General features: G+C 63.4%; 50 protein-coding genes, 1 pseudogene and 1 riboswitch (2 of these 52 cut by a window edge). Of the genes and pseudogenes, 32 read left to right on the top strand and 19 right to left on the bottom strand.

Translation table 11 applies throughout. The features are described 5' to 3' along the window. The 11 genes from ruvB to ftsH all read left to right on the top strand — a co-directional run. On the top strand, positions 1-1,037 hold the 3' portion of the coding sequence (ruvB, locus tag NKH33_RS06280; protein WP_352454896.1) for a Holliday junction branch migration DNA helicase RuvB. 4 nt of this gene lie to the left of the window's left edge; 1,037 of the gene's 1,041 nt are visible here — the last part of the coding sequence; its start codon lies off the left edge, out of view; the stop codon is at positions 1,035-1,037. 127 nt (positions 1,038-1,164) lie between these two features. Continuing rightward, positions 1,165-1,635 (top strand): tol-pal system-associated acyl-CoA thioesterase, encoded by a 471-nt coding sequence (ybgC, locus tag NKH33_RS06275; protein ID WP_352540302.1) that lies wholly within the window; start codon positions 1,165-1,167, stop codon positions 1,633-1,635. Positions 1,636-1,930: 295 nt separating this feature from the next. Then, a complete protein-coding gene (gene tolQ / locus NKH33_RS06270) occupies positions 1,931-2,641 on the top strand; it encodes a protein TolQ (protein WP_023677997.1) in 711 nt (236 codons plus the stop codon). 9 nt (positions 2,642-2,650) lie between these two features. Further along, positions 2,651-3,109 carry a protein TolR gene (gene tolR / locus NKH33_RS06265; protein ID WP_023677996.1) on the top strand — a complete coding sequence of 153 codons (459 nt, stop codon included), beginning with the start codon at positions 2,651-2,653 and terminating at the stop codon, positions 3,107-3,109. Between the two features lie 7 nt (positions 3,110-3,116). Next, positions 3,117-4,283, top strand: coding sequence for a cell envelope integrity protein TolA (tolA, locus tag NKH33_RS06260; RefSeq protein ID WP_352500781.1), 1,167 nt, complete (start codon positions 3,117-3,119; stop codon positions 4,281-4,283). 28 nt (positions 4,284-4,311) lie between these two features. Continuing rightward, the gene (gene tolB, locus NKH33_RS06255) at positions 4,312-5,622 is read left to right on the top strand and encodes a Tol-Pal system beta propeller repeat protein TolB (RefSeq protein ID WP_352918490.1); all 1,311 of its coding nucleotides are present in this window, start codon (positions 4,312-4,314) and stop codon (positions 5,620-5,622) included. Positions 5,623-5,656: 34 nt separating this feature from the next. Then, positions 5,657-6,034: a four helix bundle protein gene (locus tag NKH33_RS06250; RefSeq protein WP_352918488.1), complete on the top strand. Its 378-nt coding sequence runs from the start codon at positions 5,657-5,659 to the stop codon at positions 6,032-6,034. Between the two features lie 238 nt (positions 6,035-6,272). Continuing rightward, the gene (pal, locus tag NKH33_RS06245; RefSeq protein WP_023677992.1) at positions 6,273-6,779 is read left to right on the top strand and encodes a peptidoglycan-associated lipoprotein Pal; all 507 of its coding nucleotides are present in this window, start codon (positions 6,273-6,275) and stop codon (positions 6,777-6,779) included. Positions 6,780-6,953: 174 nt separating this feature from the next. Then, the gene (gene ybgF / locus NKH33_RS06240; protein ID WP_352918486.1) at positions 6,954-8,063 is read left to right on the top strand and encodes a tol-pal system protein YbgF; all 1,110 of its coding nucleotides are present in this window, start codon (positions 6,954-6,956) and stop codon (positions 8,061-8,063) included. A gap of 54 nt (positions 8,064-8,117) precedes the next feature. Next, on the top strand, positions 8,118-9,551 hold the full coding sequence (tilS, locus tag NKH33_RS06235) for a tRNA lysidine(34) synthetase TilS (RefSeq protein WP_352918484.1): 1,434 nt from the start codon (positions 8,118-8,120) through the stop codon (positions 9,549-9,551). 106 nt (positions 9,552-9,657) lie between these two features. Beyond that, positions 9,658-11,583: an ATP-dependent zinc metalloprotease FtsH gene (gene ftsH / locus NKH33_RS06230; RefSeq protein WP_023677989.1), complete on the top strand. Its 1,926-nt coding sequence runs from the start codon at positions 9,658-9,660 to the stop codon at positions 11,581-11,583. A gap of 587 nt (positions 11,584-12,170) precedes the next feature. Here ftsH and NKH33_RS06225 read toward each other — a convergent pair. Further along, complete coding sequence (locus NKH33_RS06225; protein WP_502893708.1) at positions 12,171-12,833, bottom strand: hypothetical protein; 663 nt, start codon at positions 12,831-12,833, stop codon at positions 12,171-12,173. 873 nt (positions 12,834-13,706) lie between these two features. Here NKH33_RS06225 and glmM point away from each other — a divergent pair. The 5 genes from glmM (at position 13,707) to serA (ending at position 20,248) form a co-directional block, all read left to right on the top strand. Beyond that, positions 13,707-15,059, top strand: coding sequence for a phosphoglucosamine mutase (gene glmM, locus NKH33_RS06220; protein ID WP_352471193.1), 1,353 nt, complete (start codon positions 13,707-13,709; stop codon positions 15,057-15,059). Between the two features lie 226 nt (positions 15,060-15,285). Next, positions 15,286-16,125: an outer membrane protein gene (locus tag NKH33_RS06215; RefSeq protein WP_352613400.1), complete on the top strand. Its 840-nt coding sequence runs from the start codon at positions 15,286-15,288 to the stop codon at positions 16,123-16,125. Positions 16,126-16,358: 233 nt separating this feature from the next. Then, a complete protein-coding gene (locus NKH33_RS06210; protein WP_352613401.1) occupies positions 16,359-17,108 on the top strand; it encodes an outer membrane protein in 750 nt (249 codons plus the stop codon). A 182-nt stretch (positions 17,109-17,290) separates the two neighbouring features. Further along, positions 17,291-18,466: a phosphoserine transaminase gene (locus NKH33_RS06205; RefSeq protein WP_352918480.1), complete on the top strand. Its 1,176-nt coding sequence runs from the start codon at positions 17,291-17,293 to the stop codon at positions 18,464-18,466. A 183-nt stretch (positions 18,467-18,649) separates the two neighbouring features. After that, positions 18,650-20,248 (top strand): phosphoglycerate dehydrogenase, encoded by a 1,599-nt coding sequence (serA, locus tag NKH33_RS06200; RefSeq protein ID WP_352918478.1) that lies wholly within the window; start codon positions 18,650-18,652, stop codon positions 20,246-20,248. Between the two features lie 57 nt (positions 20,249-20,305). Here the strand turns inward: serA and NKH33_RS06195 are convergent, their stop codons facing one another. After that, entirely contained in the window at positions 20,306-21,208 is a 903-nt protein-coding gene (locus NKH33_RS06195; protein WP_352918476.1) for a DMT family transporter, read from the bottom strand. A gap of 321 nt (positions 21,209-21,529) precedes the next feature. On the opposite strand from NKH33_RS06195, the gene NKH33_RS06190 reads away from it, so the two are divergent. Beyond that, positions 21,530-22,828 carry an adenylosuccinate synthase gene (locus NKH33_RS06190; protein ID WP_023680654.1) on the top strand — a complete coding sequence of 433 codons (1,299 nt, stop codon included), beginning with the start codon at positions 21,530-21,532 and terminating at the stop codon, positions 22,826-22,828. A gap of 73 nt (positions 22,829-22,901) precedes the next feature. Then, a complete protein-coding gene (locus tag NKH33_RS06185; RefSeq protein ID WP_352918474.1) occupies positions 22,902-24,602 on the top strand; it encodes a hypothetical protein in 1,701 nt (566 codons plus the stop codon). Positions 24,603-24,635: 33 nt separating this feature from the next. On the opposite strand, the gene NKH33_RS06180 is transcribed toward NKH33_RS06185, so the two are convergent. The 4 genes from NKH33_RS06180 to NKH33_RS06165 form a co-directional block, all read right to left on the bottom strand. Beyond that, positions 24,636-24,935: a CcdB family protein gene (locus NKH33_RS06180; protein ID WP_352450813.1), complete on the bottom strand. Its 300-nt coding sequence runs from the start codon at positions 24,933-24,935 to the stop codon at positions 24,636-24,638. Continuing rightward, on the bottom strand, positions 24,935-25,177 hold the full coding sequence (locus tag NKH33_RS06175; RefSeq protein ID WP_254816484.1) for a type II toxin-antitoxin system CcdA family antitoxin: 243 nt from the start codon (positions 25,175-25,177) through the stop codon (positions 24,935-24,937). The genes NKH33_RS06180 and NKH33_RS06175 overlap by 1 nt, the downstream gene beginning before the upstream one ends. Positions 25,178-25,253: 76 nt before the next feature. Continuing rightward, the gene (locus NKH33_RS06170; protein ID WP_352745949.1) at positions 25,254-27,074 is read right to left on the bottom strand and encodes an ABC-F family ATP-binding cassette domain-containing protein; all 1,821 of its coding nucleotides are present in this window, start codon (positions 27,072-27,074) and stop codon (positions 25,254-25,256) included. A gap of 15 nt (positions 27,075-27,089) precedes the next feature. Next, positions 27,090-27,734: a thiamine diphosphokinase gene (locus NKH33_RS06165; protein WP_352831346.1), complete on the bottom strand. Its 645-nt coding sequence runs from the start codon at positions 27,732-27,734 to the stop codon at positions 27,090-27,092. A gap of 127 nt (positions 27,735-27,861) precedes the next feature. Further along, positions 27,862-27,976: riboswitch (TPP riboswitch) on the top strand. A 43-nt stretch (positions 27,977-28,019) separates the two neighbouring features. On the opposite strand from NKH33_RS06165, the gene thiB reads away from it, so the two are divergent. From thiB to NKH33_RS06145, 4 genes are all read left to right on the top strand, one after another. After that, the gene (gene thiB / locus NKH33_RS06160) at positions 28,020-29,033 is read left to right on the top strand and encodes a thiamine ABC transporter substrate binding subunit (RefSeq protein WP_352683378.1); all 1,014 of its coding nucleotides are present in this window, start codon (positions 28,020-28,022) and stop codon (positions 29,031-29,033) included. A gap of 251 nt (positions 29,034-29,284) precedes the next feature. After that, on the top strand, positions 29,285-30,904 hold the full coding sequence (gene thiP / locus NKH33_RS06155) for a thiamine/thiamine pyrophosphate ABC transporter permease (protein WP_352918472.1): 1,620 nt from the start codon (positions 29,285-29,287) through the stop codon (positions 30,902-30,904). Continuing rightward, positions 30,901-31,692 carry a thiamine ABC transporter ATP-binding protein gene (thiQ, locus tag NKH33_RS06150; RefSeq protein WP_352918471.1) on the top strand — a complete coding sequence of 264 codons (792 nt, stop codon included), beginning with the start codon at positions 30,901-30,903 and terminating at the stop codon, positions 31,690-31,692. Before thiP ends, thiQ begins: the two co-directional genes overlap by 4 nt. Before the next feature lie 253 nt (positions 31,693-31,945). After that, positions 31,946-33,415: a M48 family metalloprotease gene (locus NKH33_RS06145; RefSeq protein WP_023680559.1), complete on the top strand. Its 1,470-nt coding sequence runs from the start codon at positions 31,946-31,948 to the stop codon at positions 33,413-33,415. A 13-nt stretch (positions 33,416-33,428) separates the two neighbouring features. Here the strand turns inward: NKH33_RS06145 and NKH33_RS06140 are convergent, their stop codons facing one another. Then, on the bottom strand, positions 33,429-34,286 hold the full coding sequence (locus NKH33_RS06140) for an RNA polymerase factor sigma-32 (RefSeq protein WP_254816490.1): 858 nt from the start codon (positions 34,284-34,286) through the stop codon (positions 33,429-33,431). Between the two features lie 324 nt (positions 34,287-34,610). Between NKH33_RS06140 and NKH33_RS06135 the strand changes: the two genes are divergently transcribed. From NKH33_RS06135 to NKH33_RS06125, 3 genes are all read left to right on the top strand, one after another. Beyond that, positions 34,611-35,384, top strand: coding sequence for an amino acid ABC transporter substrate-binding protein (locus NKH33_RS06135; protein ID WP_352471184.1), 774 nt, complete (start codon positions 34,611-34,613; stop codon positions 35,382-35,384). A 122-nt stretch (positions 35,385-35,506) separates the two neighbouring features. Continuing rightward, entirely contained in the window at positions 35,507-36,187 is a 681-nt protein-coding gene (locus NKH33_RS06130) for an ABC transporter permease subunit (RefSeq protein ID WP_352471183.1), read from the top strand. Then, entirely contained in the window at positions 36,184-36,957 is a 774-nt protein-coding gene (locus NKH33_RS06125; protein ID WP_352918469.1) for an amino acid ABC transporter ATP-binding protein, read from the top strand. Before NKH33_RS06130 ends, NKH33_RS06125 begins: the two co-directional genes overlap by 4 nt. Positions 36,958-37,035: 78 nt before the next feature. On the opposite strand, the gene NKH33_RS06120 is transcribed toward NKH33_RS06125, so the two are convergent. The 6 genes from NKH33_RS06120 to NKH33_RS06095 form a co-directional block, all read right to left on the bottom strand. Beyond that, positions 37,036-37,617 (bottom strand): CarD family transcriptional regulator, encoded by a 582-nt coding sequence (locus NKH33_RS06120; protein ID WP_006327799.1) that lies wholly within the window; start codon positions 37,615-37,617, stop codon positions 37,036-37,038. A gap of 368 nt (positions 37,618-37,985) precedes the next feature. After that, on the bottom strand, positions 37,986-38,324 hold the full coding sequence (gene fdxA / locus NKH33_RS06115; protein WP_292664799.1) for a ferredoxin FdxA: 339 nt from the start codon (positions 38,322-38,324) through the stop codon (positions 37,986-37,988). A 148-nt stretch (positions 38,325-38,472) separates the two neighbouring features. Then, the gene (locus tag NKH33_RS06110; RefSeq protein ID WP_023680553.1) at positions 38,473-38,859 is read right to left on the bottom strand and encodes an RNA-binding S4 domain-containing protein; all 387 of its coding nucleotides are present in this window, start codon (positions 38,857-38,859) and stop codon (positions 38,473-38,475) included. 12 nt (positions 38,860-38,871) lie between these two features. Further along, positions 38,872-42,279 (bottom strand): helicase-related protein, encoded by a 3,408-nt coding sequence (locus NKH33_RS06105; RefSeq protein WP_352918468.1) that lies wholly within the window; start codon positions 42,277-42,279, stop codon positions 38,872-38,874. A 731-nt stretch (positions 42,280-43,010) separates the two neighbouring features. Continuing rightward, positions 43,011-43,736 (bottom strand): acetoacetyl-CoA reductase, encoded by a 726-nt coding sequence (phbB, locus tag NKH33_RS06100; protein ID WP_352767641.1) that lies wholly within the window; start codon positions 43,734-43,736, stop codon positions 43,011-43,013. A 104-nt stretch (positions 43,737-43,840) separates the two neighbouring features. Beyond that, complete coding sequence (locus NKH33_RS06095) at positions 43,841-45,025, bottom strand: acetyl-CoA C-acetyltransferase (protein ID WP_352452508.1); 1,185 nt, start codon at positions 45,023-45,025, stop codon at positions 43,841-43,843. A 278-nt stretch (positions 45,026-45,303) separates the two neighbouring features. Here NKH33_RS06095 and phaR point away from each other — a divergent pair, with 278 nt between their 5' ends. Continuing rightward, a complete protein-coding gene (phaR, locus tag NKH33_RS06090) occupies positions 45,304-45,912 on the top strand; it encodes a polyhydroxyalkanoate synthesis repressor PhaR (protein WP_023678449.1) in 609 nt (202 codons plus the stop codon). A 73-nt stretch (positions 45,913-45,985) separates the two neighbouring features. On the opposite strand, the pseudogene NKH33_RS06085 reads toward phaR, so the two are convergent. Next, positions 45,986-46,726 (bottom strand): annotated as a pseudogene (locus NKH33_RS06085) (citrate synthase); the annotation flags it as partial. A gap of 175 nt (positions 46,727-46,901) precedes the next feature. On the opposite strand from NKH33_RS06085, the gene NKH33_RS06080 reads away from it, so the two are divergent. From NKH33_RS06080 to NKH33_RS06055, 6 genes are all read left to right on the top strand, one after another. Next, complete coding sequence (locus NKH33_RS06080; RefSeq protein ID WP_352452505.1) at positions 46,902-47,681, top strand: 3-hydroxybutyrate dehydrogenase; 780 nt, start codon at positions 46,902-46,904, stop codon at positions 47,679-47,681. Positions 47,682-47,710: 29 nt separating this feature from the next. Continuing rightward, positions 47,711-48,820 carry a patatin-like phospholipase family protein gene (locus NKH33_RS06075; RefSeq protein ID WP_352817817.1) on the top strand — a complete coding sequence of 370 codons (1,110 nt, stop codon included), beginning with the start codon at positions 47,711-47,713 and terminating at the stop codon, positions 48,818-48,820. Positions 48,821-48,857: 37 nt separating this feature from the next. Next, on the top strand, positions 48,858-49,001 hold the full coding sequence (locus NKH33_RS06070) for a hypothetical protein (RefSeq protein ID WP_352452504.1): 144 nt from the start codon (positions 48,858-48,860) through the stop codon (positions 48,999-49,001). 122 nt (positions 49,002-49,123) lie between these two features. After that, the gene (locus tag NKH33_RS06065) at positions 49,124-50,335 is read left to right on the top strand and encodes an efflux RND transporter periplasmic adaptor subunit (RefSeq protein ID WP_352817707.1); all 1,212 of its coding nucleotides are present in this window, start codon (positions 49,124-49,126) and stop codon (positions 50,333-50,335) included. A gap of 2 nt (positions 50,336-50,337) precedes the next feature. Then, a complete protein-coding gene (locus tag NKH33_RS06060) occupies positions 50,338-53,514 on the top strand; it encodes an efflux RND transporter permease subunit (RefSeq protein WP_352918466.1) in 3,177 nt (1,058 codons plus the stop codon). 98 nt (positions 53,515-53,612) lie between these two features. Beyond that, positions 53,613-53,771 (top strand): DUF3309 family protein, encoded by a 159-nt coding sequence (locus NKH33_RS06055; protein WP_023678456.1) that lies wholly within the window; start codon positions 53,613-53,615, stop codon positions 53,769-53,771. Between the two features lie 67 nt (positions 53,772-53,838). Here the strand turns inward: NKH33_RS06055 and NKH33_RS06050 are convergent, their stop codons facing one another. From NKH33_RS06050 to NKH33_RS06030, 5 genes are all read right to left on the bottom strand, one after another. Next, positions 53,839-54,750: an SDR family oxidoreductase gene (locus tag NKH33_RS06050; protein ID WP_352817712.1), complete on the bottom strand. Its 912-nt coding sequence runs from the start codon at positions 54,748-54,750 to the stop codon at positions 53,839-53,841. Between the two features lie 54 nt (positions 54,751-54,804). Beyond that, positions 54,805-55,986 (bottom strand): MFS transporter, encoded by a 1,182-nt coding sequence (locus tag NKH33_RS06045; RefSeq protein WP_352817715.1) that lies wholly within the window; start codon positions 55,984-55,986, stop codon positions 54,805-54,807. A 146-nt stretch (positions 55,987-56,132) separates the two neighbouring features. Then, a complete protein-coding gene (locus NKH33_RS06040; protein ID WP_352613450.1) occupies positions 56,133-56,594 on the bottom strand; it encodes a cupin domain-containing protein in 462 nt (153 codons plus the stop codon). A 10-nt stretch (positions 56,595-56,604) separates the two neighbouring features. Further along, entirely contained in the window at positions 56,605-56,913 is a 309-nt protein-coding gene (locus NKH33_RS06035) for a DUF1244 domain-containing protein (protein ID WP_352471171.1), read from the bottom strand. A 26-nt stretch (positions 56,914-56,939) separates the two neighbouring features. Continuing rightward, positions 56,940-57,451 carry the 3' portion of an N-formylglutamate amidohydrolase gene (locus NKH33_RS06030; protein WP_352817717.1) on the bottom strand. Its footprint extends 286 nt past the window's final position, so only the last 512 of its 798 coding nucleotides appear in the window; its start codon lies off the right edge, out of view; the stop codon is at positions 56,940-56,942.

Here is a 57,451-nt window from a genome sequence, read left to right as displayed (position 1 = left end):
GCCTTTCGCCACGCCTCATTGCTCCCGACAGACGCGGCGAGGACGCCGAGCAGACCTTGCGGCCGCAGACGCTTGGCGACTTTGTCGGCCAGGCGGCGGTGCGGGCCAATCTCAAAGTCTTCATCGAAGCCGCCAAGGGGCGCAGCGAAGCGCTCGACCATGTGCTGTTCGTTGGCCCGCCTGGCCTCGGCAAAACGACGCTGGCGCAGATCATGGCGCGCGAGCTTGGCGTCAATTTCCGCTCGACCTCGGGTCCGGTCATCGCCAAGGCCGGTGATCTCGCGGCGCTGCTCACCAACCTCGAAGACCGCGACGTGCTGTTCATCGACGAGATCCACCGGCTCAACCCGGCGGTCGAGGAAATCCTCTATCCGGCGATGGAGGATTTCCAGCTCGACCTGATCATCGGCGAGGGGCCGGCGGCGCGCTCGGTCAAGATCGACCTTGCCCGCTTCACGCTTGTCGCCGCCACCACCCGGCTCGGCCTGTTGACCAACCCGCTGCGCGACCGGTTCGGCATTCCGGTGCGGCTCAATTTCTACTCGGTCGAGGAACTCGAGCAGATCGTGCGGCGCGGCGCCCGCATCCTTGCCATGCCGCTCGGCGACGACGGTGCTTTGGAGATCGCCCGGAGGGCGCGCGGCACGCCGCGCATCGCCGGCCGGCTGTTGCGCCGGGTGCGCGACTTCGCCAGCGTTGCCGGCGACGGCCATGTCGACCGCAAGATCGCCGACGAGGCGCTGACGCGGCTGGAGGTCGACGGGCTCGGCCTCGACGCGCTCGACCGCCGTTATCTGTCGATGATCGCCCGGAATTTCGGCGGCGGGCCGGTCGGCATCGAGACCATCGCGGCCGGGCTTTCCGAGCCGCGCGATGCCATCGAGGACATCATCGAACCCTTTCTGATCCAGCAAGGCTTCATCATGCGTACCCCGCGCGGCCGCGTGCTGGCGGCCAATGCCTGGCGGCATCTCGGCCTCGACGCGCCAAAGGACCTGGCGCAGCAGCAGATCAGCCTGTTCCAGGAAGAACCCTAGGTTCCGCTGCTTATGGCTTCGGTGCTGGCAGTCCCCGGCCCAGCCCTCCAGGTCTTGATCATCGCCGGTCTATGCGCAAAACAGGTGTTGCTTGAAACAGGGCCTGTCGGGCCAAAAGGACAGCGCAATGGACGATCACGGTGAATCGGCATTGTCCGCCGGACTTTCCGGCGCGCTAACGGAATTCGGCCATCGACTGATGGCGCGGGTGTATTATGCCGACACCGATTTTTCCGGCGTCGTCTACCACGCGCGCTATCTCGAATTCTTCGAGCGCGGCCGGTCCGACTATCTGCGGCTGGCTGGCGTCCACCACACCGAGCTTGCCGACGGCAAGCATGGCGAGAAAATAGTCTGGGTGGTGCGGCGCATGGAGATCGACTTCCGCGGTTCGGCCCGCATGGATGACATCCTGACCATCGATACGCGCACCGACGAGATTTCCGGCGCGCGCATCGTCATGGCGCAGCAATTGAAGCGCGGCAGCGAAGTGCTGGTCGAGGCGCGGGTCGAAGCGGCGATCGTCGGCGAGAACGGCCGGCCGCGGCGCTTTCCCAAGGATTGGGTGGCAGCCTTCATGCCCGGAACGCGCAAATAAGAGTTCAGAGGCGGAAGATCCGGAGCTCCCGGTCGAGGCGAGGATCGCCGGGCTGGTCGTCGGGGCGCGGCAATGCGCCGCGCTGTACGTCCTAACCCATCCTTAACCATAACGGTCCATGAAGGGATTGGTTAAGATTGGAAGAATCCAAGCGCCTTCCTTTCACCAATATTTGCCCCGAAAAGGCCGCCAACGGTGCATTTGGGGTTATTCCGCAAGCTTAACGCGAACGGACCACAAGGGATGCCCATGGGCCAGCCGCCAGCCACGCCCCGAAAATCTTTAAGGACGTAACATGGAAAACATCGCTCTCGCCGAACCGGGCGCGCATTTATCGATTTGGGCCTTGTTCATGCAGGCCGGTTGGGTGGTCAAGCTGGTCATGATCGGGCTGCTTGGTGCCTCGATCTGGACCTGGGCGATCATCGTCGACAAGCTCGTCGCCTATGCCCGCATGCGGCTGGCGCTCAACCGCTTCGAACAGGTGTTCTGGTCGGGGCAGTCGCTGGAAGAGCTTTACCGCACGCTCGCCGACCGCAAGACGACCGGCATGAGCGCGATCTTCGTCGCCGCCATGCGCGAATGGAAGAAGAGCTTCGAGAAGGGCGCAAAATCGCCGCTCGGCCTGCAGACCCGCATCGACAAGGCTATGGATCTGGCGCTGACCCGCGAGATGGAAAAGCTGGAAGGGCGGCTCGGCTTCCTCGCCACCACCGGCTCGGCGGCGCCCTTCATCGGCCTGTTCGGCACCGTGATCGGCATCATGACCTCGTTCCAGGCGATCGCCGCTTCGAAGAACACCAGCCTGTCGGTGGTCGCGCCCGGCATCGCCGAAGCGCTGCTGGCGACGGCCATCGGCCTGCTCGCCGCCATCCCCGCCGTCATCGCCTACAACAAGCTGTCGTCCGACGCGAGCAAGATCGCCGTCCGCATGGAAGGGTTCGCGGATGAGTTCTCCGCCATACTCTCGCGCCAAATCGATGAAAAAGTCGCGCAGAAGGCCTGAGGAACGATCATGGGAATGTCTGTAGGCGCGGGTGGCGGAGGACGCGGTGGTCGAGGCCACAGGCGGCGCGGCCGCCATCACGCGATGATATCGGAAATCAATGTCACGCCGATGGTCGACGTGATGCTGGTGCTGCTGATCATCTTCATGGTCGCCGCACCCATGTTGACGGTCGGCGTGCCGGTCACCCTGCCGGAGACGAAGGCCAAGGCGATGAACGCCGATACCCAGCCGATTACGATTACGATCGACGGCACAGGCAAGATCTTCGTACAGGAGACCGAAATTCCGCAGGAGGAGCTGATCGCCAAGCTGAAGGCGATTTCTAAGACCGGCTACGAAGAGCGCATTTACGTCAAGGGCGACAAGACCACCAATTATGGCGACGCGATGGTGGTCATGGGTCTCATCCAGGACGCCGGCTACAAGAACCTCGGCCTGATTACACTGCCGAAACAGGATCAATAAACGCGAGATGAGGACCGGCCTCACCACATCGGTGATCTTGCATACGGTGGCGATCGCCTTCGGGCTGTTCACGCTGTCGGCGCCGGCTGCGCTTCCGTCGTCCGATGTCGAGTCGGTCGCAGTCGACATTGTGCCGATGGAGGCCGTCTCGCAGGTTTTGCAGGGCGACAAGAAAGCCGTGATGCACGAAAAGCCGGCGCCGCTGCCGACACAGCGTCCCGACATCGTTCCCGATGCCCAGAAAGTCGGCGAGAACAGCATCGATACCGACAAGCCGCCGACGCCTGAGGCCAAGCCCAAGCCGGTCGATATGACGGCGGCTCCGCCACCCGCGCCGACGCCGGTCGAAAAGCCCAAGCCCGAGGACGTGCCGAAGCCGCCGGAAAAGCCGAAGCCTATTCCCGCAACGGAGGTAGCGCCGGTGCCGCAGCCGAAGGAAGAGGTCAAGCCCGAACCGGTCAAGCAGACCGATCCCAAGCCGACGCCGGCCAAGGAGCCGACGCCCACGCCGCCGCAGGACAAGACCGCCGCGATCGATCCGCAGCCCGAGGTCAAGCCGGATGCCGTCGCCGAGGCGATTGCCAAGCAACCGCCGACCGAGGAGGCGCAGCTTCCGGACTCGGCGCCGGCGCCCGAGGCTCGGCCGAAGCCGCAGCCGGCCCAGGCTGAAAGCGCGAAGGCGCCGGAGCGCAAGGACACCGACAAGCCGGTCAAGGAAGCCTCGTCCAGGCCGAAATCGGACGACAAGCAATTCAATGCCGACGAGATTTCGGCGCTGCTGGACAAGCAGAAACCGTCCGGCGGCGGCGCCAAGCGCTCGACCCAGCAGGCTTCGCTCGGCGGCGAGAAGAACCAAGGCACCAAACTCTCGCAGAGCGAGCTTGATGGCCTGAAGGCCCAGATCAAACGCTGCTGGAGTGTGACACCCGGCACATTCGATGGCGACAGCCAAAAAGTCACCATCAGGATGAAGCTCACTCAAAATGGCGAGATCGACGGCGCTCCGGAAGTCGGATCCGCAGGCGATGGCTCAATGGGCTCCCGAGTTGCCTCGGAAGCAGCGCGGCGCGCAGTGCTGCGATGTGCGCCCTACAATCTGCCCGTCGCAAAGTATGACGGCGAACTGGGATGGAACGAGGTCGAGGTCAATTTCATCCCCAGCGACATGTATTGATTGCCGAGAGAACAACGAGGCTGAACGAATGAAGAAGTTGCTTACGACGCTGATGCTGATCGGCACGATTGCGACCGCCATGAGCGGGCTCGCCGCGCTGCCGGCAAAGGCGTTGGTCCAACTCGATTTGACTCAACCCAATATCGAGCCTCTGCCGATCGCCATCACCGACTTTCAATCGGGCGACGCGTTGGGCGCGGAGATATCGGGGATCGTCATCGACGATTTGAAGCGCTCGGGCCTGTTTGCTCCGATCGACAAGAGCGCTTTCATTGAAAAGATCTCCAACCCGGATGCCACGCCCCGCTTCGAGGACTGGAAGGTAATCAACGCCCAGGCTTTGGTCACCGGCAGCGTCGGCAAGGAAGCCGACGGCCGTGTCCGCGCCCAGTACCGGCTGTGGGACGCCTTCGCCGGCCAGCAGCTCTCGGGCGAACAGTTCTTCGCCAACGACGCTAATACCAGGCGCGTCGGCCATATCATCGCCGATGCGATCTACGAGCGGCTGACCGGCGAGAAGGGCTATTTCGACACGCGCGTCGTCTTCATCGACGAGTCCGGTGCCAAGAATGCGCGCAAGAAGCGGCTAGCCATCATGGACCAGGACGGCGCCAACGTCCGCTATCTCTCGAACGGCAAATCGATCGTGCTGACGCCGCGCTTCTCGCCGAACCGGCAGGAAATCACCTACATGTCCTATGAAAGCGGTCAGCCGCGGGTGTACCTGCTGCAGATCGAGACGGGGCAGCGCGAGCTGGTCGGCAATTTCCCCGGCATGACGTTTGCGCCGCGCTTTTCGCCGGACGGCCAGAAGGTGATCATGAGCCTGCTGCGCGATGACGGCAATTCCAACATCTTCGCCATGGATCTGAGAAGCCGCTCGACGACCAGGCTCACCAACTCGACCGCCATCGACACCTCACCGTCCTACTCGCCTGACGGCAGCAAGGTGGTGTTCACCTCGGATCGCGGCGGCCGTGCGCAGATCTACGTGATGGGCGCCGACGGCTCGGGCCAGACCCGCATCTCGTTCGGCGACGGCGTCTATTCGACGCCGGTGTGGTCGCCGCGCGGCGATCTCATCGCCTTCACCAAGCAGACCGGCGGCGAATTCCAGATCGGCGTCATGCGCACCGACGGGTCGGGTGAGCGCATCCTGTCCACCGGCTTTCAGCAGGAAGGGCCGACCTGGGCGCCCAACGGCCGGGTGCTGATGTTCTTCCGCGATTCCAATGGCGGACCAAAACTTGTTTCGGTCGATCTCACCGGCCGCAACGAACAGTCGATCCCGACGGCGAACTTCGCCTCGGATCCGGCCTGGTCGCCGCTGCTGGAGTGATGGAAGAAGAATTGAGGAATTGAAGAACTGAAGAATGGAGAAGGCAGGGGTCTACATCGAGCACGCGAGGGATTTAGAAGTCTATAAGCGTGCCTATGCGGTTTCCCTTGGGGTACACAGAGCCACGCTTGCGTTTCCGAAAATGGAGCAATACGCGCTCGCCGATCAACTACGTCGTTCCAGCAAGGCGATCTGCGCCAATTTGGCCGAAGGCTTTGCCAAACAGACTCACTCCAAGCCCGAATTCGCACGCTTCATTTCAATGGCCATAGGATCATGCAGTGAGGTGGAGACCTGGATTTCGTATGCGTTCGACCTCGAGTACATCACACAGGCGCAACGCGACGATTGGTTGCAATCCTACGCCCGTATCTACGGAGTGCTGGTCAATCTCAGAAAGAAGCTGAGGTGATCTCTTTGCTCAATTCCTCGATTCCTCGGTTCCTCAATTCCTCAGTTCCTCAATTCCCTCTTTTTTCATGTTTTAGCCGCATTTCCGCCTACGGTCCGCGCTCATTGTCGCCCCTCGGCAGAACGGTTGCGGACGGCAGCCGAAACCAAATTTTAACCGTGTTTCTTGAGCGTCGGTTAACCCAAACGTGGTTACTGGACGATCAATGAAATCACTCGAATTGCGAAGGAGAGGCGGCATGGGCCGTATCGCAGCACTTACCACAAACCCGGTCATGATCGCGCTGGTCGCGATGCTCGCGATCACCGGTTGCGCCTCGAAGAAGACGCCGAACAGCGCCGCCGATCTCGGCCTCAACGGCGCCGGCGCGGCAACGCCCGGATCGGCCCAGGACTTTACCGTCAACATCGGCGACCGCATCTTCTTCGACACCGATTCGTCCTCGATCCGCGCCGATGCGCAGACGACGCTGTCGCGCCAGGCGCAGTGGCTGAACCAGTACAAGCAGTATGCCATCGTCATCGAAGGCCATGCCGACGAGCGCGGCACGCGCGAATACAATCTGGCGCTCGGCGCCCGCCGTGCTGCCGCCACACGCGACTTCCTGGTCGCCAAGGGCGTTTCGGCGCAGCGTCTGAAGACCATTTCCTACGGCAAGGAGCGTCCGGTCGCGGTTTGCGACGACATCTCCTGCTGGTCGCAGAACCGCCGCGCCGTAACCACGCTGGGCGGCGCCGGCTCCTGATCGGCATAAATGCAACACCTGGTGCGAAAGGCGGCCAAAAGGCCGCCTTTTTCATATCTGCCCGCCCCAAACAAAATTTGGCCGAAGTCTCACGTCCTGTTAAGAGCCGAGGGCGCCTGGCCACTTCGGTTGGGAGGGCGCGCAACAGGCTAACGGTTTCACGGCGAGAGGCACATGCATTTCAGATCGGTCTTGAGCGGCACGCTTGCGCTGCTGCTCGTATCAAGTATCGCGGCACTTGCTGACGGGGCAAACGGCACCGGGCAGTCATCGGAAAGCGGTTTTTCCTTCCACCTGCCGACGATCAAACTGCCCGGCATTTTCGGCGAAAAGAAAAAGCCGGATCAGGTTCAATTCGCGCAACAGGATGGTACCGGCACTCCGGCGCTGGAGGAACAGCTCCGGCAGATGAATGGCAAGATCGAGGAACTCAATTTCCAGGTCCTGCAGATGCAGGAGCAGATCCGCAAGCAGCAGGAAGACAACGAATTCCGCTTCCAGCAGCTGGAAGGCGGTCCGCAAGGCGCGCAACAGCCGGCCGAGCAGAAGAAGTCCGAGGCCGCGCCCAGCAGCGACAGCCCCAACGGCGACAGTAACGTGGCGGAGGCGCCGGGGACGCCGGCTCCGGCCGATGCGGGCAAGGCGGCAGACGGCGACAAGAGCGTCGAGGACGTCATCGTCGAATCGCCCAACGGCGATCCCGGCAAGCTGATCCCCGGCGCGCCGCCCAAGACGTTCGGCACCATCACCGTCGACAAAAACGGCAATGTCGTCGAAGCCGATGGCAATGCGCAAGCGAATGCGCCGCAGCAGAATACGGCCCCAGCCAACGGCGCCAGCGCAGCCGGGAACAAGGCCGGTAAATCCGACGATACGGTGGTTGCGGCACTCCCGTCGACCAACGATCCGGAGGAGCTTTACCGCAACTCTTACCAGTTCATCCTGTCGGGCGACTACAGCACCGCCGAACAGGGCTTCCGCGACCATATCGCCCGTTTTCCCCGGGACGCCAAGGCGGCGGACGCGCATTACTGGCTCGGTGAATCGCTGCTCGGCCAGCAGAAATACCGCGATGCGGCCGAGACTTTCCTCGCTGCCAGCAAGGACTATCCCAAGGCCAAGAAGGCGCCAGACATGCTGCTGAAGCTCGGCGTTTCACTGGTCGGGCTGAAGCAGCGCGACGTGGCCTGTGCCACTTTCAGCGAGATCGGCAAGCGCTACCCCGATATTTCCGGCGCGCTCAAGGAGCGGGTCAAGCAGGAAAGGGCACTCGCGGCGTGCTAGTTTTTCCGTTGCGTGTCGTTGCCGCAAAACCGGGCCCACGCTTGGGCGACATGCATGACGCTCGACAGCGAGCCTGACCTTTCGGATTTTTCGCGGATCGACTTTTCCAACGGCGCTGTTGCGGCCGTGTCCGGCGGCAGCGACTCGACCGCCCTTCTCCTCCTCCTCAAAGCCCATCTCGATCGTAACGCCCCGGCAACGAAATTGCTGGCGGTAACGATCGATCATCAATTGCGGCCGCAAGCGGCAGCGGAAGCGCAAGCCGTGGCCAGGCTGTGCGCGGCGCGCGGCATTGCCCATCGCGTCCTCGCCTGGTCGGGGCACAAACCATCGACCGGCCTGCCCGCCGCCGCGCGCGAAGCCCGCTACCGGCTGCTCGCCGAGGCGGCCGAAGCGGCAGGCATCGGCCTGATCCTGACCGGCCACACCGCCGACGACCAGGCCGAGACCGTGCTGATGCGGCAAGCACGTGACGACGGGCCAGGTGAGGAGAGGCCGCGCGACGAAGCGCGGGGCCTTGCCGGCATGGCGCCGGCAACCCTCTACGAGTGGCGGCACTGGATCGTGCGGCCGCTGCTCCGCGTGCGGCGTGCTGAGCTGCGCGAATTGCTGCGACGCGAACAGGTTGCCTGGATCGAAGATCCGACCAATGCCGACACCGCTTTCGAGCGGCCGCGCGTCCGCGCAGCACTTGTTGAAGGCGACGATGCGCCTCGCATGGCTGAAGCTATGGCGCTGGCCAGAAAGGCGGCGGTCGAGCGTGAGCAGCTGGGACATCGCGCGGCCATGCTGATCCGCAGCTTGGCCTCCAGGCCGGCCGCCGGCCTCGTCCGGCTCGATCGGGATTTTGCGACGGCCGCCGACAGCCGGTCGGCCATTTATGCGCTGCGCATCCTGCTGGCGGCGACCGGCGGCACCGCCTTCCTTCCCGACCAGGCCCGCAGCGAAGCCCTTTTCGGCCGGTTCCGCACCGGGCCGCTTTGTGCCACATTGTCGCGGACCGTGGTCGATGCCCGGCGTACCGGCATCTTTCTGCACCGCGAATTGCGCGATCTGCCGCCCGCTGTTGCGGTTTCCGGCAATGCCCTGTGGGACGGCCGCAGACGGATCACATTGGGCGACAGCCCAGGTGCATTGTTGATCGCGCCGCTGTTGATAGCACCGCTCGGGGCGGCTCTTGCCGCAAAGCGGGCAATTGAAGGGCATGGCACGCCGGCAAGCCTTGTGCGTGCCGCCTTGGCCGCCGAGCCGGCGCTCTGGCGGGATGGCGAATGCCTTGGTTTGCTGGGGGAAGGCCCGGGTTTGCCCGGGGAAGGCCCGATGCCGGCGGCTGTCGCCGCATATCCGGCAGTCGCGCCCTTCGCCCGTTTCCTGCCGTCCTTCGATCTGGCGCCGGCCGATGCCGTCGCCGCGTTGCTTGGCGCGGCGCCGGTTCCAGCCGTGCCGTTCGGCGGCCACAATGCCGGCCTACCACGGGCGAAAGCTTAACCGAGACCTGCTGTTATGCTTGGCAATGGGAGACGCTCTCCCTATGTTAGGGCCAAGTTTCCTCTCACGACGCGTGTCCGCCCAGCGGGCGCCAACGGGACAATTGATGAATCCGAATTATCGCAACCTCGCGCTCTGGGCGATCATAGCGGTCCTGCTCATCGCTCTCTTCAATCTTTTCCAGACGCCGCAGACGCGTGGAGCCTCGAGCGATGTTCCCTATTCGCAGTTCCTGCAGGAAGTCGCGGCGGGACGGATCAAGTCGGTGACCATCGCCGGCGCCCGTATCTCCGGCAATTACACGGACAGTTCCAACGGCTTCCAGACCTATTCGCCTGGGGACCCGTCACTGGTTTCGCGGCTGCAGGACAAGAATGTCACCATCAATGCGCGTCCTGAATCCGACGGCTCCAATTCGCTGTTCGGCACCCTGATCTCCTGGCTGCCGATGATCCTCATCCTCGGCGTCTGGATATTCTTCATGCGCCAGATGCAGTCCGGTTCCGGCCGCGCCATGGGCTTCGGCAAGTCGAAGGCCAAGCTTTTGACCGAAGCACATGGCCGCGTCACCTTCCAGGACGTCGCCGGCGTCGACGAAGCCAAGGAAGATCTGGAAGAGATCGTCGAGTTCCTGCGCGACCCGCAGAAATTCCAGCGGCTCGGCGGCAAGATCCCGCGCGGTGTGCTGCTCGTCGGTCCTCCTGGAACCGGCAAGACGCTGCTCGCCCGCTCGGTCGCGGGTGAAGCCAACGTGCCGTTCTTCACCATTTCGGGCTCGGACTTCGTCGAGATGTTCGTCGGCGTCGGCGCAAGCCGCGTTCGCGACATGTTCGACCAGGCCAAGAAGAACGCGCCTTGCATCATCTTCATCGACGAAATCGACGCGGTCGGCCGCCATCGCGGCGCCGGCCTCGGCGGCGGCAATGATGAACGCGAGCAGACGCTGAACCAGTTGCTGGTCGAGATGGATGGCTTCGAATCCAACGAAAGCATCATCCTGATCGCCGCCACCAACCGGCCAGACGTGCTCGATCCGGCGCTGCTGAGGCCGGGCCGCTTCGACCGCCAGGTGGTGGTGCCGAACCCCGACATCGTCGGCCGCGAGAAGATCCTGAAGGTGCATGTGCGCAACGTGCCGCTGGCGCCCAATGTCGACCTCAAGGTGATCGCGCGCGGCACGCCGGGCTTTTCCGGCGCCGATCTGATGAACCTGGTCAACGAGTCCGCCCTGATGGCGGCGCGGCGCAACAAGCGCCTCGTCACCATGGCCGAATTCGAGGACGCCAAGGACAAGATCATGATGGGCGCCGAGCGCCGCTCGTCGGCGATGACACAGGCCGAGAAGGAGCTGACCGCCTATCACGAGGCTGGTCATGCCATCCTGGCGCTCAACGTGCCGTCGGCCGATCCGCTGCACAAGGCGACCATCATTCCGCGCGGCCGGGCACTCGGCATGGTCATGCAGCTGCCGGAAGGCGACCGCTATTCGATGAGCTACAAATACATGATCTCGCGCCTCGCCATCATGATGGGCGGCCGTGTCGCCGAGGAGTTCAAGTTCGGTAAGGAGAACATCACCTCCGGCGCCTCCTCCGATATCGAGCAGGCGACCAAGCTGGCGCGTGCCATGGTGACGCGCTGGGGCTTCTCCGACAAGCTCGGCCATGTCGCCTATGGCGACAACCAGGAGGAGGTGTTCCTCGGCCATTCGGTGGCGCGCACGCAGAACATCTCGGAAGAGACGGCGCAGATCATCGACGCCGAAGTGCGCCGGCTGATCGACGAGGCCTATTCGACGGCAAGGTCCATCCTGACCAAGAAAAAGAAGGAATGGATCGCGCTGGCGCAGGGCCTGCTCGAATACGAGACGCTGTCCGGCGAGGAGATCAAGCAGCTGATCGCCGGCAATAAGCCCGCGCGCGACCTTGGCGACGACACGCCGCCGAGCCGCGGCTCGGCCGTGCCGAAGTCCGGCCGCCGCAAGAAAGGCCCCGAGCCCGAAGGCGGCATGGAACCCCAGCCATCAAGCTAGGCTCCGGCCCAGGACAGATCGACTTCGAAACGCCGCGGCTCTAACCGCGGCGTTTTCTCTTGGGGAATGCGACCCTTCCTGCATCGCTGGAAATTGGCGAAAGTGACGATGACGGCCAATCTCCCGCCTCGTGGGGGAGATGTCCGGCAGGACAGAGAGGAGCGCGAAGGGAATGGGGCCTTCTATCATCCTCGTTGACGATTTCGGGAAGATCGACAAAGCGCGCCGGAGAATGAAGCTCGCATTTTTTGTCGGCGGTGCCACGTTTTGTTCTTGCTTTGTGCCGGCAGCTATGCTACTAATTTAGGTATGGTGCCAATTGGCGCTGACGACCCGCCCGCCGAGGCGGGTTTTTTATTTCAGGCTCCTTTTCGACCGAGCGTCGCGCGTGCTGGCGACCATCGATGTCGGCGGGACAGTCCCCTGGACAGTGCCCCTCTGTCCTGCCGGACATCTCCCCCACGAGGGGCAGATTGGCAGCGGCGCCGCTTGCGCGCGGATGGCGCTCCTCGCAAGTGTTCGGCAGCAACAAAAAAGCCCGCGAACCTTGCGGCTCGCGGGCTCATGTCGTCGGATGGTGGCGCCGGTCAGCTCTTCAGCTTGGCGTTGCAGAGGCTGTAGAAGCCGCCGCCTTTCTGGATCCACCTGAGGCCGCCCAGCGTGTTGGCGTCCTTGTTGGCGTAGTAGAGGTCGAGACAGGTGTGCATGCGGCCCTTGGCCGGGGTCTCGGTTGCATACTTCTTGGAGATCGCCGTCGGGAATTTCACGCCCTGGGGGGCGGTGATGGTCGGCGGTTGCGGATCGCCGGTGTATTTGGCATCGGGAGCCGGCAGGGTGTCGTCGTCGGCTGCGCCGGCGCCGCATTGGCTCTTGCGGAAGTCGTTCCACTTCATGCCGTTCAGCGTGTTGCCGGCCTTGGCAGCCTGATATTTGGCGCTGCAATCCGCCATGCTGACGCCTTTGCCGGTATCGGTCGCGGCGGCTGTTGTCGCCTTGGCAGGTGCCGCGGCGGGTTGTGCGGCTGCACTTGCGCCGGCGGCGCATTCACTCTTGCGGAAGTCGTTCCACTTCATGCCGTTGAGCGTGCCGGCAGCCTTGGCGGCCTGGTATTTGGTGCTGCATTCCTTGGCCGTCAGCCCAGGCGCTGCGTCATCGCTGCTGGCCGCCGCTGCTTTGGTCTTGGCGGCGGGTTGTGCGGCTGCCGTCGCGCCGGCGGCGCACTGGGTCTTGCGGAAATCGTTCCACTTCATGCCGTTGAGCGTGCCGGCAGCCTTGGCGGCCTGGTATTTGGTGCTGCACTCCTTCGCCGTCAGGCCCGGCGCCGCATCGTCGGCGGCGGCTGCCTTGGTCGTGTCGGCAGCCTTGGCCGTGGCTTTGGCTGGCGCAGGTTCGGTTGCAGCGGCGGAAGCATCGGTGCCGCATTGGGCCTTGCGGAACTGGTTCCAGTTCTGCCCGCCAAGCGTTCCCCCGTCCTTGGCCGTGTTATACTTGGTGCTGCACTCGGCCATGGTCAGCGCGCTGGCAGGCGCCGCCAGGAATAAGGTCGCGACGGCAAGACCCGTCAAAGTGGCAAGTCGGTGGATGAGCATGCGTTTTCTCCCTGCGGCGGTTCATGATATGTCCCAGTGCAGCAATAGCGCTCAACGGCTGGTTGCGCCAGATGCTAAGTAGCGTAGAGACAAATTTAGAAGTGCATTCTTTTCTTTAAGGTGATGAATTCGTTGCCGGGACCGTCTCCCCGCCAAGTTCGTCCGGGTGCATTGCACGGAGCGCGCGCCTATGGCTGGTTCCCAGCGAGGACACTGCGTCGAATGACAGCCAGTCAAATCGGCGGCTGCGGCGGACCTGAGCCACCGCTGTCTGGAGCAGCACGATGCGGATTCGGGTTCAAGGCCACACTGCCACAGCCCAAAGGAACCAGATGAGGTTTGAGTTGATGTTTCTGATGCTGCTGCCGCAACAAGGGCTCGGAACTTGAAAATCAACACACTAGCGTGACGTAAAACACACAAAACAACAATTTTCTAAGGATTGGTCGTCCATAATCATACAATGTGATGACGGGGCTTGGGCCATTTTATGGCATGAGATGCTCGGAAAGAACCATCGGGAAGCTGGCGAACATGGCAGGACATTATTTCGGTACGGACGGCATTCGTGGGCGCGCCAACAAGTTTCCAATGACGGCGGAGGTCGCCATGCGGGTCGGCATGGCCGCCGGCCTCTCGTTCCAGCGCGGCAGCCACCGCCACCGCGTCGTGCTCGGCAAGGATACCAGGCTTTCCGGCTACATGATCGAGAACGCCATGGTGTCGGGCCTGTGCGCCGCCGGCATGGATGTCTTCCTGCTCGGCCCGATCCCGACGCCGGCTGTTGCCATGCTGGTGCGCTCGCTGCGCGCCGATATCGGCGTGATGATCTCTGCCTCACACAACCCCTATTACGACAACGGCATCAAGCTGTTCGGTCCCGATGGCTACAAGCTGTCCGATGAGATCGAGGAGCGTATCGAGGGGATGCTCGACAAGGATATCGAACTGGCGCTCGCCGATTCCGATGGGCTCGGCCGCGCCAAACGCGTCGACGGCGTGCATGACCGCTATATCGAATTCGCCAAGCGCACGCTGCCGCGCTCGATGTCGCTGTCGGGCCTGCGCATCGTCGTCGATTGCGCCAATGGCGCCGCCTACAAGGTGGCGCCCGACGCGCTGTGGGAACTCGGCGCCGAGGTCGTTGCCATCAATGTCGAGCCCAACGGCTTCAACATCAACAAGGAATGCGGCTCGACTCATCCGGCCGGTCTGCAAAAGAAGGTGCACGAGGTGCGCGCCGATATCGGCATTGCGCTCGACGGCGATGCCGACCGTGTCGTCATCGTCGACGAGAACGGCGCGATCGTCGATGGCGACCAGATCATGGCGCTGATCGCCGAATCCTGGCAGCAGAGCGGACGGCTGGCCGGCGGCGGCGTCGTCTCGACGGTGATGTCCAATCTCGGCCTCGAACGCTTCCTCGGCGACATGAACCTGCAGTTGCATCGCACCAAGGTCGGTGACCGCTATGTCGTCGAGCACATGCGTGCCCATGGACTCAATGTCGGCGGCGAACAGTCGGGCCACATCGTGCTGTCCGATTTCTCGACCACCGGCGACGGCCTCGTCTCGGCGCTCCAAGTGCTCGCCTGCATCAAGCGGCATAACCGACCGGTCAGCGAACTGTCGAAGAAATTCGAGCCGGTGCCGCAGCTTTTGAAGAATGTGCATATTTCCGGCGGCAAGCCGCTGGAGGAGGCGCCGGTCAAGGCGGCGATCGAAGATGCGCGCAATCGCCTCGGCAAGGCCGGGCGCCTGGTCATCCGGCCATCCGGCACGGAGCCGCTCATCCGCGTCATGGCGGAGGGCGACGACCCGCAGCTTGTCGAGTCCGTGGTCAACGACATCGTCGAGGTCATTTCGGAAACGCGCAGCGCCGCCTGATCTCCCTCCAACATCGGTTCAAAAGCCCGCCTTGCCGGCGGGCTTTTTTATTGGGTCGCGGCCAGCTCCGCCTGCAGCAACGGCCGCCAGATTGCTCCACTTTTAGAGATTCGTGGTTAATCAATACGGTTAAACGCCTTTTAACCTTTCCGATTCATTATCCACAACTGAGGTCAATCACATTTCGGGCGCGTTCGCCGTTCGAGGGTTCTCAGGGGTGATAAGCATGTTCAACACAGCTAGAATGGCTCTTCTGGCCGCGCTGTTTGCCGGCGTCGGACCGGCATTCGCCGCCGATTTCGTCGAGCCGCCCGTCGTCGAGGAGGCACCGCCACCGGTTGCCTATGAGCAGCCGGCCGAATTCGGCGGCTGGTATATCCGCGGCGACATCGACTATCACTGGTCGAAGTTTCGTGGTGGCGACTACATCACCTACGGTGTGGCACCCCAGAATCCCGGCAAGTTCGATACAGGCAAGCTGGATGGCGCCTTCTCGGCCGGCGGCGGTGTTGGTTACCAGATCGACGAGCATTTCCGCACCGATCTCACCCTGGACTGGATGAGCAAGTCCAAATTCCGCGGCTCGACCAACGGCTTCTGCGGCCCACAGCAAACGCCTTGCACGTCCGTCGATACCTCGTCCTATTCGGCGCTGCTGCTCTTGGCCAACGCCTATGTCGATATCGGCACCTGGCATGGGATCACGCCTTACGTCGGCGCCGGCATCGGCGGTGCCTGGGTCAAGTGGGATGAACTGCACAACGTGGACAGCGACGGTTCATTTGATCATGCCGGTGGCAAGGGCTGGCGGTTTGCCTATGCTGCCATGGCGGGCGCATCCTACTGCCTGACTGACCGCGTCAAACTAGATGTCGGCTACCGCTTCAGCCACATCAACGGCGGTAAGATGTTCGACTATGCCTCCCTCCCCAATGTCGGCCCCGGCTATGACAAAGGTATCAACGTTCACGAAGTGCGCGGCGGCCTGCGCTACCAGTTCGGCAGGTCGGACTGTGCGCCGCCGGAGCCTTACGTCCCGGAACCCGAGCCCGTCTACACGAAGTAGTCGCTTCGAAATCGAGGAATTCGTCGACCGCCCGGCTGATGCCGGGCGGTTTCGTTTGGCTGCCTAAAGATGCTGCGTTGCCTGTAACACCGTCCGGCTCGAGGAGCGAAAACGGATCAAATCAATTGCTAACGCCTTGTTATCCTTAACCCGCACTTAACCACTATGGTTAACAATGCTGTCTGAAACGGCGCGCGCGATCGCGAATGCGCCAAGTTCGGGAGCCGAGGACCATGACATTCAAATCGCCTATAGCACTGGCGCTTGCAGCAGTCGTCCTGGTGCCGCTGACGCCGGCGCTTGGCGCCGATTACGAACCGCCGGTCTATGTCGACCAGGCGCCCGACTATGTACCGGTCGAGGTTGGCTCGGGATGGTATCTGCGCGGCGATGTCTCCTATCTGGTGCAGAAGAGCTTCAAGGATGAGCATTTCGCCTTCACACCCGCGAGCTTCGACGAAAAGGAAGATCCCATCTTCGCCAGCATCGGCTTCGGCTACCATTTCAACGACTATCTGCGCGCCGATCTCAATGTCGGCTATCTTCCCGGCAACAAGATCGACGTCGGCTATAACGACGGAACGACCGTGGCATCGGCGACCCTGAAGAACTATGCCTTCTCAGGCATACTCAACGGCTATGTCGACCTTGGCACCTATGTCGGAATCACACCTTATCTCGGCGCCGGTGTCGGTGTCGTGCAGAGCAAGCGTCGCCTGTCGGCGAGCTACTTCACCGACAACGCCGACCCCACCGACGATTTCGTCCGGCGTGACAACAAGACCCAGTACTCCTTCGCCTACACGCTGAATGCCGGGCTTGCGTACCAAGTGTCCAAGAACGTCTCGGTCGATCTGGGCTATCAGTATTTTTCCGCGCCAGACGCCGAATATGTGACTGCCGAGAGTCTGACTTCTTTTCCGATCCGCAAAGGGATCAACAATCATCAAGTCAAAGTCGGACTACGCTACGATCTTTGGTAGGCTCGATCGAAGCCGAGGCGTTGACAATGGCGGGTCGCAGGCCCGCCGTTTGCGTTTCGCCCCCGGCAATATCCTGACAGCGACAAAAACTTTCCCCTTGACGCCGAAAGTCTGAACGCATATCGCCATCCGTGGGCCACCCCTCCCCAACGAGGGGCCACTATCTGGAAGGATAGACCACGATGACCACGCATGCGAAGCCCGGATTCCGTCCGGCAAATCCCAATTTTTCCTCAGGTCCCTGTGCAAAACGCCCCGGCTGGTCGGTCGAGGCGCTCAAAAATGCCGCGCTCGGGCGCTCGCACCGCGCCAAGATCGGCAAGACCAAGCTCGAACAAGCGATCGAGCTGACCCGGGAAATCCTCCAGGTTCCGGCGGATTACCGCATCGGCATCGTGCCGGCCTCGGATACCGGCGCGGTCGAAATGGCGCTGTGGTCGCTGCTCGGCGAACGCGGCGTCGACATGGTCGCCTGGGAGAGCTTCGGCTCCGGCTGGGTCACCGATGTGGTCAAGCAGCTGAGGCTCGCCGATGTTCGCAGGTTAGAGGCTGACTACGGCGCACTGCCGGACCTGACCAAAATCGACTTCGACCGCGACGTGGTCTTCACCTGGAACGGCACGACGTCGGGTGTGCGCGTGCCGAACGGCGATTTCATCCCGGCCACCCGCAAGGGCCTGACCATCTGCGACGCGACTTCGGCGGCCTTTGCGCAACAGCTCGATTTCAGGAAGCTCGACGTCGTCACCTTCTCCTGGCAGAAGGTGCTGGGCGGTGAGGGCGCGCACGGCATGCTGATCCTCAGCCCGCGCGCCGTCGAACGCCTGGAAAACTACAAGCCGGCCTGGCCGTTGCCGAAAATCTTCCGCCTCACCTCGGGCGGCAAGCTGATCGAAGGCATCTTCAAGGGCGAGACTATCAACACGCCGTCGATGCTGTGCGTCGAGGACTATCTCGACGCGCTGCGTTGGGCGAAGTCGATCGGCGGCCTCGACGCGCTGGTCACCAGAGCGGATGCCAATGCCGCCGTTCTCGATCGCTTTGTCCGGAAATCTTCCTGGCTCGGCCATCTTGCCGTAGACCCGGCGACGCGTTCGAACACGTCGGTCTGCCTTTCCTTCACCGACCGGCAAGTCGCTGCACTCGACGCCGATGGACAGGCTGCGTTCGCCAAGGCAATTGTCTCGGCGCTCGACAAGGAAGGCGTCGCCTACGACATTGGTGCCTACCGCGATGCACCGCCCGGCCTGCGCATCTGGTGCGGCGCGACAGTCGAGACCTCCGATCTCGAAGCGTTGCTGCCCTGGCTCGACTGGGCCTTTGCCGCGCAAAAGGCGTCGCTCAAAGCGGCGGCCTGACTCCCTCCCCCTCGAGGGGAGGGTGGCCCGAAGGGCCGGGTGGGGTCGCCTCCACCCGTTCAACGATCCGCCATCCAGAAAGAAAAAGATTTGGCCGCATCCGGCCGCAACGACCCCACCCCGGCGCTTCGCGCCGACCCTCCCCTCAAGGGGGAGGGACGCCAATCGCAAAGGACCAAGCCAATGCCCCGCGTTCTCGTCTCAGACAAACTTTCCACCACCGCCGTGCAGATTTTCAGGGATCGCGGCATCGAGGTCGACTATTTGCCGGATCTCGGCAAGGACAAGGAAAAACTGCTCGAAGTGATCGGCCAGTATGATGGGCTGGCCATCCGCTCGGCGACAAAGGTCACGGAGAAGCTGATCAATGCTGCGACCAGGCTGAAGGTCGTGGGCCGCGCCGGCATCGGCGTCGACAATGTCGACATACCGGCGGCGAGCCGCAAGGGCATCATCGTGATGAACACGCCCTTCGGCAATTCGATCACCACCGCCGAGCATGCCGTCGCCATGATCTTCGCGCTGGCCCGCCAGATACCGGAGGCCAACGCCTCGACGCATGCCGGCAAATGGGAAAAGAACCGCTTCATGGGTGTCGAGATCACCGGCAAGACGCTGGGCATCATCGGCTGCGGCAATATCGGTTCGATCGTCGCTACGCGCGGCGTCGGCCTGAAGATGCATGTCATCGCCTTCGATCCATTCCTGTCGGACAGCCGCGCCGAGGAGCTCGGCGTCGAAAAGGTCGAGCTCGACGAGCTGTTCGCCCGCGCCGACTTCATCACGCTGCATACGCCGCTTACCGACAAGACGCGCAACATCATCGACGCCGCGGCGATCGCCAAGATGAAGACCGGCGTGCGTATCATCAACTGCGCCCGTGGCGGGCTGATCGTCGAGGCCGACCTGATCGCGGCGCTGAAGAGCGGCAAGGTGGCCGGCGCCGGCATCGACGTGTTCGAGGTCGAACCGGCGGAGAGCAACGCACTGTTCGGCATGGAGAACGTGGTGGCAACGCCGCATCTGGGGGCCTCGACGATGGAGGCGCAGGAGAATGTCGCGCTGCAGGTCGCCGAGCAGATGTCGGACTATCTGATCAAGGGCGCCGTTTCCAATGCCATCAACATGCCATCGATCACCGCCGAGGAAGCGCCGCGGCTGAAACCTTTCGTCAAGCTCGCTGAAGTGCTCGGCGCCTTTGTTGGCCAGGTCACCGAGGATCCGATCAAGGAGGTCGAGATCCTGTTCGACGGCTCGACCGCGACGATGAACACGCGGGCGCTGATCAGCGCCACTCTTGCCGGGCTGATCCGGCCGCAGGTCTCCGACGTCAACATGGTGTCGGCGCCGATCATGGTGAAGGAGCGCGGCATCATCGTCGCCGAGGTCAAGCGCGACAAGTCGGGCGTGTTCGACGGCTATATCAAGCTGACGGTCAAGACCGAGCACAGGACGCGCTCGATCGCCGGCACGTGTTTTTCGGACGGCAAGCCGCGCTTCATCCAGATCAAGGGCATCAATCTCGACGCCGAGGTTGGCCAGCACATGCTCTACACGACCAATGCCGACGCGCCCGGCATCATCGGTCTGCTCGGCACGGTGTGCGGCGAGAACGGCGTCAACATCGCCAATTTCCAGCTCGGCCGCAACCGGCCGGGCGGTGATGCCATCGCATTGCTCTATCTCGATGCGCCATTCCCGGAAAACGTGTTGGCGCAGGTGCGCTCGCACAAGTCGATCGACTCTGCCAAGCGGCTGCATTTCGATGTTGGGATAGCCTGAAATTCGGTCGCCCCGTGTACAGCAGCACGGGGCGGTGGAACGTCGCGGCAAGCGACTTCATTCAGCAGCGGATGCCGCCATCTTCCGTCCGCTGTATTCCGCGAGGCTGATGCCACCGAGCACCAGCGCGAGAGCCAGCGCCTGATAGAGCTGGAATGTCTCGCCGACAATCTGCACCGATAGCAGCGTACCGAAGATCGGCACCAGATTGATGAACAGGCCGGCGCGGTTGGCGCCGATCAGCTCGTTGCCCCTGATGTAGAAGATCTGCGAGATGACCGAAGCACCGATGGCGGTATAGAACGCGACCGCCCAGCCGCGGGCATCGGGGACGATGACTTTGCCGGCGGCAATCTCCCACAGGAAGAAAGGCAGCGATGTGACGAGTGCGGCAACCGACAGCGCCAGCATCAGGCTCTGCCAGCGGATTATCGGCTTCAGCCGCAACCCCACCGAATAGAAGGAGTAGCAAAGCACGGCGACCAGCATGATCGCGTCGCCAAAGTTGAGATCCAGCTTGAGAAGCTGGCGCAGGTCGCCATGGCTCGCCGTCACCGCGACGCCAGTGATGGTCAGCACGACGCCAGCGATCTGCACCCGGTTCACCCGCAGGCGAAACAGCACGAAATTGGCGATGATGATCACGATCGGTATCGCCGCCTGCTCGATCGAGACGTTGATCGCCGTCGTGTAGTTGAGCGCCGTGTAGAAGATCGTGTTGAAGAAGGCGAAGCCGCAAGCGCCGAGCCCGCCAAGCAGCAACCAATGCCTGCGCACCACCGGCCAGTCTTGGCGTAGCGTTCCCCAGCCGATCGGCAGCAGAATCAGAACCGCCAGCAGCCAACGCAGGAAGACCAGCGTCATCGGCGAGATATGACCGACCGCCAGCTTTCCCGCCACGGAGTTGCCGCCCCACAGCAAGGTGGTGAACAGCAGGAACAGATAGGCGGCTCGATGCATCGTGAGCTCCCGGCCAGGCAGAGGGAATTTGACGGTCGGTGTGGGCCTATTGCGACCGCCAGCCCAAGTAAATGATGTCAAAGGCGAAAATTGTTGTGCCTCGGAGCGTTTTGGGCGGCAAAGAGTGGTCGCGCTCGCCGGGTCTTGACGCTATAGAACGACGTGCGTGCAATTGGACGCTACAAAGTACGCGTCGGAAGGCTTTAATCCTCGCGTCGTGCTTTCCGAAAATCGATTCCGATTTTGGGGGCCGATGCGATAGAGGCCTGTCGTTTCGAACTGTTTCAAGCTGCTCGTGCGGCGTCTCAAGGGAAAAGAAATATGGCCAATGTGGTGGTCGTCGGCTCGCAATGGGGCGATGAGGGCAAAGGCAAGATCGTAGACTGGCTGTCGGAGCGCGCCGATGTTGTCGTGCGCTTCCAGGGCGGCCACAATGCCGGCCATACGCTGGTCGTCGACGGCAAGGTCTACAAGCTGTCGCTGCTGCCGTCCGGCGTGGTGCGGCAAGGCAAGCTGTCCATCATCGGCAATGGCGTCGTCTTCGATCCGCACGCTTTCGTCGCGGAGGTTGCGAAATTGAAGGCGCAGGGCGTCGAGGTGACGCCAGACCGCCTGAAAATAGCCGAAAACACCGCGCTTATCCTGTCCTTGCACCGGGAGCTGGACGGATTTCGCGAGGACGCCGCTTCCAATTCCGGAACGAAGATCGGCACGACCCGTCGCGGCATCGGTCCCGCCTATGAAGACAAGGTGGGCCGGCGCGCGGTCAGGGTGATGGATTTGGCGGATTTGGAAACGCTGCCCTTGAAGGTCGACAGGCTGCTGACGCACCACAATGCGCTGCGGCGCGGGCTCGGCCATGCCGAGGTCACGCACGAGGCGATCATGAGCGAGCTGATCTCGGTGGCCGACGAGATCCTGCCCTATATGGACCGCGTCTGGAAAATCCTCGACGACAAGCGCCGCGCCGGCGAGCGCATCCTGTTCGAGGGCGCGCAAGGGACGTTGCTTGACATCGACCACGGCACCTATCCGTTCGTCACCTCGTCCAATACGGTTGCCGGCCAGGCCGCCGCCGGGTCGGGTGTCGGGCCGGGCGCCATCGGCTATGTGCTCGGCATCACCAAGGCCTATACGACGCGCGTCGGCGAAGGCCCGTTTCCAACCGAACAGAAGAACGAGATCGGCGAGTTCCTGGGCACGCGCGGCCATGAATTCGGCGTCGTCACCGGCCGCAAGCGGCGCTGCGGCTGGTTCGATGCCGTGCTGGTCCGCCAGGCCGTCGCCGTCAACGGCATCAAGGGCATTGCGCTGACCAAGCTCGATGTGCTCGATGGGCTGGACGAGATCAAGGTCTGTACCGGCTACCGACTCGACGGCGAGGCGATCGATTACCTGCCGGCCAGCCAGGGTGCGCAGGCCCGCGTCGAACCGGTCTACGAGACGCTGGAGGGGTGGAAAGGCACCACTGCCGGCGCGCGCAGCTGGAACGACCTGCCGGCCCAGGCGGTGAAGTACGTCCGCTACATCGAGGAGCTGATCGGCGCGCCGGTCGCACTCCTTTCCACCAGCCCTGAGCGGGACGACACGATACTTGTGACCGATCCGTTTCAAGACTAGTTTCTCAGCCTTTCCGGGCATTGCGGCTGATTTGCGGGGGCCGGCCCAGAAACAAATGCAGGTCGACTGACGTATGGTAGATTTTGTTCCTATTCTGAAAAAGGCGCTCGATAAACTCGGTGAGCCGTCGGCGGAAGTGCGCGCCAGGGTCTATGACAGGGCCCGTTCGTCAATCGCGAAACAACTCGCAGAGAAGGCCACGATGACGCCTTCCGATGTCGACCGGCAGATGCGTGCACTGGAAGACGCCATCGCCAAAGTCGAGCGGGACTATGCCAAGCCTGCGCCGCCACCCGACCCGCTGGCGGAACTGGAGGACATCTTCTCCTCCATCGACCGCAACAAGAACCAGTCCAGCCATATCCGACAGCCGGCAAAGACGGAGCCGGCATGGCAGCCGGGCAAGACCGAGCCGGCAAAGACGGAGCCAGCAAAGACTGGGCCGGCCTGGCAGCCCACGGCCGCCAAGGCGGCGCCGAACTGGCAAAAGCCGCAGCCCGTCGCTCTTTCTCAGGGGCGCGCTGGTCCGCCGCCGTCCGATATGGATATTCCGACGGCTGACGGCCAAGACGGCGTTTTTCCGGGCGACGACTTTTCCAACGACGGCGGCCCCGCGGAGGACAGGTTCCAGCGGCTCTATCCTGCGGAGCGCAGGCGCAGCTATGGCGGTGTTATCGCCGCCGCCATTGCCTTGCTCGTCATTGCCGGTGGTGGCTATGGCATCTGGCTGAACAAGGATGCGTTCGGCAGCATGCTCGGCCTCGACTCGACCACAGCCGTCGCCACCGAACCGCTGGTAAAACCAGCCCCGGCCAAGCCGGTGGCCGATGCGGCCGTACCGGCCGCCGCGCCTCCGACGGATGCCGGCGAGGGCGCGAAGTTCACGCAGCGCCTGACGCCCGAGGGCCACGAAGTCGATCCCGGCCCCGCGGCCGGGCAGGCGGGCATCGGCGAAGGCGAATCCGTCGCCGCACTGACCACGCCGCCATCGGCCGCACAAGCGCCGACCACCCCGGCACCGACCACCCCGGCACCGGCCACGCCGGCTCCGGCCGGACCCGCCGACACGCAAGCCACGGCCAATGCTCCAGCAGTCGATGGGTCCGCTGCACCAACTCCCGCAACGCCGCCCGCCAACGGGGCAGCAGCGCCTGCAGCGGCCGCCCCGCCGCCAGCACCGGCAGCGGCACCAACGGCAGTTCCGCCGCAAGCCACGTTGGCCGTCGGCCAGAAGGCGATCTTCTACGAGGAGCGCACCAGCACCGCTCAAGGCTCGGCCGAGCCCGGCAATATCGTCTGGTCGCTGGTGCAGGAATCGCCCGGCGGCGACCTGCCGCCCGAGCCGGCGATCCGCGCCGAGGCGACCATTCCAGGCAAGGATATCCAGTTGCGCATGACGATCCGTCGCAACACTGACCAGACGCTGCCGGCCAGCCATATTATCGAGATGATCTTCCTGACGCCTGACGGCTTCGAGGGCGGCGGCGTCGACAACATCCTGCGTGTCGCCATGAAGGGCTCCGAGCAGGATGCCGGAAGCCCGCTGATCGGCATCCCGGCCAAGATCGCCGACGGTTTCTTCCTGGTTGCGCTCAACGATACCAAGGCGGATGAAGACGCCAATCTGACCTTACTCAGAGGTCAGGACTGGATCGACGTGCCGGTCGTCTACAAGACCGGGCGGCGGGCGCTGCTCACCATGGAAAAGGGCATTCCAGGCGAGAAGGTGTTCGACGAGGCGCTTAAGGCCTGGCAGACTAAGACGGCGGGGTGAAGACGGTCCGCCACCCCGAAGCTCCCCAGCAGTTCAGAAGCCCTGGAACAGCATATCGAGCGCGGCCACGATCTCGTCGTGATGCCTCGTCAGATTCAGTCGGCTCTCGCCCAGTTCCGTCGCCGCAACCGTGGCGATCAAATGGGTGGCCATGACCAATTTCCGACCATTGATCTCGAAAATCGGATGGAGCTTTCGCATTGGTGATGGCGCCATCGCAGCCGGCAGAAGCGGGACGACCACCCGGGTCTTGAAATGGTCTAGCAGATCGGCCTGGACGTCGAGGAGATAGCCGCCTTCGATGCTACCCGCGAAGACGTCGTAGCGCGCCATCAGAATTGCCGATGTTCTGCCAGCGGAATACCGTGTTTTTCGACATATTCGTTCCAGGCATCTATCGTCGCGCGGTTCTCAAGCTTCCACAGCCGCGTCTTTTCGGCGGCCACGGCCTCGGCGATGCCGGCTTCAGCGGCGCGCGAGACATTCACATCGAGCCCCTTGGCTTCCTTCATGAGCTTTGAGTCGATCGACAGATTTGCCGGCTGGCGAACCGCATTCACAGCTATCTTGCGCATGATCACCTCCACAGTATGCGCATAACATATGCGCATTCCTCTCTAGTCGCAATGACAAGGTGCTTGAACTCGCGAATTACCCCTCCATCTCCTCGCGCAGCATTTCCAGTTCCAGCCATTCCTCCTCGAGCGCTGCCAGTGTGACGCGCTCCTTGTCGAGCGCGGCAATCGTCTTCTGGAACGAGGCCGGGTCACGCTCGTAATAGGCCGGATCGGCGATGTTGTTCTCCAGCCGCGAGATCGAGGCCGACACCGCCTCGATCTTCTTGGGCAGCGATTCCAGCGCGAATTTCTGCTTGAACGACAGTTTCTTGGCCGGGCCCTTCGGTGCGGCCGCTTCGTTCCTGCTTGCCGCCGTCGCTTCACCGGCTTCTGCTTTTGGCCGCGCCCTGCGGTCGTCCAGCCTGGTGCCGCCGCGCTGCGCCAGCATGTCGGAATAGCCGCCGGCATATTCGATCCAGCGGCCGTCACCATCCGGCGCGATAATGCTGGTCACGGTGCGGTCGAGGAAATCGCGATCGTGGCTGACCAGGATCACCGTGCCGGCAAAGCCGGCGACCAGTTCCTGCAGCAGCTCCAGCGTCTCCATGTCAAGATCGTTGGTCGGCTCGTCGAGCACAAGCAGGTTTGCCGGCCGCGCCAAAACGCGGGCGAGGATCAGCCGTGCCCGCTCGCCGCCTGAAAGCTCGCGCACCGGCGTGCGCGCCTGTTCCGGCTTGAACAGGAAGTCTTTCATGTAAGAGACGACGTGGCGCTGCTCGCCATTGATGACGAGGTTCTCGCCGCGCCCGTCGGTGAGATACTGCGCCAATGTCTCCTGCGGGTCGACGGCTTCGCGCTTCTGGTCGAGCGTGGCGATCTCCAGATTTGTGCCGAGCCGCACCGTGCCCGCGTCCGGCTTCAATTCGCCGGTCAGCATCTTCAACAGCGTCGTCTTGCCGGCGCCGTTCGGCCCGACCAGACCGACGCGATCGCCGCGCTGGATGCGGGTCGAGAATCCCTTGACCACGGTCAGATCGCCAAAGCTCTTCTCGATGTTCTTGGCTTCGATCACCAGCTTGCCGGATTCGGCGGCGTCGCTGGCTGTCATCGTCGCCGCACCCTCGGCGCCGCGATGACCACGAAAGCGCTGGCGCATGGTCTGCAACTCACCGAGCCGGCGCATGTTGCGCTTGCGCCGCGCTGTCACGCCATAGCGCAGCCAGTGCTCCTCGCGGACGATCTGGCGACCGAGCTTGTGCTGCTCGCGCTCTTCCTCCTCCAGCACCGTGTCGCGCCATTCCTCGAAATAGCCAAAGCCCTTGTCGAGACGGCGGGTCTGGCCGCGGTCGAGCCAGATTGTGGCGCGTGACACGCGCTCGAGAAAACGGCGGTCATGCGAGATGACGACCAGTGCCGAGGAGGTGCGGGCAAGCTCCTCCTCCAGCCATTCGATGACCGAAAGGTCAAGATGATTGGTCGGCTCATCGAGGAGGAGAATGTCGGGCTCCGGCGCCATGACGCGGGCGAGGGCGGCGCGCCGCGCCTCGCCGCCGGAGAGGTCGTTCGGCCGTTCCTCGCCGGATAGGCCGAGATGCTCCATCAGGTAGGTGGCGCGGTAGGGATCGTCGGCCGGCCCGAGCCCCGCCTCGACATAGGCGCGGACAGTCGCAAAGCCGTCCATGTCGGGCATTTGCGGCAAGTAGCGCACGGTCGCCGATGGCTGGCGGAAGACTTCGCCGTCCTGCGGTTCGATCAGCCCGGCGGCGATCTTGAGGAGCGTCGACTTGCCAGAGCCGTTGCGGCCGACCAGGGCGATCTTGTCGCCAACTGAGGCTGTCAGGGCGGCACCGTCTAGCAGCGGCGTGCCGCCAAAGGTCAGCTTTATCCCGTCGAGATTGAGAAGCGGCGGCGCCATGTCAGCTTTCTGGGCTCAGCTTTCCGGAAGAGGATAGGGATGCGCGAGCAGCAGCGCGCGGCCGCTGGCCAGCGCGATTTCCAACCGGCCCCTGACCTCGTTGGAAATGGTCAGCGACGAGCCGAACGCAACCTCGACATGGTCGAGCGGCCATTTGGCGCCGGTGACTGTCAGGCCGGCGAGATCCGAAAAGCCGAGCACCGAAAACAGCGTGCCGTCGGCATAGTCGAAGCCAGTCTTTCCCGGCAGCAAGGGAATGCCTTCCTGTGCGCCACTGGTCAAAAGCACTTCCGTCCCGCCTTCCGCCAGCCGGACGCTCAGCGCCAGATGCAGGAAGATGTGGTCGGTACGTTTGCCGCCGAAGGCGCCTGCGAGCACAAGGCTGGTCGCACCGCGTTCGAGCGCGGCGGCGATAGCGAGTTCACCGTCGGTCTTGTCTTTTTCGGCAGGAAACACCTGCCGTGGCACGGCGGCCAGATCCTCCGGCAACTCGGCAGGCACGGAATCGAAATCGCCGACCCAGAGTTCCGGCCTCAGGCCCAGCATACGGGCATGGCCGATGCCGGCGTCGGCGGCGATGACGCGCGAGCCTTCGACCTGGCGGTCGAGCAGCGGCGTGCGGATGAGATCGCCGCCAAGCAGGATGGTGAATGTGCTCATATCTCGTGGCCCTTACCAGCCCTGCCCCGGAAACGGAAGATGAAACGGCAGACGAAACGGAAGGCTGGGCTTTGGATGTCCGGCAAACTTCCGCTTGCGCAGCACTTCGGCCGGGCCTATGTGTCGCAACGCTCTAACGGGGTGCCGGACGCGATCTTCGCGGACCGGCTGAGAGGCAAGACTGCCAACCCGCTGAACCTGATCCGGTTTGTACCGGCGGAGGGATTAGACGTTTCGGACAGCCCGACGCCTCAATTCCTTTCAACGCGAACGAAGGAGGCGCCGATGCGCAGTTTTTTCCACTCTCTTGTCTCAATTGTCCTGCTTGCGGCATCCGCGCTCGCCCTGCCAGGGCAGGCATCGGCACAGGATAGACTGACGGTCTATACCTATGAAAGCTTCACCGCCGATTGGGGTCCGGGACCGGCAGTGAAGAAGGCCTTCGAGGCCGAATGCAGTTGCGTCGTCGAATTCGTCTCGGTCGCCGACGGCGTGGCGCTGCTCAACCGTGTGAAGCTGGAAGGCGCCGCGACCAAGGCCGATATCGTACTTGGCCTCGATACCAACTTAACCGCCGACGCCAAGGCAACCGGCCTGTTTTCGCCGCACGGCGCCGTCTCGGGCGTCAATGTGCCGGGCGGCTGGAGCGACGATATTTTCGTGCCGTTCGACTATGGCTATTTCGCCGTCGTCTACGATACCGAAAAACTGAAGAGCCCGCCGAAGAGCCTCAGGGAATTGGTCGAGGGCGATGCCGGAGAGAAGATCGTCATCCAGGATCCGCGCACCTCGACGCCGGGCCTTGGCCTGCTGCTGTGGGTCAAGTCGGTCTATGGCGACAAGGCGCCGGAAGCCTGGGCCAAACTCAAGGCGAAGGTGCTGACGGTAACGCCGGGCTGGAGCGAGGCCTACGGCCTGTTCACCAAGGGCGAGGCGCCGATGGTGCTGTCCTACACCACCTCGCCGGCCTACCACATGGTCGCCGAAAACACCGAGCGCTACCAGGCGGCGTCCTTCGAGGAGGGCGAATATCTGCAGATCGAGGTCGCGGGGATCACCACCAAGGGTGCGAAGAACCCGCTGGCGGAAAAGTTCATCGCCTTCATGACCGGACCGAAATTCCAGGATGTCATTCCCGAAACCAACTGGATGTTCCCGGCCGGCAAAACCGACAAGCCGCTCAACCCGGCGTTCGACAAGCTGGTCAAGCCGACCAAGACCTTGCTGTTCAGCCCGGAAGACGTCGCGGCCAACCGCAAGGCCTGGGTCGATGAGTGGCTTGCGGCGATGAGCAGGTAGGGCTCAAGCCTCGTCGCATGTTTGCGCCAAGCCACCCCCCTCTGGCCTGCCGGCCATCTCCCCCTCAAGGGGGGAGATCGGCAGCTTTGTCGCCTCTCCTCGTCCTGCCACTTGTGAGATTGGCGAAGGCGGCTGAGTGCGCAATCTCCCCCCTTGAGGGGGAGATGGCCGGCAGGCCAGAGAGGGGTGGGCTCGGCCATTGTCAGGTGTTTCCTTCGATCAACACCTGTCGTAGCGTCGGGTAGCGCGACATGCGTACGCGTCATCCGGCCGATCCCCGCGTCACTGCCGGTATCGTCGCGCTCGCCGCCATCGCGCTGCTTATCGGCGGAGCATTCGCCGGGCTCCTCGTCGAAGCTACGCGCGACCTGTCCGGCGCCGCTTCCGCCTTCGATTCCTATCTCCTGCGTGTTGCCCGCTTCACGCTCTGGCAGGCTCTGTTGTCGACCCTGCTCTCCGTCGCACCGGCGCTGTTCGTCGCGCGCGCCCTGTCGCGGCATCCGCGTTTTTTCGGGCGAGGCTTTATCTTGCAGCTTTTCGCCGTGCCGCTGGCGCTGCCGGCCATTGTTGCCGCACTCGGTGTCTTGGCGCTCTATGGCCGCGCCGGCTATTTCGCCGGCACGCTGGGCGCGCTAGGCGGCCAGAGCTGGCCCGGCATCTATGGCTTGTCGGGCATACTCGTCGCCCATGTCTTCTTCAACCTGCCGCTGGCGACGCGGCTGTTCCTGGAGGCGTTGCAGACCGTGCCGGCTAACCAATGGCGGCTGGCGAGCCAGCTTGGCATGGGGGCTGCGCCGGCCTTCCGGCTGATCGAATGGCCGCCGCTGCGTGCGGCCTTGCCCGGCGTTGCCGGGCTCGTTTTCATGCTGTGCATCACCTCCTTCACCATCGTGCTTACGCTCGGTGGCGGGCCGCGCGCGACGACGCTCGAGGTTGCCATCTACCAGGCGCTGCGTTTCGACTTCGACCCGGCGCGGGCGGTGACGCTGACCCTGCTGCAGATTGCCCTGACCTTCGTCGTCGTGCTGGCACTGACGCGGCTTGGCGCCAATATGACCGGCGACGCCAATCTGCCGGTGGCGCCGCGCCGGTATTTTTCAGCCGGTGCGGCCGAGACCGTGCTGAACGCGCTGGCGATCGGGCTCGCACTGCTGTTTGTCGCCGGGCCGATGGCGGCCACGCTGGCAGCCGGGCTTGGCGCCGATCTCGGCCGCCTGGCCGGCGAGAGCGCGGTGCGGCAAGCGACGGCGACCAGTGCCGTGCTCTCCCTCCTGTCGGCGCTGCTCTCTGTGGCGTTGTCGCTGTCGCTGGTGATGGCGCGCCGGGCGCTGGCGCTCACCCGGCGGAGCGGCAGGAGGACGCTGCTCGAACACCTGGCCGACACCGGTGCGGGGTTCGTCCTGGTGGTGCCGCCCATCGTCATCGGTGCCGGCTGGTTCTTGCTCCTGCGCACCGTCGGCGATGTCTTTGCGATCGCCCCTGTCATGGTCGTTGCGGTCAATGCGGTGATGGCGATGCCGTTCGCCATCCGCGCCATCCGTCCTGCCTATGACGCGGCGAGCGAACGCCACGAACGGCTCTGCGCACAGCTTGGCATCTCGGGCTGGAACCGGTTGCGGCTGGTCGATTGGCCGTCGCTGCGGCGGCCGCTCGCCACCGGCTTCGCGTTCGCCATGGCGCTGTCGCTCGGCGAGCTCGGCGTCATTGCGCTGTTCGGCAGCGATTCCGTGCAGACCTTGCCCTATCTGCTGCTGGCGCGCATGGGCAGTTACCGCACCGAGGATGCCGCCGGCCTGGCGCTGCTGCTCGGCCTTGTCTGCCTGGCGCTGGTGTTGGCCGCGGACTGGCTGGGAAGGAGGGAGAAATCATGATGCCGATCAGCCCGGAACGGTCCATTTCGGTGGAAAAAGGCGCGGCCGTGCGGCTCGATAATGTCTCGTTCAGCTATGGTGAAACGCCGCTTATATTCGATGTCGATTTCCCGGCGTCGGAAATCACCGCCATCATGGGGCCGAGCGGTTCGGGAAAGTCGACGCTGCTCAATCTGGTGGCCGGCTTCGAGACGCCGCGGTCGGGCCGCGTGCTGATCGGCGGCGCCGACGTCAGCACTGCGCCGCCATCAGCGCGGCCGGTATCGATGGTGTTCCAGGAAAACAACCTGTTTGCCCATCTGTCCCTCGAGCAGAATGTCGGGCTCGGCCGCTCGCCTTCGCTCAGGCTGAGCGAGGCTGACCGCGCCGCAATCGCCGCAGCGCTGAAGCGCGTCGGCCTTGCCGGCAAGGAAAGCCGGCTGCCGCGCGAACTCTCCGGCGGCGAGCGGCAGCGCGTCGCGCTCGCCCGGGTCCTGGTGCGCGACCGGCCGGTGCTGTTGCTCGACGAGCCGTTCGCTTCGCTCGGACCGGCACTGCGCGACGACATGCTCGACCTGGTGGCCGACGTCCATTCGGAGCAGCGCATGACGGTGTTTTTCGTCACGCACCAGCCGGACGATGCGCGCCGTATCGGCCAAAACATGGTTTTCCTGGATGGTGGCACGGTTGCCGCGACGGGCACCGCGGCCGATTTTTTCGTCGGGGCTGGACCGGAGGCATTCCGACGCTATATCGGCTCGGGTCCGTTTGCGGCTGGATCACGAGATGTTGCCCGGAAGCGGACATAATTTATGGTCAAACCGGCGGAAGGCGAAGCGGCGCTTGCTTGCCATGGTCGAGGTAGTGTGGCTAGGTCCGCCAGGAGCTGGTCCGGCCTAGGCCGTGATTTGCCCTTGCTGCCTCGTATCTGTCGGACGCACGAAGGACGCCGTAGCACTTGATTTGCGCGTGATGCTTTCCGGAAATCGCGCCCGATTTTCGCGGTCACGTGCCAGGACTTGAAAGGAAGCCGATCTGCCGACCGGCATCGACAATCGGAGGGTGAAACCGCTGGCGCGCTTTCTGGCGCTGGCCGGTCTTGCCGTGGCGCTGGCAAGCTGCCAGATGTTCACGCCTCCCGACGTGCAGGAATCAGGCTTTCAGCCCTCAGACAAGCCGATCACGGTCGACAATGTCGCCGCCAACGGCAAGCTCGCTCAACTGGCGAAGGCGCAGCACCCGCGCATCCTCGCCACCTATGGCGGCGAGTATTCCGACCCCAAGCTCGAGCGTATGGTGGCCAAGATCGTCGGCAGACTGACCGTGGTGTCGGCCAACCCAACCCAGACCTACCGCATCACCATCCTCAACTCGCCCAACGTCAATGCCTTCGCGCTGCCGGGCGGCTATCTCTACATCACCCGCGGGCTGCTGGCGCTGGCCAACGATTCCGCCGAGCTTGCCGCCGTCATCGCGCATGAGATGGGCCACGTTACGGCCAACCACGGCCTGCAGCGCCAGCAGCTGGAAGCCGAAGAGGGGTTGGCGACCAAGGTCGTTTCGGACGTGCTCGGCGACAACCCGACGGCCAAGGCGGCGCTGATCCGCGGCAAGCTGAGGCTGGCCCAGTTCTCGCGCAATCAGGAGCTGGAGGCCGATGCCATCGGCATCAAGTCGATCGGCGAAGCCGGTTTCGACCCCTACGCCGCCGGCCGCTTCCTGCAGTCGATGTCGGCCTATACCGATTTCCGCTCAATCAGCGGCGCCACCGACGCCAGCCTCGACTTCCTGGCGACGCACCCCAACACGCCGCAGCGTATCGATCTCGCGCAGCGCCACGCCCGCCAGTTCGGCGCGCCTGGTGTCGGGTCGCGCGACCGCGATTCATTTCTTGCCGGCGTAGACGGGCTGCTTTACGGCGACACGCCGGAGGAAGGCTATGTGCGCGGCGAAACCTTCCTGCACCCTGGCCTCGGCGTGTCGTTCTCGGTGCCCAACGGTTTCGTCATCGACAATTCGGCGGCGGCGGTGACGGCGACCGGCCCGGGCGACATGGCGATCCGCTTCGACGGCGTTTCGATCGACAAGAACCGCTCGCTGACCGACTACATCCGCAGCGGTTGGGTTGCCGGCCTCGACGACAGCAGCGTGCGCCAGGAGACGATCAACGGCAACGAAGCGGCAACCGCGCATGCCGGCGCCGATGGCTGGCAATTCGACATTGCGGTGATCCGCGCCGGCGGCCAAGTCTACCGCTTGCTGACTGCTGCGCCGTCGGCCAGCACCTCGCTGAGCACGGTGGCGCGCTCGGTCAGCGGCTCGTTCCGCATCCTGAGTGCTGCCGAGAAGGCAGCACTGAAGCCACTGCGTATCCGCATCGTCACCGTGCAGCCCGGCCAGACGATGGGCTCCCTGGCCGCACAGATGGTCGGCGTCGACCGCAAGCTGGATTTGTTCAGGGTGCTCAACGCGCTGTCGCCGGGTGCCGCGGTTTCGGCCGGCGACAAGGTGAAGATCGTCACCGACAAATAGCAGACGACGCGATTCAGGCTGCGAGAAATTCCGGATTCTGCTTTACCAGCGCCGCCTTGAGCTTTTCCATGGCGCGCGCCTCGATCTGCCGGACACGTTCCTTGGAGATGCCGAGCGTCTCGCCGAGCGCTTCGAGCGTCGCGCCCTCGTCGCTCAGCCGGCGTTCCTCGATAATCCTGAGCTCGCGCGCATTGAGAGCGCCGAGTGCCGTCTTCAGCCACACCGAGCGGCGTTCGACGTCGATCGTATCGCCGACGACCTCATCGGGCAGCGGGTCATCCGAAACCAGGAACTCCATCCGCTCGGTTGCGCCCGCATCGTCGGCAAGCGGCGTGTTGAGCGAGCTGTCCGGCGCCGAAAGGCGGGAATCCATCATCGCCACATCGGCCTCCGATACCCCGAGAGCCGCCGACACTTCGCGGTAGAGCGTGGCATTCGACGTCTGCTCGGCGCCGTTTGCCAGGCGGGCGCGCAGACGCCGCAGGTTGAAGAACAGCGCCTTTTGCGCCGAGCTGGTGCCGCCGCGCACGATCGACCAGTTGCGCAGGATATAGTCCTGCATCGAGGCGCGAATCCACCAAGTCGCGTAGGTCGAGAACCGCACCTCGCGCTCGGGTTCGAAACGGGCCGCGGCCTCCAGCAGCCCGACATGGCCTTCCTGGATCAGGTCGCCCAGCGGAAGGCCGTAGTGGCGAAACCGCGACGCCATGGAAATGACCAGCCGCATATGCGCGACGGTGATGCGGTGCAGCGCGTGCTGGTCATTGTTCTCCTTCCAGCGCAGCGCCAGGAGATGCTCTTCGTCACGTTCCAGATAAGGGGCTTTCATCGCCGCGCGAACCATGGTCCGTCCTGCACTGTCTTCCATCATGCCGCGCTCCTGCTTCAGGCGTTGCGGTGCGATCGAATCGTGAGTTGGCGCCGATGGTTGAAATGGCGGCGCCGCGCCCTACAACAGCGAAGAACGTGCCATGCGGGGGAATGTTCCCCCGGACTGTCATGTCGATTGCGCTGTTCCAGGCGATTCGCCACCGGCCTTGACTCAGCCGGATGGCGCCGGAAGATGCTGGTTGAGAATTGGATTTCAAGGGCGCGGGATTTTTGAAATTCAGTTTCTTATTCTGGCATCGCGCATCTGTCATTTTCCGGCACTCGCAATGACGCCGGACACCGGCCAAGGACGGATCACAGAAAAATGAAATGGCTCAAATCGCTCATCATCGCCGGAACGCTGCAGGTTCTGGCCATCGCCGCCGGTCACGCCGGCGCCAATCTCGACCAGATCAAGCAGTCCGGCGTCTTCAAGGTCGGCACAGAAGGAACCTATGCGCCCTTCACCTATCATGATGCTTCCGGCGCGCTGGTCGGCTTCGACGTCGAGATCGCGCGGGCCATCGCCGAGCGCCTCGGCGTCAAAGCCCAGTTCCTCGAAGGCAAATGGGACGGGCTGATCGCCGGTCTCGATGCCAACCGCTACGATGCCGTCATCAACGAGGTCGGCATCACCGAGGCGCGCAAGGCCAAATATGACTTTTCGGATCCCTACATCGCCTCCAAGGCGGTGCTGATCGTGCGCGGCGACAACACCGACATCAAGGGTTTCGCCGATCTCAAGGGCAAGAAGGCGGCGCAGTCGCTGACCTCGAATTTCGGCAAGCTGGCTGAAACCAATGGCGCCGAGCTCGTCGGCACCGACGGCTTCGACCAGTCGATCCAGTTGCTTCTTACCGGCCGCGCCGACGCCACCATCAACGACAGCCTGTCCTTCCTCGACTTCAAGAAGCACAAGCCCGACGCCAATGTGAAGATTGCCGCCCAGGAAGAAAACGCCGACTATTCCGGCGTCATCGTGCGCAAGGGCGATCCGGAACTGGTGGCCGCCATCAATAAGGCGCTGGCCGACATCAAGGCCGACGGCACCTACAAGAAAATCGCCGACACCTATTTCGGCCAGGACGTTTCGAAGTAAAACGGCTTTCTCGTGTGGGCCGAACGCCGGCCCGCGTCGTTCATATCGCGGCGAGCTGTCTTTTGACGGCCCGCCGCTTTCGCGTGATATGAGCGACGGCAATCTGGCAAGGAGGAGCCTTCGTGCCGCACTGGCTGCAATTGATGCTGGAATCCCTGCCTACGCTGCTATGGGCTGCACTGATCTTCACCGTGCCGCTGACGCTGCTGTCGTTTGCATTCGGTCTTGTACTAGGCCTGGTTGTGGCGCTTGTCCGGCTGTTCGGTCCCAAACCGCTGGTCGCCGTGGTCCGCTTCTACGTCTGGATATTCCGCGGCACGCCGCTTCTCGTGCAACTGTTCCTTATCTTCTACGGCCTGCCATCGGTCGGCATCCTGCTCGACGCCTTTCCGGCAGCACTGATCGGCTTCACCTTGAACATCGGTGCTTATTCGTCGGAAATCATCCGCGCCGTCATCGGTTCGGTGCCGAAGGGTCAGTGGGAAGCGGCCTATTCGATCGGCATGACCTGGGCCCAGGCAATGCGGCGCACCATTCTTCCACAGGCGGGGCGCGTCGCCGTGCCGCCGCTGTCCAACACCTTCATCTCGCTGGTCAAGGACACTTCGCTCGCCGCCGCCATCACCGTGCCGGAGATGTTCCAGGCAGCGCAGCGCATCGTCGCCACCACCTATGAGCCGCTGATCCTCTATGTCGAGGCAGCGGCCCTCTATCTGATCATGAGCTCCGTGCTGTCGGCCTTGCAGGCGCGGCTGGAAACGCGGCTCAACCGTTATGGCGGCTTCCTGGAGGCGCGCGCATGATCGGCCTCACCAACATCGAAAAGCGTTTCGGCGACAATCTTGTGCTGAAGGGCGTGACCGTCACCATCGAGGAAGGCAGCGTTACGGCGCTTGTCGGACCGTCGGGCGGAGGGAAGAGCACTCTTTTGCGCTGCATCAACCTGCTCGAGCTCCCGACTTCAGGCACGGTACGGATCGGCGACGATGCACTCGAATTCCGCCCCGGCGGCAGGGTCTCGACCAGGGATATCCAGCGGCTGCGGCTGCAGACCGGCATGGTGTTCCAGAATTTCCAGCTGTTTCCGCATCGCACCGCGATCGAGAACATCATGGAGGGGCTGGTGACGGTGCTGAAATGGCCCAAGGAGAGGGCGCGCGAACGGGCGCGGGCCCTGCTCGAAAAGGTCGGCATGGCGCACAAGGCCGATGCCTGGCCGGCGACGCTGTCAGGTGGCCAGCAGCAGCGCGTGGCGATTGCCCGGGCTCTGGCGCCTTCGCCGAAAGTCCTGCTCTGCGACGAGCCGACCTCGGCACTCGATCCGGAACTGGCGCAGGAGGTGGTCGATGTGCTCGGCAAGCTCGCCAGCGAGGGCACGACCATGGCGATGGCGACGCATGATCTGCGGCTCGCCTCCAAGATCGCGCGGGAAGTGGTGTTCCTCGATGCCGGCAACATCGTCGAACAAGGCCCGGCCGCGGTGCTGTTCAGCAATCCGGAGCGCCAGCGGACCAAGCGGTTCATCGCCACGCTGAAGCACGAGGCGGAAAGGGAAGGCGGCGGCGAAGGTTAGATATGCCCGTCGCCGGTCAGCCAAAACAAAAAACCCGGCGCGAGGCCGGGTTTTTCTGAATTCGAAGACGAGAAAAGCTCAGGCGGCTTCTTCCTGCTCGGCTTCCTCGTTGTCGGCCTTAGCGCCGCGCTTCGGGCCCTTGTTGAGGTTCACCTCGATGAGGCGGACCGCTTCGGTCTCCGACATGCGGTTAACGGCCGCGATCTCGCGGGCCATGCGGTCGAGGGCCGCCTCGTAGAGCTGGCGCTCGGAATAGGACTGCTCCGGCTGGTTATCGGCGCGGTAAAGGTCACGCACCACTTCCGAGATCGAGATCAGATCGCCGGAGTTGATCTTGGCATCATATTCCTGGGCACGGCGTGACCACATGGTGCGCTTGACGCGGGCGCGGCCCTGCACGACCTTCAGCGCGCGCTCGACATAATCCTCTTCCGACAGCTTGCGCATGCCGATCGAGGTCGCCTTGGCGACCGGCACCTTGAGGCGCATCTTGTCCTTCTGGAAGTCGATGACGAACAGCTCCAGCTTGTGGCCCGCGACTTCCTGCTCATCAATCGAGACGATCTGGCCGACACCATGCGCCGGATAAACGATGTATTCGCCGGTCTTGAAACCGTGGCGCGCTGCGGTGGACTTCTTCTGCGGGGTGATCGTTGCCATTACGCCCTGAACTCCTTGTTGTGGTACCGGCATCGTGCCGGCCCGAACTCGTGCGACCGGGGTGACCGGTCCTTAGCCACACAACGATGAACTCACCGGAAAGGCCAGGACCGGCAAATCGCAACATTGCGACCGCCTGCCCCAGATCGCTCTGGTCCGGATTGAGAAATTCACCTTTCAGTGATTTGGGGCGTTTGCGCCATAAATCGACGTTGTGTCACCGGCATGTTTGGCTCATATAGCACAAAAAGTCGGAAGAATCAAGGTTTTGCTGCACGCGCGAAGGCCGCGCGCCGTCGCCGCCTGTCAAGGCAGTTAATGTATCACGTCTGTTACGCGGCGTCAGGCCGCCGCAGCCGGCAGGCTCGTCAGTCGCCTTCGCCGGGCTCCGGGGAGAAATATTTCTCGAACTTGCCAGTTTCGCCATCGAAATTTTTAGCGTCGGCCGGCGGCTCCTTCTTGGCGGTGATGTTGGGCCATTTCTCGGCATATTCGGTGTTGATCTGCAGCCATTTGTCGAGACCCGACTCGGTGTCGGGCTTGATTGCGTCGGCCGGGCATTCCGGTTCGCAGACGCCGCAATCGATGCACTCGTCCGGGTGGATGACGAGCATGTTCTCACCTTCGTAGAAGCAGTCGACCGGACAGACCTCGATGCAGTCCATGTATTTGCATTTTATGCAATTGTCGGTCACGACATAGGTCATTGGTCGGCTCCGGGACGTCCCATTTTGTTAGGCTTTTTTGGTGAGGTAACGCCTTTGTCCGCTGGTGGCAAGGGCGGCCCCTGCCAGCGGTGCCGCGGTTTCCGGAATGGAATTCCGGAAGGCCGGCAAAGCGGGCGTTCGACCTTGCTCAATCGTCGCCGAGCAGGTGGTCGGTCTGGCGGCGTTCCTTCTTCGTCGGGCGACCGCTGCCGGCCTCGCGCAACGGCGGCACCGCATCCGGAAGCGCCTCGCCCTTGGGCGCGGGGGGCGGCGACATGTCCTCGTAGAGCAGGCGGGCCTCTTCGGCCGGGCCACGCCGTACGCCGGTGCCAAGGACTTTCCAGACGAAGATCCGCCGCTCCAGCGTGATGGTCAAAACGTCGCCCGGCCGGACCGTATCGGAGGCCTGCGCTGCTTTGTCGCGATTGATGCGGACGCGTCCGGCGACGACCAGCTTGGCTGCCAGCGTGCGCGATTTTACCGCGCGCGAGAAGAACAGCCACTTGTCGATGCGCTGGCGGGCATCAGTGACCATTGGACGAGCAGCTTACTTCTTCAGCTGGTCGCGCAACGCGGCGAGCTTGGCGAAGGGCGAGTCCGGATCGAAGCGGACCGGGCGTTCCTCACGCGGCTTTGGCTGGAACGCCGGCTTTGCGCCTTGGGCGCCGCCTTTGCCGTCCTGCCGGCCAGCCTTCCAGTCGGGCCGGTTTTCGCGCCGGTCCGGGCGTTCACCTTGCGGCTTGCCGGCGCGCTGATCTGCCGCGTCGCCTTGCGGCCTGGGCTTGAACTTGCTGCGATCGAAGCGCGGCTTGCCGGCGCCGTCGCGCTGGTCGTGGCGCCCCTGACGGGCGGGCCGGTCGCCCGGCGTCGGTTGCCCGCCGGCATCTACCGGCGCATCGCTGCGGCTGTCCGGCGCAGCTTGACCATTGCGCGCGCGATTGTCCCGATGATTGTCCCGGGGGCGGTTGTCATGCTGGCGATGACGCGGGCGCTGGTCGAAACGACCCTGCCGCCATAACAGGATGGGTTTTGGCTCCTCGGCTTCTGGAGCAGCTTCGCCGGCGACGGCTCCTGCCGTCGCTGCAGGTTCGGCCGGCGATGCTTCCGTAGTGTCGGAAACCGGCGGTTCTGCCGGTGCCGCAGCCTCAGTTTCCGCCCCAGGTTCCGCCCTTGGCTCGGCCGTTGGTTCCGCAGGCGCTTCAGCAGTTGCCTCCGCGGCGGGCCGGGTCTCTTGCGTGACTTCTGCCTCAGCTTCAGGGGCTGGAGCTTCCGCGACAGGCTCTGCCGTCGCTTCGGTCACAGCTTCGGCCGCCGCCTCCGCAACAGGAGCCGCATCCGACACAGGTTCCGAAGCCTCCGCCGGCGGCTCTGCCGCGGCAGATGCTTCCGCCATCCTCGCCTGCTCGACGCGCGCAGTCGCTTCCGCCGCCTGCTTTGCAGCGGCAGCTTCACGCGCGGCATTGTCCTGTGCTTCGAGCCGCGCCTTGACCTCGGCCGCCGGTTTGGCATCGGCGCGATAGCCGAGTCCCTTCAGGATTTCTTCCATGTCGTCGGCGGTGGCGCCGAGAATCGACATCATCGGCGGCGTCACCATGAAGGACTGGCCGTCATAGGCGCCGTCGGGGCGAGGGCCGAGGCCCGGCTTCCAGTTGGTCGCCGGCCGGATCAGGTCGGCCAGCCGTTCGAGAATATCGACGCGTACAGCACGCCGGCCAAGATTGCGGTAGCCGGCAAGCTTGTAGAAGGTCTTGTCGAAGGTCGGATCGATGACCACCGAGGTGCGGCCGGAGGCCAGTGCGTGAACGACATCGCCGAAACCGGGCTTGTCCTTGCCGTCGTTTCTCAGCGCCCACAGCAGCGTTATCAGCCCGGCCGGCGCCGGCTTGATCAGCGCCGGCACGAAGACATGGTAGGCGCCGAAGCGCACGCCGAGACGGCGAAGCGCCGCGCGGCCTTCCTGGTCGAGCGATTTCATCTCGTCGGCGATGTCGCGACGGTTGATGAGACCGAAATGCTCGACGAGCTGGAAAGCAATGCCGCGGCCGATGCCGGTGATCTGCTCGGCATTCTTGAGGTCGACCAGCGGCTTCAGCAGGGATTCGATCTGGAAGTTTACGAAGCGCTCGGCGCGCGCCGCAACCTTGTCGCGTGCCGGGCCGGTGAGTTGCTCGTCGGCCAGCAGAACCAGACGCGGCTTCAAAGCGTCTTCGCCGGCGACCAGCGTGCCGATCGGCGCGCCGATCCAGCGCAGCGTGCCATCCGAACCCAGCGCGATGTCGCCATTGGCCGAGGCGCCGAAGCGCTCGGCCCGCGCCTCGAACTCGGCGGCAAGCGCCTTCTGCGCCGCCGCCCGCACCGCCTTGGCGTCTTCGCCGCCGGCGCTCTGGTCGGCGGTGAAGCGGAAACCTTGCAACTCGCCGACGTGATGGCCTTCGACGAGGACGGTTCCGGTTGGGCTGATTTCGGCTTCAGGCATCGTGTTTTCTCTAAGGCGCCGCATGAGGACGGAAGTCCTGCGGTCTACAAAACGTTTCGTCAACCGCTCATGCAGCGCATCCGACAATCTGTCTTCGATTTCGCGCGTCTTTTCCTGCCAGTGTGCCCGATCGGCCAGCCAGCCGGGCCGGTTGGAAACGAAGGTCCATGTGCGGATCTGGGCAATCCTGTGCGATAACGTGTCGATGTCGCCTTCGGTGGTGTCGGCACGGCGCACCTGCTCGGCCATGTAGTTCTCGTCGACATGGCCATGCCTGGCAAGGTCCATGTAAATGGAGGCAATCAAGTCGGCGTGCTGGGCCGGCGCGATCTTCCTGTAGTCGGGCAGCGCGCAGGCTTCCCACAGCAGCGCCACGCGCCTGGCATCGGTGGTGAGTGCCCGGACGTCCTCGTCGCGCGACAGATGCTCGAGCGCCTGTGCGTCTACTGCCGGCAGCGCGCGCGTCAGGCCTTCGACCGGGGCGTTGGTCTCAATCGACCGCTTCAGCGCATCGAGGTTGGCGAAATCGAAATGCGCGGTGCGCCACTGCAGTACTTTCACCGGGTCGAAATCATGCGCCTCGATTTTGTTGACCAGTTCATCATCCAGCGGATCGACCTGGCCGGTGACGCCGAAGGTGCCGTCGCGCAGATGCCGGCCAGCGCGGCCGGCAATCTGGCCGAGCTCGGCCGCCGTCAGGTTGCGGTACTGGTAGCCGTCGAATTTGCGATTCTGGGCGAAGGCGACGTGGTCGAGGTCGAGGTTGAGGCCCATGCCGATGGCGTCGGTGGCGACGAGGTAGTCGACGTCGCCCGACTGGAACAGCGCCACCTGGGCGTTGCGGGTGCGCGGGCTGAGTGCGCCGAGCACGACGGCGGCACCGCCCTGCTGGCGGCGGATCAGCTCGGCGATGGCATAGACCTCGTCGGCCGAAAAGGCGACGATCGCCGTGCGCCGCGGCAGGCGGGTCAGCTTCTTCGAGCCGGCATAGGCAAGGTGCGACAGGCGTGGCCGGGTCACCACCGACACGCCCCGCAGCAGGCGCTGCAGGATGCCGTGCATGGTGGCCGCGCCCAGCAGCAGCGTCTCCTGGCGGCCGCGCAGATGCAGGATGCGATCGGTGAAGATGTGTCCGCGTTCGAGATCGCCGGCGAGCTGGACCTCGTCGATGGCAACGAAGGCGGCGTCGGTCTCGCGCGGCATCGCTTCCACGGTGCAGACCGAGTATTTCGCGCCAGCCGGCTGGATCTTTTCCTCGCCGGTGATGAGCGCAACCTTATGGGCGCCGACCTTCTCGCAGACGCGCGTATAGACCTCGCGGGCAAGCAGCCTGAGCGGCAGGCCGATGACGCCGCTTTCGTGCGCCACCATGCGTTCGATGGCGAGATGGGTCTTGCCGGTGTTGGTCGGGCCGAGCACGGCCGTCACGTCTCGACCCGACAGGATCAGCGGTTCAGTGTGTTTCGGATGGATGTTCATCGGCCTGGAAATAAGGCTCTCTGCCTCGCATTGTCGGGAGCGCGCCCATATTGGCCGCGTATGACAGGCGACACATAGGGATTTCGGGCGCGAAGCGAAAGCGGAATATGCCGAGGGCAGGCCGATTGGTTGGTTCGAAGCCAGAAAATCTGTTCCCGATTAACAGTTGGAACGAGTCTGGAACGAATCAGCGACGAATCACTGACTCGCGCTGATTCAGGGTTTGTTCACGGCTACATCTGGGTTTTCTGTCGGCGTACCTCACCACATGCTGAATCACGGAAACTGGCCCGATTTATGCAAGCGGCATCCAAGCGAGCACTGCGGTTAACCTTTGCCGGCGAATGGTCGTGGCCGGCCAATCTGCTTCGCACAACGTTATGAAATTATTGATGTTTCCTAACGCGCTTTAATCATTTCGAGGGTGTTTTCAGCTCTCGCCGTTAACGTTCCGCTCAAAGCCGGAACGAATCGGCGACGAATCAGAGATAGCCGAAGTTTCTTGGTTTGTTCACCGCAACATGTTGTGTTGTGGACAGCTTTTCCACCGAGAATCCACAGGCTGCCGGGCGGCTTTTGCACAAGCTGCGAGTTTGCCGTTAACCTTTGCGTGCCGGATTGGGGCAGCGTGCTGCATCGAGATCTTGCAACGGGAAGACCGCTATAGAAACGGGCCGTTTTGCAGGCCCGTTCGTCCAAGCGCGGATCTGTCTCAACGTAAAGACAAACGATCAGGCGACGTACTGGCCGCCATTGGCTGATATGGTCGAGCCGGTGATGAAACCGGCATCGTCGGAAGCGAGGAAGACGACGCAGCGCGCGATCTCCTCCGGCTCGCCGAGACGACCGACCGGGATGTGCGGGATGACGCGCTCGTTGAGGACCTTCTCGTCCATTGCCTTGACCATCTCGGTGGCGATGTAGCCGGGGCAAATGACGTTGACGGTGATGCCGGCGCGCGCGCCTTCCTGGGCCAGTGCCTTGGTGAAGCCGATATCGCCGGCCTTCGAGGCCGAATAATTGACCTGGCCGACCTGGCCTTTCTGGCCGTTGATCGAGGAGATGGTGATGATGCGACCGAACTTGCGGTCGCGCATGCCGCCCCACAATGGATGCGTCATGTTGAAGACGCCGGAAAGGTTGGTGTCGAGGACCTCTTTCCATTGCTCGCGGGTCATCTTGTGGAACATCGCGTCGCGAGTGATGCCGGCATTGTTGACCAGCACCGAGACGGGACCGAGATCGGCTTCGATCTGTTTGATGCCGGCGGCGCAGGCCTCGTAGTCGGCGACCGACCATTTATAGACCGGGATGCCGGTCGCGGCCTTGAACTTTGCCGCCGCTTCTTCATTGCCGGCGTAGTTTGCGGCGACCGAATAGCCGGCGCTTTTCAAGGCGACCGATATCGCCGCGCCGATGCCGCGCGACCCGCCTGTGACGATTGCAACCTTTGTCATATGTCCTCCCGGGAAATGCAGATGACTGAGCGTTGAAGCGGTGGGGTTTGCCCCCTATTCCCTACTCGCTTTGCGCCAGCATCCTATTCGTATCGCTTATCTCATCACAATGCTTCCACGCACATGGCAACACCCATGCCGCCGCCGATGCACAGCGTGGCAAGGCCTTTCTTGGCACTTCTGCGGCGCATCTCGTAGACCAGCGTGTTGAAGATGCGGGCGCCCGAGGCGCCGACCGGATGGCCGATGGCGATGGCGCCGCCATTGACGTTGACGATGGCCGGATCCCAGCCCATGTCCTTGTTGACGGCGCAGGCCTGCGCGGCAAAGGCCTCGTTGGCTTCGACCAGATCGAGGTCGCCAACCGACCAGCCGGCCTTGGCCAGCGCCTTGCGCGAGGAGGGGATCGGTCCCGTCCCCATGATCTGCGGGTCGACACCGGCGGTCGCCCAGGAAACGATACGCACCAGCGGTGTGATGCCGCGCCTTGCGGCTTCCGCTTCGGTCATCAGCACCACGGCGGCGGCGCCGTCGTTGATGCCGGAAGCATTGGCAGCCGTCACCGTGCCTTCCTTGTCGAAGGCGGGCTTGAGCTTGGTCATGGCATCGATTGTCGCGCCGTGGCGGATGTATTCATCCTGGTCGACTACGGTGTCGCCCTTCCTGCCCTTGACTGTAAAGGCAACGATCTCGTCCTTGAATTTCCCGGCTTTCTGCGCGGCCTCGGCCTTGTTCTGGGAAGCCAGTGCGAACTGGTCCTGGTCGTCGCGGGTGATCTGAAACTGGCGGGCGACGTTCTCAGCGGTGTTGCCCATATGATAGCCGTAGAAGGCATCGGTCAGGCCGTCCTTGATCATGGTGTCGATCAGCTTGAAGTCGCCCATCTTGACGCCACCGCGCAGATGTTGCGCATGCGGAGCCATCGACATCGATTCCTGGCCGCCGGCAACGATGATTTTTGCATCGCCCTGGGCGATCTGCTGCATGCCGAGCGCGATAGCGCGCAAGCCCGAGCCGCAGAGCTGGTTCAGGCCCCAGGAGGTCGCCTCCTGCGGTACGCCGGCAGCCATTGCCGCCTGCCGCGCCGGGTTCTGCCCTTGAGCCGCGGTCAGAATCTGGCCGAGAATGACCTCGTCCACCTCCTTGCCGTCGACGCCGGCACGGACCAGCGCTTCCCTGACGGCGACGGCACCCAATTCATGGGCTGGGGTGTTGGCGAAGGCGCCGTTGAAGGAGCCGACGGGCGTGCGCGCTGCACTGGCGACAACGATGGCGTTGGAAGCGGACATGTTCTTCTCCAGGCTTTCGGGGAATGATTTCGGGTGCCGTCGGGGACTTTTCTTGCCCTTTCCACAACCCGAGTCAAACCCGAAATGGGCATGGCGTCCCACTCCCGCAAGTATGCCGCCCGTCGCTGCAACGGCGGCCCGTCCGTGCTGCGCAGCATAAAATGTTCCCGCACTGCACAAACTGCTTGGATTCATGACGCTTTTGCGCATATCCTTTAAAAAGGCGCAATCGTTACCGGCGGCTTACTTAAGCTGCCCGGTGTCCGGGGAGGATGCAGATGGCCGCAAAAGACGAACCTATTGTTATCAAGAAATATGCCAATCGCCGTCTCTACAATACGGGCACCAGCACCTATGTGACGCTCGAGGATCTCGCTGAAATGGTCAAAAGAGGCGAGGACTTTACTGTCCAGGACGCCAAGACCGGTGACGACATCACGCATCCGGTACTGACCCAGATCATCTTCGAGCTGGAGAACAAGGACGGGCAGAACATGCTGCCGATCCCGTTCCTGCGTCAGCTCATCGCCTATTACGGCGACCAGATGCAGATGATCGTGCCGAGCTTTCTCGAACAGTCGATGCTGGCCTTCTCGAAGGAGCAGGAGCGCTTTCGCGAGCAGATGAAAGATGCGCTCGGCAAGTCGCCGATGGACATGATGAAGATCGCTACGCCGATCAAGGTGCTGGAGGAGCAGACGCGGCGCAACATGGAAATGTTCCAGAACGCCATGCGGCTGTTCACGCCGTTCCCGCCCGCGGGCTCGGCGCCGGCAGCAGCGCCGGCCGAACCGGCCAGGAAGGAAACGCCGGAAAAACCCGACGACCTTCAGGAGCTGAAGGAGCAGATCGCCGCGATGCAGCGCAAGCTCGACACGATGTCCTGACTGCCGGCTGGCGAAGTGCAGCGTCGGACCTTCCTTCAGGTGCTGCTGAGACTTCGCAAGCAGCGCGGCTAGACTAGAGCTGCTCCGGCAGCGGTCCCTGGTAGCGGGCGCGTGGCCGGATCAGGCCGTTGCTCGTCACCTGCTCCACGGCATGCGCGGCCCAGCCGACGCTGCGGCCGAGCGCGAACAGGCGGAACGGCGTATCGGACGGCAAACGGAGACCGCGCGTCAGCGCGGCCAAAGCGAAATCGACGTTCGGGCGCATGCCCGTTGCCGCAAAGGCCGCATCGCAAAGCCGTAACAGCCCATCATCGACATCTATCGCGGCCAGCAACGGTTCCGCACGCGGATCGCCGTCGGGATAAAGCGGATGGCCAAATCCGGGCAGCGGCCTGTCGTGACCGAGCCAGCGTCCGACAGCCGCGTCCGGCCCCAATCTCTGCGCATCTTCCGCCAGCATCATGACCGCCTCCGCGGCGCCGCCATGACGCGGCCCGGAGAGCGTGGCGAGGCCGGCAAGCAGGCAGGCCGAAACAGGTGCGCCGGTGGACGCGGCGACCCGTGCGGCGAAGGTCGATGCGTTCAATTCGTGATCGGCCAACAGTACCAGTGAGCGGCGGATCAAGTCTGCGCCGGCCGCATCGAGCGACCATCCCCGCGCCAGCCTTTCGTGCACGGCACCAGTTCCGGGAATCGCGCCGAGCGCCTGGGCCAAAGCGGCGATGGCGCCGGCCGCATCGTGGTTGAGCGAAGCCGATCTTCGGCCGAGCGAAGGCCGGCCGTTGGCCGCCAACGCGGCCAATTCCGCGAAGGAAAACCGGTCGCAACAGCCGGTGCCGAACACCTCTCTCGTCGGGACGAGAGAGGTCTACATGACAAAAATTTCATGTCATTGCTCCACACATCCGCTGTTCTTGGGTGACAGAGAGCCTATATGTTGCAGTGCAGCATGGTTCACGGGAGCCCGCCTCGAAAGGAATAAAGCCGCCTTGACCGCCAGAAAAACCGCCATCGTCACCGGTTCCACCTCGGGCATCGGCCTGGCCATTGCCCACGCGCTCGCGGCCGAAGGCTGCAACGTCGTCGTCAATTCCTTTTCCGACACCGCCGACGATCACGCCATCGCCGACGCGATCGCGAAGCACCACGAGGTGAAGACCGTCTACGTCAAGGCCGACATGTCGAAGCCGGCCGAGTGCCGGGCTTTGGTGGCGAAGGCAGCCGAGGCATTCGGCTCGGTCGACATCCTGGTCAACAACGCCGGCATCCAGCATGTCGCGCCGGTCGAAAGCTTCCCGATCGAGAAATGGGATGCGATCATCGCCATCAACCTGTCATCGGCCTTCCACACCATCGCAGCCGCCATCCCGTTGATGAAACAGGCCGGTGGCGGCCGGATCGTCAACGTCGCCTCGGCCCACGGCCTTGTCGCTTCGCCGTTCAAGTCGGCCTATGTCTCGGCCAAGCATGGCATTATGGGCTTGACCAAGACTGTCGCCCTGGAGCTGGCGCGCGACAAGATCACCTGTAATGCCATTTGTCCGGGCTATGTGCTGACGCCGCTGGTCGAGGCGCAGATCCCCGACCAGATGAAGGCCAACAAGATGGACCGCGAGACGGTGGTCCGTGAGGTCATGCTCGACAGGCAGCCTACCAAGGAGTTCGTCACCGTCGAGCAGGTTGCGGCGGCCGCGGTGTTCCTATGCTCGGATGCGGCGGCGCAGATCAACGGCACGCACATCTCTGTCGACGGCGGCTGGACCGCTTAGTGAGGCTTCCAGCGGTCAAGGGCCACGCCATGCCGAAAAACGGCAAGGCGGAAGAGCCAAAGAAGATCAATGTCGCGCTGCAAGGCGGCGGCTCGCACGGGGCGTTTTCCTGGGGCGTGCTCGATCGGCTGCTCGAGGACGGGCGCCTCGACATAACGGCGGTTTCGGGCACCAGCGCCGGCGCCATGAATGCCGTGGCGCTGGCCGACGGCTTTGTCCGCGGCGGTGTCGAGGGCGCGCGGCGGAAGCTCGACGATTTCTGGCGTGCGGTGGCGGCAAAGGGCCGCTTCAGCCCGGTACAGCGCATGCCCTGGGACGTCGCCTGGGGCAATTGGTCGATCGAGAACACGCCCGGCTATTTCCTGTTCGATACGATGTCTCGGGTATTTTCGCCCTATGTCGCCAATCCGCTCGCAATCAATCCGCTGCGCGACGTGGTCGAACGTGAGATCGATTTCGACAATGTGCGCGCCTGCAAGTCGATGGAACTGTTCATTTCCGCTACCAATGTCGAGACCGGCCAGTTGCGGGTCTTCTCGGACGGCGAGATCGACCTCGACACAGTGATGGCGTCGGCCTGCTTGCCGCAATTGTTCCGTGCCGTCGAGATCAAGGGCGTGCCCTATTGGGATGGCGGTTATGGCGGCAACCCGGCACTGTTCCCGTTCTTCAAGACGGCGGCCACCGAGGACGTGCTTTTGGTGCAGATCAATCCGGTGGTCCGCGAGGGAACGCCGAAGAGCGCCAATGAGATCCAGAACCGCATCGACGAGATCACCTTCAACGCCGGGCTGTTGCGCGAATTCCGCTCGATCGCCTTCGTCAAGGAACTGATCGCCGCCGGCCGATTGCCGCACGGCGAATATCGCGACATCCGCATGCACCGCATCGATGCCGACGAAGCGTTCAAGGATCTGTCGGCATCGTCCAAGGTCAATGCCGAATGGGCGTTCCTTGCCTATCTGCGCGACCTCGGCCGCACCGCAGCCAGTGATTGGCTGGAAGAAAATTATGACGCCGTCGGCAAGCGGCCGACGATCGATCTGTCCGGCGAACTCGACGACGGCTTGAAGCCTTTGCGCGGGCCGGCGCCGGGTCGGCGGGTCAAGGAGTTTCTTGCGGCGCGCAAGCAGCCCTAGGCCGCCCGCCGTCCGGCCTAGCTGCTTCGCAAAGCAGATGGCATTCGCAATCTGTCCAATCATCCTGACACTTGCTGCCATGCCGCTGTTTTGGCAATCAACAGCCGATGCTGCGGCCGCATCTTTGCGGACAAAGCAACAATCCATCAACTTTTCTGACTATATTGCGATGCAACTTTGAGGTAGAAGCGCGCTTCGCCGATCACGGCAATTTGAATACGGCCTCGCGCGCACCCATATCGGCGACGCGCCCCAAGTAGAAGATGCGGCCTGGCCGAACCCCGCGCACTGGAAAAAATGACGATGCCGAAATTCAGGTTTCACAAGCTTGCAGCCATTGTTGTGCTCATCGGGTTCGCCGGCTGGATGGCGACAGGCGAGTTCTCGTCCGTCGGCAGCGCGTCCGCCGACAACAAGCCCAAGGCAGGAGAGGTCGAGCAGCCCAAGGCAGCCGACGCAGGCAAGCCCCAAACTGGTAAACAGGGGGCTGCCAAGCCGGGGACCGCCGAGGCGGAACAGCCCAAGGCGCCGTTGCGCACGGTCGCGGTCATAGCCCCGCCGCGGCGCACCTATGCACGCGCTATCCGCATTTCCGGACTGACCGAAGCCGACAAGCGCGCCGTCCTGGCGACACGCGTCGCCGGCGTCATCGACAAGCTGCCGGTCAAGCAGGGCCAGCACGTCAAGACCGGCGACCTGATCCTGATGCTTGCCGCCGAGGAAAAAATCTCGGCGGTCGACAATGCCAAGCAGCTTGTCGTGCAACGTGAGGCAGAGCTGGCTGCGGCCCTGGGGCTGATGAAAACCGGCAATCTGCCCAAGTTGCAGCTCGACACAGCCCGCTCCAACCTGACGCTGGCCAAGTCGCTACTGGACGCAGCGCAAGCCGAACTCGACCGCAACGAGGTGAAGGCGCCCTTCGACGGCGTTATCGACCGGGTACCGGTGGAGCTTGGCAGTTCCGTGATGCAGGGCGGCGAGGTGGCGACCATTCTGAAGCTCGATCCGGTGATCGCCCGCGGCGAAGTCAGCGAACGCGATCTCGGCTATCTGAAGATCGGCGACAAGGCCGATGTGCGTCTGGTCAGCGGCCAGAATGTCGAGGGCACGGTGCGCTACATCAGCCGCGATGCATCTTCGGCAACCCGTACCTTCCGCGTCGAAGTCGCCATCCCCAACGCCGATGGTTCCGTACCGGCCGGCATGACGGCAGAAATTGCGCTCAGCGCCCAGCCGACCGACGCCGTCATGCTGCCGCGCTCGGTGGTGACGCTCGGCGACAAGGGCGATCTCGGCATTCGCGCCGTCGACAAGGACGACAAGGTCGTGTTCTTCCCGATCGACCTGGTCGACGACACGCCGACCGGCCTGGTGCTCGGCGGCATTCCGGCCGACGCCCGCATCATCGTCGCCGGCCAGGAACTGGTGAAGGAAGGCGAAGTGGTCAAGCCGGTCGAAGCCGACCAGGCGACCATCCAAAAGCTGTTGGGCGAAGCGACGACCGGGACGCAGTAATCATGGACATCGTCAAACTTGCAATCAGCAATGCCCGGCTGACCATTTCGGTCCTGGTCTTTCTCATCCTTGCTGGTGCGGTCGCTTACCAGTCGACGCCGAAGGAAGCGGAACCCGACGTTCCGATTCCGATGATGTATGTCAGTCTGATCTACCAGGGCATCTCGCCGGAAGACTCCGAGCGCCTCCTGCTGCGGCCGATGGAAGCCAAGCTGAAGAGCCTGAAAGGCCTCAAGGAGATGCGCTCGGCCGCCTTCCAGGGCGGCGGTTATGTGCTCGTTGAATTCCAGCCACAGACGGATCTCGCCACGGCGCTGCAGGACACGCGCAGCAAGGTGCAGGACGGCAAGGCCGACCTGCCGCAAGCGGCTGAGGAGCCCGTGGTCTCCGAGGTCAACATCTCCGAGTTCCCCGTCCTGGTCGTGACGCTGTCGGGCGAGGTGCCTGAGCGTGTGCTGACGGCGGCGGCGCGCGAGCTGCGCGACCGCATCGAGGAAGTGCCTGGCGTGCTCGAGGGCTCGCTGCAGGGTGCGCGCGACGACCTCGTCGAAGTGGTCATCGATCCGATGAAGCTGTCTTCCTACGGGCTGCAGCTCGACCAGTTGATCGGTGCGGTCGGCGCTTCCAACAGTCTTGTCGCCGCCGGCAACATCGAAGGATCCGAGGGCAAATACGCGGTCAAGGTGCCCTCGCTTATCGAGACACCACAGGATGTGGCGGCGCTTCCGGTCGTCGCCGGCCCCAATGCGGTGGTGCAGGCCAAGGACATTGCCACCATCCGCTCCACATTCAAGGACGCCGAGACGGTCACCCGCCTCGACGGCAAGCCGGCGATCGCCATCGAGGTGAAGAAGCGCATCGGCTCCAACCTGATCGATACGATTGGCAAGGTCAGGGAGGTGTCCGACGCCTTCATCAAGACGATGCCGGAGGGCATGCACGTCACCTACACGCAAGACAAGTCGGTCTTCGTGAACCAGTTGCTCGGCGACCTGCAGAACCACGTGATGATCGCCGTCATCCTGGTGTTCATCGTCATTCTCTACGCGCTGTCTGGCCGTGCCTCGCTGCTGATCGGATTGGCCATCCCCTCGTCCTTCCTGATCGGCATCCTGTTGCTGGCAATGATGGGCTACACGATCAACATGATCGTGCTGTTCAGCCTCATCCTGGCGGTCGGCATGCTGGTCGACGACGCCATCATCGTCACCGAATTCGCCGAGCGACGCATGAGCGAGGGCATGCCGAAGGAGCAAGCGTTCGCGCTTGCCGCCAAGCGCATGGCCGGCCCGGTCATCGCGGCGACGATGACGCGCATTGCCGCCTTCTCGCCGCTGTTGTTCTGGCCGGGCATTATCGGCGACTTCATGAAGTACATGCCGATCACGCTGATCGTGACGCTCTCGGCCTCGATGCTCTATGCGCTGGTCTTCGCGCCGACGCTGGGCGCGATATTTGCCAAGGCGCCGGCCCATCACCCCGACGACAATCGCGACGGCTGGTACATGGCCGTGGTCAAGCAGGCGGTGCATTATCCCATCACCGTGCTTGTCCTCACTGTGGCGCTGTTGTTCGGCGTCGGCTACGCCTATTCGAAATTCGGCGCCGGCGTCGAATTCTTCCCGAATGTCGAGCCTGACTACGGCCTGCTCTACGTCCACGCCCGCGGCAATCTTTCGCTTGCCGAAATGGACTCGGCCACCAAGACCGCGGAAAATCGCCTGCTCGGTTGGCCGGGCGTGAAGTCTGTCTATACCCGCGTCGGCAAGACGCAGGGCGGCGGCCAGGATGTTCCGGAAGACGTGGTTGGCGTGATCCAGTACGAATTCGTCGACTGGCGCGAGCGTAAATCGGCGAACTCAATCCTGGACGAACTGCGCGGCGTTATGGCCGGCATTCCCGGTGTTGACGTCGAGGTTCGCGTGCCGGAAGCCGGCCCGCCTACCGGCAAGCCGATCCAGATCAGGCTTTCGGCCGTCGATCCGAAGGGCCTTGACGACAAGGCCCGCGCCGTCGCCGCGCGCATAGCCAAGGTGCCCGGCGTCATCGATATTTCCGACGGCCTGGCGCCGCCCGGCGTCGACTGGGCGCTCGAGGTCGATCGCGCCAAGGCGGCGCAGTACGGCATCAGCCCAACCGCGGTCGGGACGGTCGTGCAATTGGTGACCAACGGGCTGAAGCTCAGCGAGTACCGGCCCGCCGGCGCCGACGATGCAGTCGACATCAGGCTGCGCCTGCCCGAGGATCGGCGCACGCTGTCGACGCTCGACGAACTCAGGGTGCAGACCGCGCAAGGCTCGGTGCCGATCTCGAACTTCGTCGTGCGCAAGCCGGAGCCGACGGTCGGTATCCTCAACCGCATCGACGGTGCGCGAACGGTCGTCGTCCAGGCCAACGTCGCCGCCGGCGCCCAGGTGGCTGCCGTCCAGCAGGAGGTCACCAAAGCTGTCGCCGACATGAACCTCGGCAGCGGCATTCGCTGGAAGCTTGCCGGTTCGAATGAGGACAGCGCGGAGGCTGGTGCCTTCCTCAGCAAAGCCTTCGGTGCGGCGATCTTCCTGATCTTCATCGTGCTTCTGGCGCAGTTCAACAAGTTCACCAGCGTCTGGCTGGTGCTGTCCTGCGTGGTCATGGCGACGATCGGCGTGTTCCTCGGGCTGCTGCTGACGGGAGAGGCATTCGGCATCGTCATGTCGGGCATCGGTGTCATCGCGCTGGCCGGGGTGGTGGTGAACAACAACATCGTGCTGATCGACACCTATGACCGGTTGCGCGAAGAGGGCTGGGACAAATACGAGGCCGTTCTGCAGACCTGCCGCGAGCGTGCCCGCCCGGTGGTGCTGACGGCGGTGTCGGCGATCCTCGGCGTGCTGCCGATCGCCTTCGGCCTCGGCCTCGAAATCTTTCATCACGAGACGACGATCAACGCGCCGTCGACGCAATGGTGGATTTCGCTGTCCTCGGCGATCGTCTTCGGGCTGTCCTTCGCCACCGTGCTGACGCTGGTGGTGACGCCGTCGATGCTGATGGTGTTCACTCGCGCCAAGGTCAAACCCGGTGCGCGTCGGGGCTGGTTCAGCCGCCTGTTCGGGCGTCGCAAGGCCGAAACCCCGTCGAAAGGCCTGGACGCCGATCTGGGCGCCGAACCGGCGATCGCCTTCCCGAAGGCCGCCGAATAGAGTCCGGATCGCGGTCCTGATCAAGCAAGGCCGCCCGGGAACAATGGGCGGCCTTCTGCATTGTTCCGTCATTGCAACCTCAAAGCGAGGATTTTCTGATGACGATCAGCACCATTCTCATCATTATCCTTATTCTTATTCTGATCGGCGCGGTTCCGGCGTGGCCGCATTCGCGGTCCTGGGGTTACGGACCATCAGGCATCGTCGGCGTCATCCTGATCGTTGTCCTGGTGCTGCTGTTGATGGGCCGGATCTGAGCGCAACCTTCCTCCCCGACCAGCGGCGGATGACCGTGAGGCCATCCGCCTTTTTTTTGGTTTGTTGTCAGGCAACTTTTTGCGTCGTTTTGATCGTGGCGATGCCGATATCCTCGAGCGCTTTCGACACTGCATTTTCCAGCGGCGTGTGCGGGATCGTACCGATAACGCTTTCCAGCCTGCCTGAAACCAGCCGGTGCGGCTCGAAGCGGAGATAGGACATCGAAACGATCTCGCGCCACATCGCCACGAACGGGCCGCCGGCACGCAGCACCCACCACGGCATCGACGTCAGTTTCAGCGAGCGCCCGAGCGCCTTCTCCGCGGCCGCCTTGATCTGCAGGTCGGTCACCGCATGGCCGGGAAAGTTCAGCGCCTCGTAGAAGCCGAGTTTGTCGAGATTGTCAGCCAGCCCGACGAAGGCCTTGGCCAGGTCGGGCAGATAGGCCCATTCATGCACGAGATCGACCGGCCCTGGGGCGGTATAGACGCCCTTGGTCATCTTGGCGGCAACAACCAGATCGAACCACGATCCGCTGCCGGTGCCGCCGAAGAAATCACCAGCGCGCAGCAGGATCGTGCGCACCAGACCCGCGTCGGCCTCGCGGCGAAACAGATCTTCCATGGCGACGCGGATACGGCCCTTTTCCGTCGTCGGGCGAAACGGCGTGTCTTCGGCGATCACCGCCGGCATCTGCGAGCCGTAATAGTAGACGGTGCCCGGGAAGAGATGCAGCGCGCCGTTCGCCCGGCAGGCAGCCATCACATTCTCGGCCATCGGCAGGCATTTGCTCCAGTCGGTGTAGAGCGGGTTGAGGCCGTTGAAAATGATATCGACGCCTTCGGTCGCGCGGATCAGCGCAGCACGGTCGAGCGCGTCGCCGGCGATCGCCGTGGCGCCTTTGAGCTCGGCCGGCACCTTGCCGCTGCGGGTGATGGCACGGACATCGTAGCCGGCATCGATGAAGGCCTTGGCCACCGTGCGGCCGAGGCGGCCATTGGCGGCGGATTTCCTCTACGAAGAGTTCAAGCGCTATTCGGCCGGTGCGGGCTCGGCAGCGAATTCGGCGCGGTGAGCGAGGCCGGCCATCAACAGCACGACGACCAGCAGCCCGGACAGAGCGACGAAGATCGGGCCGAAGCTCGAGTGCTCGGCGATGAAGCCAATCGCCGACGGCGCCACCAGAATGCCTGAGTAACCCATTGTGGTGACGACGCTCATGCCGGTGCCGGACGCCATGCCCTCCTGGTTGCCGGCGGCCGAAAAGATGATCGGCACCATGTTGGCAATGCCGAGGCCGCAAAAGGCAAAGGCGGCAATGGCCAGCCAAGGCGAGGGAGCCAGCCCGGCCACCAGCATGCCGGCAGCAGCGGCAAGGGCCGAGGCGCGCAACGTCGTAACGGCACCGAAACGGTTGCGGACGCCATCGCCGAGAAAGCGCATAATGGCCATGACGCCGGAAAAGGCGGCATAGGCCAGGCCTGCGATGGCAAGATCGGCGCCGAGCTCCTGCCTGAGATACAGCGCCGCCCAGTCGAGTACCGCACCTTCGGAGATCATTGTCAGCAGCGCCATGAGCCCAACCAGATAGACCAGCGGGTTTGCCGGCAGCGCGAATTTGTGGTGCTCGGCGACTGGGTGCTTGTCCTCGGCGATCAGGTAGCGGATCGCTACGGCGATTACGGCAAAGGCAAGAGCCGTCACCACTGTCGCATGGGCGAGGTGACCGTAGTTCTGGATGGCGAAACCGCCCAAAGCGCCGCCGGCGAAACCGCCAAGGCTCCAGAAGCCGTGCGAGGACGACATGATGGCACGGGACAGCCGCCGTTCGACTGCCACTGCATTGGCATTCATGGCGACGTCCATGCCGCCGATCGAACCGCCGAAGATGAACATGGCGATGGCTGCAAGGGGCACGTTGGGGGCCAGAGCCACAACCAAAAGGCCGAAGCTGCCGGCAAGTCCGAACCAGCGCAGCACCGTGCGCGAGCCATGCTTCGAGATCAGATGGCCGCACCAGGTCATGGCAGTGACGGCGCCGGCACCGAACAACAGAATCAGCAAGCCGAGCGTGAACCTCGAAATGTCGAGTCGCGTCAGGAACACCGGGATCTGCGGCGCCCAACTGCCGGTCAAGAAGCCGTTGGCGAGGAAGATGCCGGCCACTGCCCAGCGTCCACGAATCGCGATCTGCGTGATTTTCTGCGCGTCCATCGGGTAGAATCCGGTCCGGAAATGGCGTTGCGCGGCAAATTAGATCGATTCAATTCACAGTCAAGCGCTCTTCGCCGAAAGTGCTTGGACCAGACGCTACGTCCTCTCGCGTCGGCCAACCATCTCGGCGGTCCACTCCGAAATCCCTACGGCTCGAGATAAGGCGCGCCATCCTTGTGCACAAACCGGCCGTCAGCGTTGGTGCTCATCATGTCGATGTCGGAGCAGGTGGCGACGTCGTCGGGCCAGCGCGAACCGACTTCGAGATAGATCGCCATCGCGCCCGATTTATTGATCATGTGATGGCCGTTGCCTGATCCTTTCGGAAAGGCCGCGCAATCACCGGCGCGCAGCACCGTCTCGCCGGCATCTTCGACGAGCGTCAGCTCGCCTTCAAGCACGTAGACGAATTCGTCTTCGTGCGAATGCCAGTGGCGCTGGCTCGACCAGTTGCCCGGCGGCAGGCGCATGAGATTGATGCCGAAGTCGGTGAGCCCGCCTGCGTTGCCTAGCCGCTGGCGCACGCGTTCGGCACAGGGTGCATCGAACGGCGGTGGATAGGATGAGCCCTTGCGTCCGGGCACGTCGGCAACGTCAATCTTAGGCACGGCGTCCTCCCTAGTGATCCCTAGGGCGCCTTGCCTCGAACTCGGCCTTCTTGGCGTCGGAGGCTTCGACCTGGTTCAGTGCCTGCCACTCGGCATAGGGCATGCCGTAGATGATCTCGCGCGACTGTTCCTTGCTGAGTTCGACACCTTCGGCTTGCGCCGCATCGCGGTACCAGTTGGACAGGCAGTTGCGGCAGAAGCCAGCGAGGTTCATCAGGTCGATGTTCTGCACGTCGGAATGCTCGCGCAGATGCGCGACCAGCCGGCGGAAGGCAGCGGCTTCGAAATCGCGCTTTTGTTCTTCGCTGAGTTCGGTCATGTCATGTTGGCCTCCCTTGGGCCTCATCATACCGGCCCGGTGCGCGAGCCGAATATTTTCACCGCATGTATATCGGCACGTCGGTCTATCGCGTCAACGATCGGCGCCAGCCGTTCGGCCCAGGCGAGGGCACCCTTGCGGTCGGCGATCAGGTCCTGGCGGACCTCGAGCAACGCATGGGCAAAGCCGTTGACGATGGCGTGCCTGAACATGGTATCGCCGCGCAGTGCGCCGTCATAGGGTTCGTTGTCGCCGACGATGAGGCTCTTGTCCTCGGCGAGCATGTCGATCAGCGGCCGCGCAACGCGGTCGTCCAGGTCCCACAATATGCCGACGTGCCACGGCCGCACGGAGCCCTGCATGGTCGGTGTGAAGGAATGCACCGAAAAGATGAAGGGTGCCTGCGCGGATGCTCGCGCCACAGAGGCGATCATGGCGCCGACGGCATCATGATAGGGGCGGTAAAAGCGGTCCAGCCGTCTTTCGCGCTCCTCCGGGGCCATGGGATGATTTCCCGGGATGATGGTGCCGTCATAGA

Source organism: Mesorhizobium sp. M1182 (assembly GCF_040318335.1).
Classification (GTDB): Bacteria; Pseudomonadota; Alphaproteobacteria; order Rhizobiales; family Rhizobiaceae; genus Mesorhizobium.
Note: the sequence above shows the minus strand (reverse complement) of the source record. Positions and strands in the feature narration are given on the sequence as shown.

Bases quoted from the DNA above. Each gene is read 5' to 3' on its own strand.
- ybgC (WP_352540302.1), top strand. From the start codon at position 1,165: ATGGACGATCACGGTGAATCGGCATTGTCCGCCGGACTTTCCGGCGCG.
- tolQ (WP_023677997.1), top strand. From the start codon at position 1,931: ATGGAAAACATCGCTCTCGCCGAACCGGGCGCGCATTTATCGATTTGG.
- tolR (WP_023677996.1), top strand. From the start codon at position 2,651: ATGGGAATGTCTGTAGGCGCGGGTGGCGGAGGACGCGGTGGTCGAGGC.
- tolA (WP_352500781.1), top strand. From the start codon at position 3,117: ATGAGGACCGGCCTCACCACATCGGTGATCTTGCATACGGTGGCGATC.
- tolB (WP_352918490.1), top strand. From the start codon at position 4,312: ATGAAGAAGTTGCTTACGACGCTGATGCTGATCGGCACGATTGCGACC.
- NKH33_RS06250 (WP_352918488.1), top strand. From the start codon at position 5,657: ATGGAGAAGGCAGGGGTCTACATCGAGCACGCGAGGGATTTAGAAGTC.
- pal (WP_023677992.1), top strand. From the start codon at position 6,273: ATGGGCCGTATCGCAGCACTTACCACAAACCCGGTCATGATCGCGCTG.
- ybgF (WP_352918486.1), top strand. From the start codon at position 6,954: ATGCATTTCAGATCGGTCTTGAGCGGCACGCTTGCGCTGCTGCTCGTA.
- tilS (WP_352918484.1), top strand. From the start codon at position 8,118: ATGACGCTCGACAGCGAGCCTGACCTTTCGGATTTTTCGCGGATCGAC.
- ftsH (WP_023677989.1), top strand. From the start codon at position 9,658: ATGAATCCGAATTATCGCAACCTCGCGCTCTGGGCGATCATAGCGGTC.
- NKH33_RS06225 (WP_502893708.1), bottom strand. From the start codon at position 12,833: ATGAAGTGGAACGATTTCCGCAAGACCCAGTGCGCCGCCGGCGCGACG.
- glmM (WP_352471193.1), top strand. From the start codon at position 13,707: ATGGCAGGACATTATTTCGGTACGGACGGCATTCGTGGGCGCGCCAAC.
- NKH33_RS06215 (WP_352613400.1), top strand. From the start codon at position 15,286: ATGTTCAACACAGCTAGAATGGCTCTTCTGGCCGCGCTGTTTGCCGGC.
- NKH33_RS06210 (WP_352613401.1), top strand. From the start codon at position 16,359: ATGACATTCAAATCGCCTATAGCACTGGCGCTTGCAGCAGTCGTCCTG.
- NKH33_RS06205 (WP_352918480.1), top strand. From the start codon at position 17,291: ATGACCACGCATGCGAAGCCCGGATTCCGTCCGGCAAATCCCAATTTT.
- serA (WP_352918478.1), top strand. From the start codon at position 18,650: ATGCCCCGCGTTCTCGTCTCAGACAAACTTTCCACCACCGCCGTGCAG.
- NKH33_RS06195 (WP_352918476.1), bottom strand. From the start codon at position 21,208: ATGCATCGAGCCGCCTATCTGTTCCTGCTGTTCACCACCTTGCTGTGG.
- NKH33_RS06190 (WP_023680654.1), top strand. From the start codon at position 21,530: ATGGCCAATGTGGTGGTCGTCGGCTCGCAATGGGGCGATGAGGGCAAA.
- NKH33_RS06185 (WP_352918474.1), top strand. From the start codon at position 22,902: ATGGTAGATTTTGTTCCTATTCTGAAAAAGGCGCTCGATAAACTCGGT.
- NKH33_RS06180 (WP_352450813.1), bottom strand. From the start codon at position 24,935: ATGGCGCGCTACGACGTCTTCGCGGGTAGCATCGAAGGCGGCTATCTC.
- NKH33_RS06175 (WP_254816484.1), bottom strand. From the start codon at position 25,177: ATGCGCAAGATAGCTGTGAATGCGGTTCGCCAGCCGGCAAATCTGTCG.
- NKH33_RS06170 (WP_352745949.1), bottom strand. From the start codon at position 27,074: ATGGCGCCGCCGCTTCTCAATCTCGACGGGATAAAGCTGACCTTTGGC.
- NKH33_RS06165 (WP_352831346.1), bottom strand. From the start codon at position 27,734: ATGAGCACATTCACCATCCTGCTTGGCGGCGATCTCATCCGCACGCCG.
- thiB (WP_352683378.1), top strand. From the start codon at position 28,020: ATGCGCAGTTTTTTCCACTCTCTTGTCTCAATTGTCCTGCTTGCGGCA.
- thiP (WP_352918472.1), top strand. From the start codon at position 29,285: ATGCGTACGCGTCATCCGGCCGATCCCCGCGTCACTGCCGGTATCGTC.
- thiQ (WP_352918471.1), top strand. From the start codon at position 30,901: ATGATGCCGATCAGCCCGGAACGGTCCATTTCGGTGGAAAAAGGCGCG.
- NKH33_RS06140 (WP_254816490.1), bottom strand. From the start codon at position 34,286: ATGATGGAAGACAGTGCAGGACGGACCATGGTTCGCGCGGCGATGAAA.
- NKH33_RS06135 (WP_352471184.1), top strand. From the start codon at position 34,611: ATGAAATGGCTCAAATCGCTCATCATCGCCGGAACGCTGCAGGTTCTG.
- NKH33_RS06125 (WP_352918469.1), top strand. From the start codon at position 36,184: ATGATCGGCCTCACCAACATCGAAAAGCGTTTCGGCGACAATCTTGTG.
- NKH33_RS06120 (WP_006327799.1), bottom strand. From the start codon at position 37,617: ATGGCAACGATCACCCCGCAGAAGAAGTCCACCGCAGCGCGCCACGGT.
- fdxA (WP_292664799.1), bottom strand. From the start codon at position 38,324: ATGACCTATGTCGTGACCGACAATTGCATAAAATGCAAATACATGGAC.
- NKH33_RS06110 (WP_023680553.1), bottom strand. From the start codon at position 38,859: ATGGTCACTGATGCCCGCCAGCGCATCGACAAGTGGCTGTTCTTCTCG.
- NKH33_RS06105 (WP_352918468.1), bottom strand. From the start codon at position 42,279: ATGAACATCCATCCGAAACACACTGAACCGCTGATCCTGTCGGGTCGA.
- phbB (WP_352767641.1), bottom strand. From the start codon at position 43,736: ATGACAAAGGTTGCAATCGTCACAGGCGGGTCGCGCGGCATCGGCGCG.
- NKH33_RS06095 (WP_352452508.1), bottom strand. From the start codon at position 45,025: ATGTCCGCTTCCAACGCCATCGTTGTCGCCAGTGCAGCGCGCACGCCC.
- phaR (WP_023678449.1), top strand. From the start codon at position 45,304: ATGGCCGCAAAAGACGAACCTATTGTTATCAAGAAATATGCCAATCGC.
- NKH33_RS06075 (WP_352817817.1), top strand. From the start codon at position 47,711: ATGCCGAAAAACGGCAAGGCGGAAGAGCCAAAGAAGATCAATGTCGCG.
- NKH33_RS06070 (WP_352452504.1), top strand. From the start codon at position 48,858: ATGGCATTCGCAATCTGTCCAATCATCCTGACACTTGCTGCCATGCCG.
- NKH33_RS06065 (WP_352817707.1), top strand. From the start codon at position 49,124: ATGCCGAAATTCAGGTTTCACAAGCTTGCAGCCATTGTTGTGCTCATC.
- NKH33_RS06060 (WP_352918466.1), top strand. From the start codon at position 50,338: ATGGACATCGTCAAACTTGCAATCAGCAATGCCCGGCTGACCATTTCG.
- NKH33_RS06055 (WP_023678456.1), top strand. From the start codon at position 53,613: ATGACGATCAGCACCATTCTCATCATTATCCTTATTCTTATTCTGATC.
- NKH33_RS06045 (WP_352817715.1), bottom strand. From the start codon at position 55,986: ATGGACGCGCAGAAAATCACGCAGATCGCGATTCGTGGACGCTGGGCA.
- NKH33_RS06035 (WP_352471171.1), bottom strand. From the start codon at position 56,913: ATGACCGAACTCAGCGAAGAACAAAAGCGCGATTTCGAAGCCGCTGCC.